Origin of the sequence: Streptomyces sp. NPDC087901 (assembly GCF_044742205.1) — a bacterium.
In the GTDB taxonomy this organism is placed as follows: Bacteria; Actinomycetota; Actinomycetes; order Streptomycetales; family Streptomycetaceae; genus Streptomyces.
Genome location: NZ_JBIUUC010000009.1, coordinates 112,484 through 168,137, shown reverse-complemented (window position 1 = coordinate 168,137; position 55,654 = coordinate 112,484). Strand labels below are relative to the sequence as shown.

At 68.5% G+C, this 55,654-nt stretch carries 54 protein-coding genes and 5 pseudogenes (1 of these 59 only partly in view); 24 read left to right on the top strand and 35 right to left on the bottom strand.

Annotated features, from left to right (window positions below; genetic code table 11):
- The first annotated feature begins 273 nt into the window (after positions 1–273).
- Positions 274–1,116, top strand: a complete 843-nt coding sequence (locus ACIOEW_RS26375) for a helix-turn-helix domain-containing protein (RefSeq protein ID WP_401966410.1) — start codon at positions 274–276, stop codon at positions 1,114–1,116.
- Between the two features lie 42 nt (positions 1,117–1,158).
- On the opposite strand, the gene ACIOEW_RS26370 is transcribed toward ACIOEW_RS26375, so the two are convergent.
- The gene (locus ACIOEW_RS26370; RefSeq protein ID WP_093798523.1) at positions 1,159–1,605 is read right to left on the bottom strand and encodes a Secondary metabolite protein; all 447 of its coding nucleotides are present in this window, start codon (positions 1,603–1,605) and stop codon (positions 1,159–1,161) included.
- A 440-nt stretch (positions 1,606–2,045) separates the two neighbouring features.
- On the opposite strand from ACIOEW_RS26370, the gene ACIOEW_RS26365 reads away from it, so the two are divergent.
- The 13 genes from ACIOEW_RS26365 to ACIOEW_RS26305 all read left to right on the top strand — a co-directional run bounded on the left by ACIOEW_RS26365 (position 2,046) and on the right by ACIOEW_RS26305 (position 14,475).
- On the top strand, positions 2,046–2,372 hold the full coding sequence (locus ACIOEW_RS26365) for a transcriptional regulator (protein WP_124280846.1): 327 nt from the start codon (positions 2,046–2,048) through the stop codon (positions 2,370–2,372).
- Position 2,373: 1 nt separating this feature from the next.
- On the top strand, positions 2,374–3,393 hold the full coding sequence (locus ACIOEW_RS26360) for a hypothetical protein (RefSeq protein WP_358979573.1): 1,020 nt from the start codon (positions 2,374–2,376) through the stop codon (positions 3,391–3,393).
- Positions 3,393–4,097, top strand: coding sequence for an ATP-binding protein (locus tag ACIOEW_RS26355; protein ID WP_266413400.1), 705 nt, complete (start codon positions 3,393–3,395; stop codon positions 4,095–4,097). Before ACIOEW_RS26360 ends, ACIOEW_RS26355 begins: the two co-directional genes overlap by 1 nt.
- Before the next feature lie 117 nt (positions 4,098–4,214).
- Positions 4,215–4,781 carry a WhiB family transcriptional regulator gene (locus ACIOEW_RS26350; RefSeq protein WP_358979571.1) on the top strand — a complete coding sequence of 189 codons (567 nt, stop codon included), beginning with the start codon at positions 4,215–4,217 and terminating at the stop codon, positions 4,779–4,781.
- On the top strand, positions 4,778–5,842 hold the full coding sequence (locus ACIOEW_RS26345; protein WP_401966407.1) for a DUF2637 domain-containing protein: 1,065 nt from the start codon (positions 4,778–4,780) through the stop codon (positions 5,840–5,842). Before ACIOEW_RS26350 ends, ACIOEW_RS26345 begins: the two co-directional genes overlap by 4 nt.
- A 102-nt stretch (positions 5,843–5,944) precedes the next feature.
- Positions 5,945–6,169 (top strand): hypothetical protein, encoded by a 225-nt coding sequence (locus tag ACIOEW_RS26340; RefSeq protein WP_003972986.1) that lies wholly within the window; start codon positions 5,945–5,947, stop codon positions 6,167–6,169.
- Positions 6,166–6,831 carry a plasmid mobilization protein gene (locus tag ACIOEW_RS26335; RefSeq protein WP_401966405.1) on the top strand — a complete coding sequence of 222 codons (666 nt, stop codon included), beginning with the start codon at positions 6,166–6,168 and terminating at the stop codon, positions 6,829–6,831. The genes ACIOEW_RS26340 and ACIOEW_RS26335 overlap by 4 nt, the downstream gene beginning before the upstream one ends.
- Positions 6,831–8,603, top strand: coding sequence for a relaxase/mobilization nuclease domain-containing protein (locus ACIOEW_RS26330; RefSeq protein WP_401966403.1), 1,773 nt, complete (start codon positions 6,831–6,833; stop codon positions 8,601–8,603). Before ACIOEW_RS26335 ends, ACIOEW_RS26330 begins: the two co-directional genes overlap by 1 nt.
- A gap of 106 nt (positions 8,604–8,709) precedes the next feature.
- A complete protein-coding gene (locus tag ACIOEW_RS26325) occupies positions 8,710–9,114 on the top strand; it encodes a hypothetical protein (protein ID WP_401966400.1) in 405 nt (134 codons plus the stop codon).
- Between the two features lie 627 nt (positions 9,115–9,741).
- Positions 9,742–11,637 carry a P-loop NTPase fold protein gene (locus ACIOEW_RS26320; protein ID WP_358980288.1) on the top strand — a complete coding sequence of 632 codons (1,896 nt, stop codon included), beginning with the start codon at positions 9,742–9,744 and terminating at the stop codon, positions 11,635–11,637.
- Positions 11,637–12,413, top strand: coding sequence for a hypothetical protein (locus ACIOEW_RS26315; protein WP_358980285.1), 777 nt, complete (start codon positions 11,637–11,639; stop codon positions 12,411–12,413). The genes ACIOEW_RS26320 and ACIOEW_RS26315 overlap by 1 nt, the downstream gene beginning before the upstream one ends.
- Positions 12,413–13,702, top strand: coding sequence for a 7-cyano-7-deazaguanine synthase (locus ACIOEW_RS26310; RefSeq protein ID WP_401966397.1), 1,290 nt, complete (start codon positions 12,413–12,415; stop codon positions 13,700–13,702). The genes ACIOEW_RS26315 and ACIOEW_RS26310 overlap by 1 nt, the downstream gene beginning before the upstream one ends.
- Entirely contained in the window at positions 13,699–14,475 is a 777-nt protein-coding gene (locus ACIOEW_RS26305; protein ID WP_401966395.1) for a TatD family hydrolase, read from the top strand. The genes ACIOEW_RS26310 and ACIOEW_RS26305 overlap by 4 nt, the downstream gene beginning before the upstream one ends.
- 297 nt (positions 14,476–14,772) lie before the next feature.
- Here ACIOEW_RS26305 and ACIOEW_RS26300 read toward each other — a convergent pair whose 3' ends face one another.
- The 3 genes from ACIOEW_RS26300 to ACIOEW_RS26290 form a co-directional block, all read right to left on the bottom strand.
- Positions 14,773–15,081 carry an esterase gene (locus ACIOEW_RS26300; protein ID WP_401966394.1) on the bottom strand — a complete coding sequence of 103 codons (309 nt, stop codon included), beginning with the start codon at positions 15,079–15,081 and terminating at the stop codon, positions 14,773–14,775.
- Positions 15,082–15,182: 101 nt separating this feature from the next.
- Positions 15,183–15,395, bottom strand: coding sequence for a hypothetical protein (locus tag ACIOEW_RS26295; protein WP_358980277.1), 213 nt, complete (start codon positions 15,393–15,395; stop codon positions 15,183–15,185).
- Positions 15,396–15,439: 44 nt separating this feature from the next.
- Positions 15,440–15,787, bottom strand: a complete 348-nt coding sequence (locus ACIOEW_RS26290; protein WP_358980275.1) for a DUF317 domain-containing protein — start codon at positions 15,785–15,787, stop codon at positions 15,440–15,442.
- 218 nt (positions 15,788–16,005) lie between these two features.
- Here ACIOEW_RS26290 and ACIOEW_RS26285 point away from each other — a divergent pair, with 218 nt between their 5' ends.
- The gene (locus ACIOEW_RS26285) at positions 16,006–16,269 is read left to right on the top strand and encodes a hypothetical protein (RefSeq protein WP_073868647.1); all 264 of its coding nucleotides are present in this window, start codon (positions 16,006–16,008) and stop codon (positions 16,267–16,269) included.
- 4 nt (positions 16,270–16,273) lie between these two features.
- Here the strand turns inward: ACIOEW_RS26285 and ACIOEW_RS26280 are convergent, their stop codons facing one another.
- The 26 genes and pseudogenes from ACIOEW_RS26280 to ACIOEW_RS26155 all read right to left on the bottom strand — a co-directional run bounded on the left by ACIOEW_RS26280 (position 16,274) and on the right by ACIOEW_RS26155 (position 38,463).
- Positions 16,274–16,762, bottom strand: a complete 489-nt coding sequence (locus ACIOEW_RS26280; RefSeq protein WP_401966392.1) for a hypothetical protein — start codon at positions 16,760–16,762, stop codon at positions 16,274–16,276.
- A 57-nt stretch (positions 16,763–16,819) separates the two neighbouring features.
- Positions 16,820–17,770: a DUF317 domain-containing protein gene (locus ACIOEW_RS26275; RefSeq protein WP_401966390.1), complete on the bottom strand. Its 951-nt coding sequence runs from the start codon at positions 17,768–17,770 to the stop codon at positions 16,820–16,822.
- A 115-nt stretch (positions 17,771–17,885) separates the two neighbouring features.
- Entirely contained in the window at positions 17,886–18,737 is an 852-nt protein-coding gene (locus tag ACIOEW_RS26270) for a winged helix-turn-helix transcriptional regulator (RefSeq protein ID WP_358980269.1), read from the bottom strand.
- 24 nt (positions 18,738–18,761) lie between these two features.
- On the bottom strand, positions 18,762–19,589 hold the full coding sequence (locus ACIOEW_RS26265; RefSeq protein ID WP_358980267.1) for a large ATP-binding protein: 828 nt from the start codon (positions 19,587–19,589) through the stop codon (positions 18,762–18,764).
- On the bottom strand, positions 19,586–20,242 hold the full coding sequence (locus ACIOEW_RS26260; RefSeq protein WP_358980264.1) for a hypothetical protein: 657 nt from the start codon (positions 20,240–20,242) through the stop codon (positions 19,586–19,588). The genes ACIOEW_RS26265 and ACIOEW_RS26260 overlap by 4 nt, the downstream gene beginning before the upstream one ends.
- Positions 20,239–20,715 carry a hypothetical protein gene (locus ACIOEW_RS26255; RefSeq protein WP_358980262.1) on the bottom strand — a complete coding sequence of 159 codons (477 nt, stop codon included), beginning with the start codon at positions 20,713–20,715 and terminating at the stop codon, positions 20,239–20,241. The genes ACIOEW_RS26260 and ACIOEW_RS26255 overlap by 4 nt, the downstream gene beginning before the upstream one ends.
- Positions 20,712–21,491, bottom strand: coding sequence for a glycosyl hydrolase (locus ACIOEW_RS26250; RefSeq protein WP_401966386.1), 780 nt, complete (start codon positions 21,489–21,491; stop codon positions 20,712–20,714). The genes ACIOEW_RS26255 and ACIOEW_RS26250 overlap by 4 nt, the downstream gene beginning before the upstream one ends.
- Positions 21,488–22,087, bottom strand: a complete 600-nt coding sequence (locus ACIOEW_RS26245; RefSeq protein ID WP_358980258.1) for a DUF4913 domain-containing protein — start codon at positions 22,085–22,087, stop codon at positions 21,488–21,490. Before ACIOEW_RS26245 ends, ACIOEW_RS26250 begins: the two co-directional genes overlap by 4 nt.
- 93 nt (positions 22,088–22,180) lie before the next feature.
- A pseudogene (locus ACIOEW_RS26240) lies at positions 22,181–23,092 on the bottom strand (DNA cytosine methyltransferase); the annotation flags it as partial.
- 121 nt (positions 23,093–23,213) lie between these two features.
- Positions 23,214–23,360: pseudogene (locus ACIOEW_RS26235) on the bottom strand (DNA methyltransferase); the annotation flags it as partial.
- Between the two features lie 120 nt (positions 23,361–23,480).
- Positions 23,481–24,654 (bottom strand): annotated as a pseudogene (locus ACIOEW_RS26230) (DnaB-like helicase N-terminal domain-containing protein).
- On the bottom strand, positions 24,651–24,881 hold the full coding sequence (locus ACIOEW_RS26225) for a hypothetical protein (RefSeq protein WP_401966383.1): 231 nt from the start codon (positions 24,879–24,881) through the stop codon (positions 24,651–24,653). Before ACIOEW_RS26225 ends, ACIOEW_RS26230 begins: the two are co-directional and overlap by 4 nt.
- Positions 24,878–26,146: a type IV secretory system conjugative DNA transfer family protein gene (locus ACIOEW_RS26220; RefSeq protein WP_401966382.1), complete on the bottom strand. Its 1,269-nt coding sequence runs from the start codon at positions 26,144–26,146 to the stop codon at positions 24,878–24,880. The genes ACIOEW_RS26225 and ACIOEW_RS26220 overlap by 4 nt, the downstream gene beginning before the upstream one ends.
- Positions 26,147–26,225: 79 nt before the next feature.
- Positions 26,226–26,666 (bottom strand): hypothetical protein, encoded by a 441-nt coding sequence (locus tag ACIOEW_RS26215; protein ID WP_358980252.1) that lies wholly within the window; start codon positions 26,664–26,666, stop codon positions 26,226–26,228.
- A gap of 95 nt (positions 26,667–26,761) precedes the next feature.
- On the bottom strand, positions 26,762–27,427 hold the full coding sequence (locus ACIOEW_RS26210) for a hypothetical protein (protein ID WP_358980250.1): 666 nt from the start codon (positions 27,425–27,427) through the stop codon (positions 26,762–26,764).
- 974 nt (positions 27,428–28,401) lie between these two features.
- The gene (locus ACIOEW_RS26205; protein WP_358980246.1) at positions 28,402–28,899 is read right to left on the bottom strand and encodes a hypothetical protein; all 498 of its coding nucleotides are present in this window, start codon (positions 28,897–28,899) and stop codon (positions 28,402–28,404) included.
- A 25-nt stretch (positions 28,900–28,924) separates the two neighbouring features.
- Positions 28,925–29,686, bottom strand: coding sequence for a hypothetical protein (locus tag ACIOEW_RS26200; protein ID WP_401966378.1), 762 nt, complete (start codon positions 29,684–29,686; stop codon positions 28,925–28,927).
- 96 nt (positions 29,687–29,782) lie between these two features.
- On the bottom strand, positions 29,783–30,346 hold the full coding sequence (locus tag ACIOEW_RS26195) for a hypothetical protein (RefSeq protein WP_401966376.1): 564 nt from the start codon (positions 30,344–30,346) through the stop codon (positions 29,783–29,785).
- Between the two features lie 129 nt (positions 30,347–30,475).
- Positions 30,476–31,171: a hypothetical protein gene (locus tag ACIOEW_RS26190; protein WP_358980240.1), complete on the bottom strand. Its 696-nt coding sequence runs from the start codon at positions 31,169–31,171 to the stop codon at positions 30,476–30,478.
- Positions 31,172–31,203: 32 nt separating this feature from the next.
- Positions 31,204–32,709 carry an ATP-binding protein gene (locus ACIOEW_RS26185; protein ID WP_401966374.1) on the bottom strand — a complete coding sequence of 502 codons (1,506 nt, stop codon included), beginning with the start codon at positions 32,707–32,709 and terminating at the stop codon, positions 31,204–31,206.
- 25 nt (positions 32,710–32,734) lie between these two features.
- On the bottom strand, positions 32,735–33,187 hold the full coding sequence (locus ACIOEW_RS26180) for a DUF6238 family protein (protein ID WP_401966372.1): 453 nt from the start codon (positions 33,185–33,187) through the stop codon (positions 32,735–32,737).
- A gap of 25 nt (positions 33,188–33,212) precedes the next feature.
- Positions 33,213–34,679, bottom strand: coding sequence for an SCO6880 family protein (locus tag ACIOEW_RS26175; protein WP_401966370.1), 1,467 nt, complete (start codon positions 34,677–34,679; stop codon positions 33,213–33,215).
- Between the two features lie 131 nt (positions 34,680–34,810).
- Complete coding sequence (locus ACIOEW_RS26170) at positions 34,811–36,220, bottom strand: ATP-binding protein (protein WP_401966368.1); 1,410 nt, start codon at positions 36,218–36,220, stop codon at positions 34,811–34,813.
- Positions 36,221–36,248: 28 nt separating this feature from the next.
- Entirely contained in the window at positions 36,249–36,929 is a 681-nt protein-coding gene (locus tag ACIOEW_RS26165) for a hypothetical protein (protein WP_401966366.1), read from the bottom strand.
- Positions 36,929–37,237 (bottom strand): DUF6112 family protein, encoded by a 309-nt coding sequence (locus ACIOEW_RS26160; RefSeq protein ID WP_023421641.1) that lies wholly within the window; start codon positions 37,235–37,237, stop codon positions 36,929–36,931. The genes ACIOEW_RS26165 and ACIOEW_RS26160 overlap by 1 nt, the downstream gene beginning before the upstream one ends.
- Before the next feature lie 80 nt (positions 37,238–37,317).
- On the bottom strand, positions 37,318–38,463 hold the full coding sequence (locus ACIOEW_RS26155) for a C40 family peptidase (protein WP_401966365.1): 1,146 nt from the start codon (positions 38,461–38,463) through the stop codon (positions 37,318–37,320).
- 581 nt (positions 38,464–39,044) lie between these two features.
- On the opposite strand from ACIOEW_RS26155, the gene ACIOEW_RS26150 reads away from it, so the two are divergent.
- The gene (locus ACIOEW_RS26150; RefSeq protein ID WP_358980227.1) at positions 39,045–39,791 is read left to right on the top strand and encodes a site-specific DNA-methyltransferase; all 747 of its coding nucleotides are present in this window, start codon (positions 39,045–39,047) and stop codon (positions 39,789–39,791) included.
- Positions 39,792–39,890: 99 nt separating this feature from the next.
- Here the strand turns inward: ACIOEW_RS26150 and ACIOEW_RS26145 are convergent, their stop codons facing one another.
- Both ACIOEW_RS26145 and ACIOEW_RS26140 read right to left on the bottom strand, forming a co-directional pair.
- On the bottom strand, positions 39,891–40,826 hold the full coding sequence (locus ACIOEW_RS26145; protein WP_401966631.1) for a DUF5655 domain-containing protein: 936 nt from the start codon (positions 40,824–40,826) through the stop codon (positions 39,891–39,893).
- A gap of 192 nt (positions 40,827–41,018) precedes the next feature.
- Positions 41,019–41,827 (bottom strand): IS5 family transposase gene (locus ACIOEW_RS26140; RefSeq protein ID WP_401966363.1). Its coding sequence is split into 2 segments (ribosomal slippage): positions 41,019–41,483 and positions 41,486–41,827, totalling 807 coding nucleotides; the frame shifts between segments, so codons are not numbered across the junction.
- 190 nt (positions 41,828–42,017) lie between these two features.
- On the opposite strand from ACIOEW_RS26140, the gene ACIOEW_RS26135 reads away from it, so the two are divergent.
- From ACIOEW_RS26135 to ACIOEW_RS26125, 3 genes are all read left to right on the top strand, one after another.
- The gene (locus ACIOEW_RS26135; protein ID WP_401966361.1) at positions 42,018–45,569 is read left to right on the top strand and encodes a hypothetical protein; all 3,552 of its coding nucleotides are present in this window, start codon (positions 42,018–42,020) and stop codon (positions 45,567–45,569) included.
- A gap of 257 nt (positions 45,570–45,826) precedes the next feature.
- Complete coding sequence (locus ACIOEW_RS26130; protein ID WP_401966358.1) at positions 45,827–47,833, top strand: ATP-dependent nuclease; 2,007 nt, start codon at positions 45,827–45,829, stop codon at positions 47,831–47,833.
- Positions 47,818–49,458 (top strand): UvrD-helicase domain-containing protein, encoded by a 1,641-nt coding sequence (locus ACIOEW_RS26125; protein ID WP_401966356.1) that lies wholly within the window; start codon positions 47,818–47,820, stop codon positions 49,456–49,458. Before ACIOEW_RS26130 ends, ACIOEW_RS26125 begins: the two co-directional genes overlap by 16 nt.
- Positions 49,459–50,081: 623 nt before the next feature.
- Here ACIOEW_RS26125 and ACIOEW_RS26120 read toward each other — a convergent pair.
- Positions 50,082–50,203: pseudogene (locus ACIOEW_RS26120) on the bottom strand (3-hydroxyacyl-CoA dehydrogenase family protein); the annotation flags it as partial.
- Positions 50,204–50,477: 274 nt separating this feature from the next.
- Here ACIOEW_RS26120 and ACIOEW_RS26115 point away from each other — a divergent pair.
- Positions 50,478–50,663, top strand: coding sequence for a helix-turn-helix domain-containing protein (locus tag ACIOEW_RS26115; protein WP_275322472.1), 186 nt, complete (start codon positions 50,478–50,480; stop codon positions 50,661–50,663).
- Between the two features lie 51 nt (positions 50,664–50,714).
- Here the strand turns inward: ACIOEW_RS26115 and ACIOEW_RS26110 are convergent, their stop codons facing one another.
- Positions 50,715–51,869 carry a tyrosine-type recombinase/integrase gene (locus ACIOEW_RS26110; protein ID WP_401966354.1) on the bottom strand — a complete coding sequence of 385 codons (1,155 nt, stop codon included), beginning with the start codon at positions 51,867–51,869 and terminating at the stop codon, positions 50,715–50,717.
- Positions 51,870–51,964: 95 nt separating this feature from the next.
- On the opposite strand from ACIOEW_RS26110, the pseudogene ACIOEW_RS26105 reads away from it, so the two are divergent.
- Positions 51,965–52,129, top strand: a pseudogene (locus tag ACIOEW_RS26105) (pirin); the annotation flags it as partial.
- Between the two features lie 458 nt (positions 52,130–52,587).
- Here ACIOEW_RS26105 and ACIOEW_RS26100 read toward each other — a convergent pair.
- The gene (locus ACIOEW_RS26100) at positions 52,588–52,767 is read right to left on the bottom strand and encodes a hypothetical protein (RefSeq protein WP_401966351.1); all 180 of its coding nucleotides are present in this window, start codon (positions 52,765–52,767) and stop codon (positions 52,588–52,590) included.
- A gap of 389 nt (positions 52,768–53,156) precedes the next feature.
- Between ACIOEW_RS26100 and ACIOEW_RS26095 the strand changes: the two genes are divergently transcribed.
- From ACIOEW_RS26095 to ACIOEW_RS26085, 3 genes are all read left to right on the top strand, one after another.
- Positions 53,157–54,125: an LLM class F420-dependent oxidoreductase gene (locus tag ACIOEW_RS26095; protein ID WP_401966349.1), complete on the top strand. Its 969-nt coding sequence runs from the start codon at positions 53,157–53,159 to the stop codon at positions 54,123–54,125.
- A gap of 13 nt (positions 54,126–54,138) precedes the next feature.
- Positions 54,139–54,810, top strand: a complete 672-nt coding sequence (locus ACIOEW_RS26090; RefSeq protein WP_401966347.1) for an HAD family hydrolase — start codon at positions 54,139–54,141, stop codon at positions 54,808–54,810.
- 225 nt (positions 54,811–55,035) lie between these two features.
- Positions 55,036–55,654 carry the 5' portion of a hypothetical protein gene (locus ACIOEW_RS26085; RefSeq protein WP_401966345.1) on the top strand. Its footprint extends 173 nt past the window's final position, so the window shows 619 of its 792 coding nt (coding positions 1–619); it begins with the start codon at positions 55,036–55,038; its stop codon lies beyond the right edge, outside the window.

Sequence of the window (55,654 nt, the reverse complement as noted above, 5' to 3'; positions counted from 1 at the left end):
GCAGGAACTCACGCTTCCTGGAAGTGGCAGTTCCGATTACGGATGGTCACTGACGCAGGGGGCGAACCTTCCCGGTCGCCAACTCCTCGCCGTTGGTCGGAAACGTAGGAGGCCGGTGATTCGGGCGCGAGGCGGCTCGCACTCTGAGTAGTTGATTACTTGATTATCCGTTATGTCTGACTACGCTGAATGACTGAACCATGATCGACCGGATGGGAGTTTGGGCGCCCTATGGCGCATGTCACCCAGTGAGCGCATCCTAGGCTCGCCCTTATGGACGTGCGGGGCGGGCGGGTCGCGGGTGGCGAAGGTGGCGGTGAGTCGCTGCCTGAGCTGCTGCAATCGTGGCGGCGGCGGGTGAATCCTGATGAGATCCCCGGGCTGACCTCTCCGGGCCGTAGGGCAAAGGGCCTGACGCAGCGTGACGTGGCTCGACTGACCGGGGTGAGTGAACGCTGGTACGGGGCGCTGGAGCGGGGCATGGAGGCCAAGTACTCCGCTGACTTTCTCGATCGACTCTCGTCGGCGCTGGGGCTGAGTCGCGCTGAGCGCGATGCCCTGTACCTGATGGCGGTGGGCCATCCGCCGGTGGTCGCCGCGGTTCCGGAGGCCGGTGCGGCGGCGGAAATGGACGAGGTGCTGCAGCGGTTTCTGGACGGCCAGGCCCCCGATCCCGCCTTCGTGACGGACCTCGCCTGGAACGTGATCGGCTACAACGAACCGCTGCTGGACTGGTTTCCGTGGGCGGCTCACCAGGCGAATCAGATGCGGTGGGCGTTCCTGAGTCCGGAGGCCCGCGAGCAGCTCGTGAACTGGGAGCAGGACTGGGCCCGCTCCTACCTAGGGCAGATCCGCTACGAGCGCGCCCGCCATCCGGACCACGAAGCGCTGCAACAGCTGGAGCGCGACATCCTCACGAGTTCCCCGGCCGCACGGCAGATGTGGGACCGCCGCGAGGTGGTTGAACACGCCGACGGAGACCTGCGCAAGCTTCGACTTCCCCACCATCGGGGTCGAGAAGTCGGTGTGCGGATCATGGCTCTGCGGCCCATGCGCAGCGACCTCCTCCGGGTGATCGTGCTGATGGAAACCGACTCTGAACCTGCCGAGGCGTGATCGACGGGAGCGGTGCGCTCTGCTCGGTGTGCGGCCAAGCCCTTACTTGTCGTCGAGCAGTCCCGACGCTTCCGACTCGTCGGGCATTCCTTCCAGTCTTCGGGCCTGGTCGATCACGGTGTTCACCATGTTCAGGCTCGAAGCGCTGAGACCGTTCGCGCGCAGAGCGACCCGACGCACCCCCTGGTCGCGCATGGCGGCGACCAACTGGATCTCGGCACGCTGGCGCTCCGCCTCCTCCTCGTCGAAGAAATAGCCCGGGTTCACGCCGAAGAAGCCGGCCAAGGCACGGATGGTCTGCATCTTCGGGTTCGAGTTGGTGCCGGTGCGAAGCTGCTGGATGGCGCTCGCGGAGATGGTGACGCCGGAGGTGTCACGGATGCCCTGCGAGACCTCCGCGTAGGTGTAAGGGCCGCGTCCCTTCGGGTGCACCTCTCGGAACAGGTAGTCGAGCAACTCCGAGAAGGTGCGCTCGCGCGATTCGGTCATCTCCAGATCTCCGTCATGGCGGCCATCATATCCACCTCAGTGGTGATCATGGCCGGTCAGGTTCAGTACCTCGCCATTGCAGTTGACGGAAGGGCGTAACTGCAATGTACGTTGTGCGTTGTCAGCATCCATTGCAGTGTTCCGCTGCTGGTGAGGGCTGGTCTATAGAAGCTGGACTTGGGCCGAGGGTCGCCATATGGTCCTGGTGCCCACAGGCGGAGATCACTGGCCGACGGAACAGCCGGGAGGGGAAGGAGACGAGCCCGCGCGGGTCATGAAGACCGCAGAGTGCACAGGGGTGGATGAGACCGGCGCCCGGGAGCTACCAACTCCCGAGCACCGGGCCGACACCCCGAGGGGTACCGATCCACATCTCGCGGGCGGCGGGGCTTTTGCACGAGAACCGCCGCACCGCGTTCCTACGAACAACGGAGTATCACATGCTCGCCACGCCGAGCGTCAACCCAGCCTGCCCGGATACCCAACGACAGCACCGCCTCGCTGCTCAGCTCGCAGAGATGATCCCGGGCGCGGCCACGATCCGAGTCAGCCTCACCGACCCGAGCCGGGCGTGGCCCCACCCGCGTGCCGCTATCCGGGACGAGGGCGGAAAGGCCCTGGAGGTGAGCCGGACGACGGCGACGGTCGCCGCCCGCTGGATCCTGCGGGTCTGGCCGGAGGCGGACTGGACCCGGCCGCACACCTTCGACATCCAGCGCGCCGCCCTCACATGCAGCGACCTGGTCGCCACCGGTCGGAGCCGCTGACATGGCCCGGATACGCACCATCAAGCCGGAGGCGTTCTTCTCCGAGTCGCTCGCCGAAGTGAGCGTCGAGGCCGAGCGGACCTTCTTCGGTCTCCTCACGCAGGCTGACGACCACGGACGGCACCGCGACAACGCCGCGATCATCGCTGGGCTCCTGTGGCCCCTGCGCGCCGAGCACACCTCGGTCCACGTCGAGGACGATCTCCACCAGCTCGCGAGCGCCGGCCTGATCTGCCGGTACACCGGCTGCGACGGCCGCCGCTACCTCCACATCGTGACCTGGTCCGAGCACCAGAAGATCGACAAACCGAGCCAGTCCCGCCTGCCCTCGTGCCCGCAGCACCAGGCTGCCGGCCGGTGCGGCCCCTGCAAGGGCAACTGCACCAAGCAGACCGAGGGATCGCCCACCACTCCCGGAGGACTCGCCGAGACCTCGCCGAACGCTCCCCGACCCCTCGATCTGCCCGCCCAGGCCACCTCGACGTCTTCCGGGCACGCGATTGTGTCCCCGGCCGACCGGCAGGCAGCCACCGATCACTTGGTCGACGTCGCTGGCAGCTCCCGATCGGAAACCCCAGGTCAGGAGGCATTCCCCAAGGACTCCCCGAACCTTCCCCGAAGCCTGCCCGAAGGCTCGGCGCCTGGATCTAGGATCTTGGATCCTGGATCTTCTCTCCCTACGGGGCGCACCGCGCCCGCAGCCGGCATCTCCGCCAAGGACCTCGTCGGGGAGTACGTCGCCGGGTGCGACCAGCGCCCCCCGAACGACGTGATCGGGCACCTCGGACGGATCATCAAGAAGCTCCTGGACGAGGGCATCGCACCGACGCACATCCGAGCCGGGCTGGCGAATTTCACGGCCAACCCCAAGCACCCGAGCGTACTGACCAGCATGGTCAACGAGGTGATGAACGCTCGCCCCGGCGGTCTGGCGCGGCCGGGAATCCGGCCTAACGTGCCCGCCCACCAGGCGTGGACCAACCCGGCCAACGCGTCTGCCGCCTACGCCGAGGAGCTGTGATGCACACCCGTCACCGTGAACCGCAGCTCCTCGGCAACGAAGCCACACTGGAGCGCATGGCCAGGATCCTGGCCGCCCGCAACATCGACCCGGCCGATGCCGCGCTGCCGGACGACGCCGAGCCCTTCTCGCCGCTGGACGCCCTGCTCGCCGGGATGCCTCCGCGCTATCAAGCGGCTGTCGCCGACCACCCCACGGTCCTGGAGTGGGTCCGGAAGGTCACCGACGCGGCCGTCGCCCCCAGCCGAGGAGGCCGACGACAGGTCACCACCGGACCTAGCCTGCTGATGGCCGGGGTCGTCGGCGCGGGCAAGACACACCAGGCGTACGGCGCAGTCCGAGCGCTGGTCAAGAGTGGGGTCGGTGTTCGCTGGCGCGCGACCACCGCTGCCGACCTCTACGCCGATCTCCGCCCCCGGCCCGGGGTCGACAGCGAGCGGCAGCTGGCAGCCGTCAGCCGCTGCCCGCTGCTGATCATCGACGACCTCGGCGCGGCCAAGGCGAGCGAGTGGGTCGAGGAAGTGACGTACCGGCTGATCAACCGGCGGTACAACTACGAACTCCCCACGCTGATCACGACCAACCTGGCGATCAAGGACCTGCGCTCCTACCTCGGGGATCGCGTCGCCAGCAGGCTCGCGCAGATGACCACCCGAGTCGAGTTCGAGGCCGTCGACCGCAGACGCCACAGCGCCGCCGCCTGACCCACCGCAGGCCACCCCGCCGGACCGCGTCCTCGCAGCGCCGTCCCCCGGGCACCTACCGCCAGCGCACCTCTCCGCCGACGCCCCTGCGCGCGGAGAGCGATCGGAGCACCCCGCATGACCAGCACGATGAACGGCCCCGCCCACCACCGTCAGCTCGGCGACCAGACCTGGCAGGCCGACGCCGTCTGCCAGAGCACCGAGTACAACCCGGTGGACCCCGAAGTCTTCTTCCCCGAACCTGACGAGACCACCAAGATCGCCACCGCCAAGGCCCTGTGCGGCCAGTGCGCGGTCCGCCGAACCTGCCTGGACGCCGCTCTCGAAGGGGGTGACACCGACGGGATCCGTGGCGGCCTGACGGAGGAGGAGCGCGGGCCGCTGCACGACAAGCTCGCCAGCCGCCTCGACTACAGCCGCGTCAATGCCACCATCGCCGGGCGCGACGTGCACCTCACCCATGCGGAGCGCCGCGCGGTCGAGTACGCGGCCTACCGCCACGGGGTGAGCGAGCAGCGCCTGGCCTGGCTTCTGAAGGTCACCGAGGAGCACGCCAAAAAGCGATACCGCGAGATCCGCCGGGCCGAGCGCAACCGAACCCTGAACCAGCCCACCACGAACACCCCATCCCCCGAGACCAGCGGCGAGCGCCTGATCCGCGACGACTTCGGGACGGCGGCATGAACACCGCAAGCGCGCCGAAGACGGTGCACATATCCGGGTGGGACCGCGCGGCTGTCGTGGCCCTCGGGGGCGCGGGATGCGCGCTCTCGTACGACGCCCTGCAGCAGACGGCCGTCGCCATCCATATCCGAGGCTTCCTTACCTACCTGTTCCCCCTGGTGATCGACGGGTTCATCGCCTACGGCATCCGAGCCCTCCTGGTCCTGCGCAACGCACCCCTGCGCGCCCGGCTCTACGTCTGGACGCTCTTCGGCACGGCCACCGCCGCCAGCATCTGGGCCAACGCACTCCACGCGGTGCGCATCAACCAGGACACGGTCGCCGGCACCGGCCTCCGGCTCGGTGACGCGGTGGTCGCGGTGCTCTCCACCATCGCCCCGCTCGCACTGGCCGGAGCAGTCCACCTCTACATCCTCATTGCCCGGGGCCCGGTCAAGGACACTGACCGGCAGAACGTCGGTCAGCGCGGTCACCTCGGTCAGACCGACCGGGGTGACATCGAGGTCACCCGGACCGGCCGAGCCGGTCAGCAGCGGTCAGCGGCCGGTCAGGTCAAGTCCGGTCAGCCGGTCACCGCTCTGACCGACCGGCTGCCGCTGTCCCCGACCGACGAGGACACCGCCACCCGGTCAGCGACCGGAGACTCGACCCCGGCCACCAGCGGCCAGTCGGTCACCGACCACCGCAACTGGAGCCACCGTGCCCCTGACCTGCCGGGACAGGCGGACAAGGGGCGGACGGTCGCTGACCGCCCCGACAGTGCGGCCCCGGTCGGTGATGGCCAGGGCAGCCCGGCGGCGGTCATTGCCCCGCCGGTCACCTCGCCGCCGGTCACTGACCGGGCCGCTCGGCCGACTGATGACCGGCGTCCTGACCCAGACACCGAGGAGCTGCTGAAGATCGCCCGGTCGGCGGTCAGGGCCGAGGACAAACTGACCCGCAAGGTGGTCGCCCAGGCGATCCGAGGTCAGCAGATCCCGCTGTCCAGCGACACCCTGACCGCGCTGATGGCCCAGCTGCGCGAGCAGCACCGCCAGCCGGTCACCTCCTCCCGGCCCTGACCGAACATCCACGGAGTGGGTGACCAAGCCGGTCACCCCGGCCGGTCACCCGCTCCGCATGTCTCCGAGACACCCCGCCACAGCAGAAGCGGAGAGCACCCGATGCGCACTCACCCGGCCACGCCCGCCGAAGTCGACTCCTGGCTGACCGTCCTGCACCAGCACGGACACCTCCACCGCGCCCAGTCCGGCCCCGACACCACCTGGATCGTGCAACGCGAACAGCACGACCGGCCCTGGACCCTGCACCACCCCGTCCTGGCCATGGACTGGATCGAGGAACTCGTCCGCGAAATCCAGCAGCAGGACCCGGAGACAAGCCGGTGAACACCAACGACCCGGTGGCCACCCCCGCTGGACAGCAGCGTGACCCCACCACGGCTCCTGGCGGAGCAAGCTATCGCGTACGACGGTCCTACGGCCCGTCGTACGCACTTGCCCCCGCCCGGGAGGGCGGGGGAAGCCCGGCTGGTCCCCGAGCGAGGGCGCACGGGGACCAGCCGGGCAACCGGCACCAGGGGGCGCCGGTCACCGGGGGAGAAGCCGGCCGCGACGACCACCGCGAGCAGCCGAGCCCGAGCACGCCCGCCTACCCCGACCGCAAACCGCGCCGCCGCACCCGCAACCCCAGCGAGCGCACCCGCAAGACGACCACCCGCCTCTCCGACACCGAGAAGACCGAGATCGCCGAGGCCGCCACCAAGCGCGGCGTCACCGTCGCCCGCTTCCTCGCTGTCTCCGGCCTGAACGCCGCCCGCGGATGCGCCGCCGTGCACAGCAACGACCAGCTCGACGCCGCCATCGACGAACTCGCCGCACTGCGCACCGCGCTGGCCCGGATCGGCAACAACATCAACCAGATCGCCTTCGTCCTTAACAGCGGTGGCCACCCGCGCGCCGGTGAACTCGAACACGCGCTGGGCGCGCTGACCGGACTTCTCGCCCGCGTCGATGACGCGGCGAACGACCTCGTGACCCGGCGGCTGTGATGGTTCCCGACATCGGACGCGGCTCCCGCACCCACGGCCTCCTCGTCTACCTGTACGGCCCCGGACGGCGCGAGGAGCACACCGACGCGCACCTCGTCGGCTCCTGGGACGGCTTCGCCCCCGACCCCGGCCGCGACACCGGCCTCGACCCCGACCCGAAGGTCACCCTCGCCCGGCTCACCGCCGCCCTGGACCTGCGGGTCAAGCAGGCCGGCGACCGCGCGCCCGCCAAGCACGTCTGGCACTGCTCGGTCCGCACCGCCCCCGGGGACCGGCGGCTGGACGACGAGGAGTGGAACGCCGTCGCCCAGCGCATCGTCCACGCCACCGGCATCGCCCCGGCGGGAGACCCCGACGGCTGCCGGTGGATCGCCGTCCGCCACGCGGAAGACCACATCCACATCGTCGCCACCCTCGTACGCGGCGACCTGCGCAACCCGCGCCTGAACTACGACTTCAACAATTCCCAGGCCGAATGCCGCCGCATCGAGAAGGAGATGGGCCTGCGGCGCCTGAACGCGGGCGACGGAACCGCAGCGAAGAATCCCAGCAGCGCCGAGAAGTTCAAGGCCGAGCGCACCGGCCGCCCGGAGACCTCGCGCGAGACGCTCCGCGAGGCCGTTCGTCGAGCCGTGGCGGGAGCGGATTCGGAAGAGGAGTTCTTCACGCGGCTCCGAGAGGCGGGGGTGCGGGTGAAGCTGCGGCACGCTCCGTCCGGTGACGCGCTCGGCTACAACGTGGCCCTGCCCGGCGACCGCAACCGCGACGGAGACCCGGTCTGGTACCCCGGCTCCAAACTGGCCCCCGACCTCTCCCTTCCGAAGATCCGCCTACGCCTCATCGACCGGGCCGCCGAGCCGAGCGCGCCCGCGGTCGGCGCTGACCGGACGAACTGGTCACCGCCCGCCCGTCAACGACGCAACGCAGTCGTCATCGCAGAGCGCTCGGCCACGCTCCTGGAACGCGACGAGGAAGGCGAGGCCGCCCCCCAGCTTGTCGGCGTCGGAGAACTACTCGACGCGGTGGCCCAGACCTCACCGGCCACCACCCGCGCCGAGCTGGCCGCCGCAGCCCGCGCCTTCGAGCGGGCGACCCGCAGTCATGTCCGCGCCGAACGCGCCGACACCCGGGCTCTCCGCTCAGCCGCCCGGGGCATTGTCCAGGCCGGCGGGGCGCTCGGCCGAGGCGAGGACGGCGGCACCACCGCCATGCTCGTCTCCACCCTCGTCCTGGTCACCCTCGCCGCCGCCCGCTGGCACTCCGCGCGTGGACACGCCCAGCAGGCCCACGCCTCCCGACAAGCCGCCGCGCACCTGCGCACCGCCTACCGGCAGGCCGCCGCCACCCCGATGCGAGTGCTGCACGACCAAGGTCGGGCCCTTCCAGAAGCCCAGCGCCGCATGCACGAAGCCACCCTTCGCGCCGTCCTGCCGGAGAAGGTCGTACGGGCAGGAGGCACGGAAGCGAGGACCGACGCCTTGGTCGCCACCCTCGCCCAGGCCGAGCGGGCAGGCCATGACTCCGAGGCCCTCCTGCGCCAGGCCATCGACATGCGCGAACTCGACAGTGCCGATGACGTGAACGACGTCCTCGTCTGGCGCCTGCGGCGCATCGCCCAGCTCCCGGCACACCCGGGTGACGGTGCCCGTCGACCGCAGGCCGCCACCCGCCAGGCCACCACGCCGAGCAGCCGCACCAGTGAACGAAAGGCGACGGCAGCCGCACCGCTCGGGACTGTTCAAGACCCCAACCGCCGCTCACCACGTCGCTGAACAGGTCGAACCGGTAGTCGACCACCGACCGAGCGGACGCCGCGAAATGTATGGACAGCCGGTTCCACCGGCTGTTACGGATGAAGACAGGACCGACAACCGGGAGATGACGCTCGTGCTCAGAACCACCACCCGCACCACGGAGCCGGCACTCGCGCTGCCCGTCCTCCCCACTGGTACCGACGCCCTGCTGCAGCTCCAGGCCGAGACGCGGCCAGCCGACGGACCCGGGGCGATTCGCTGCGTCGGCCACTCACGCGAACTCGCTCTCGGGGGCATCCCCGTGATGTGCTCCGCCTGCCGTGCCCGACGCGACTGGCTGCTCATCAACCATGGGCGCAACGTCTGGGTCCGCTGCCGGTGCGGCAACCAGTGGCTCGAGCCCGAGATCAGCCGCGCCGACTTCGACGCCCAGGTCGGCGGACCGCACGGGACGACCTACCCGAGTATCGAGGCGGGCTTGGCCGCGCTCGGGTTCGACGGTGCGTTCGCCGGAATTTACCTGGAGTAGGCAGGTAAGGGGCTGGAGGCGCCACCGGGGTGACAGAGGCGCCTAAACCACCGTGCCGCTTTGCCGACAGACTGGCGCTGCACCTCGAACGTTGCAGCGTAACGGACCGTAACAGCAATGGAGTTAGGAGATATCTGCTAAGTCCCGGTGAGGGCAGGCGAGCTAGCAGTCCCTGCACTATGGAGAGGCGCGTGTGGCCGAACGGCGGGGGTATCCTACGGATCTTTTCGATGTCGAGTGGGCGGGGTTCGAACCGCTGATGCCGCCCGTGATGCCGGGTGAGCGCCCACGCAAGCATCTGCGGCGTGAGTTGATCGACGCATTGGCGTACTGGGTGCGGGCTGGCGGCTACTCTCTCGGCTGTGGCGCGCGCCCGGCTTCGCGCCCGCAATGGCCGAATCGCGTTGGCACGGGCAGACCGAGGATGCAGTCATCCGCCGCCACGCCCCGGGTCGGCGTCGGCCACTTCGGCGGCCGCAACGGATGCGCCTGTTTCTGTTGTTGAGGATGAAACGAGCACTATTGTGTGGGCTTGCTGCACACTCGAAAGCGCCCGTATACGCAGTGCTGGTGCGGGTACCGCCTGAGACGAGATAGTCACAGGCCCTGGGGATGGGCAAGAGTAATATGTCTGCACAGCTGTGGTCGGACGAGCCGACCCGCCTGGATCTTCTGTCTTTTGACGCGGTGGCCAAAACCGTGGTCCAGGCCGTCCTCGACGACGACCTTGACCCCGCGACCATCGGAGTCTCGGGCGCCTGGGGGAGCGGCAAGACCACCGTGCTCCGCCTCATCGAGGACGAACTCGCCCCCAAGCCGCCCGCGACGGACACGACCATTCTCGTGATCAGCACAGACCCGTGGCGCTACGACCCCGGTGTGGGCGCCAAAGAAACCCTGATCGGAGAGGTGCTCAGCGCCGTCGCCGCCGAGCTCGCCAAGAAGGAACAGCCAGAGGGCCGCATCAGCCGCGCCCGGACGATGCTGACCAAGCTGCGCCAGCGAGTCGACTGGGCCAAGGCCCTGCAAGTGGCGGCCAAGACGTCCCTGACCCTACAGCTGCCCTCCGTCGACGACCTCACCAGCCTGATCAACACCGAGCCCGGCAACGATGATGCCGACGGAGGCGACCCGCCCTCACGCGGACTCGGCGAATTCCGGAGTGAATTCCGCACACTGATGGAGTCCGCCGAACTCAGCCACCTCAGGCGCGTGGTCGTGCTGGTCGACGATCTCGACCGCTGCCTGCCTGACACAGTCGTGGACACGCTGGAGACCATCCGGCTGTTCCTGGCGGTGCCGAAGATGGCCTTCGTCGTCGCCGCCGACGAGCACCGGGTTGCCGACGCCCTGCGAGCCCGCTTCCCCGACCCCGGCAGCGGACAACAGGCAGCACAGGAGAGATACTTCGAGGAACCGGCCAGCCTCTACCTGCACAAGATCGTGCAGACCACGGTGCCGCTGCCCACCCTGAGCCGCTTCGACACCGAGGCATTCCTCGTCCTGCTGCAGCTCTCTCAGCGCCTGACCGTCGAGGAACTCACCCCCTACATCGAGGCCTGCGTACACCTGCGGCTGGAGAAGGGCCTGCTGGACGACCTGGCCGAGGCCGTGAACGGCAACGACATCTTCGCCGAAATGGCCTTTGCCTCACGGATGACACCCATCCTCTACGAGAAGCTCCAAGGCAGCCCCCGCCGCATCAAGCGCTTCCTCAACGACCTGCGGGTGCGCCAGTCCGTCGCCGGCCATCGCGGCATCGAACTCGAGCCGGACATCGTGGCCAAGCTCATGGTTTTGGAGAAGCTGCTGCCCAACGCCTTCGCCACCGTCCTGGGATGGCTGGCCCGCGGCGAACTGCGCTCCCGCATGGCCAAACTGGAAACAACCGCCGGCCGGCCCGCCCCCGAACCCCCCATCGCCGCCGACTCCGCTCCCGACGACGCCGCTTCCCCGGAACAGCAACCGACGCCGGACGAAGGCGAGAGCGAGCCGGTCACCTTCGACGACGACCTGATCCGATGGGCCAAACTTCCCCCCGACCTCGGCCCCGTGGATCTGGCCCCCTACCTCTACCTGGCAGCCGCGTTCACCGGCGAGCAGCTCCTCGATGCCGGACTGCCCGGCCGGCTGCGCGACATCGCGGCCAACCTGCTGTCCAGCGTGCGCTTCGACCAGCGTCGGGTCAGCGAAGCCGACGTCACCGCGCTCGGCGAGGACGACGCCCTGAGCCTGGTCGAATACCTCGGCCGGGCCGGCCGGGACCGGCCCACCGAACAGACCGCAGCCGTGCGCAGCCTGGTCCGCATCACCACTGCGTACCCGGCCACCACCGAGCGGGCCACCCGCCTCCTGCAGTCCATCCCTGCCCGAGAATTGCAACCGGCCACCATCCTGGTCCTCCCGTCCGCCGTCCCCGTCTTCCGCGGCGTGCTGGAGCACTGGAAGAGCCATGTCCCGGCCGGCCAGGACCAGATCGGGCGCACCCTGGTCATCGCCCTGGGTGCAGGAAGCAGCCGCTGATGGGCACCAAAGGCTCCTACACCGGAAACGGCACACCGGCCAGCAAACAACTGCAGCACAACGTCACCCAGTGGCTCGACGCTCTAACCGGCTCCGGCCCCGGCGGGCCCCCACCCCAGCTCAACACCGATCAGCTGATCCCTGCCCTCGGCCTGTTCCGTCCCTCTAGCGGTCACGCCGACGGCCCCGGCGGCGGAGGCGGGGGAGCTGGCGGGGACGGGGGAGGCCGCAGTGGGGGAGGGGCACAGCGCAGCGTCGCCCGGTCCTCACGCACCGCAGGCCGTGCCGCGGCCGCGGCCTACGCCTACCGCACCGGCAACGCGCAGGCTCTGCAGGAACTCGGCCTCGACTACGCACAACTGCAGGCTGCCGCCGACGACCCGATCGACTGGACCCGCCGGATCGTGGACGCAGCCTGCGGGCCGCTCGCCGACGGCACCATCGAAGACCAGGAACGCCGCTTCGTCGCCAGCGAAGTGGCCCAATGGGTCCTGGAAGCCGGCACCGACAGCACACCCCCAAGCCCCGACGAAGTCGTCCGGGAAACCCTGGCACTGATCATCTTCGAGGCGGTCATCAGCGAGACCGCCGCGACGATGAACGACGGCTCCCGCCCCGCCTGGGCCACCGCCGGCGGCGAACGCCAACTGCGCGAGACCGCACGCGCCCTGGCCGACCGCGCCTCCCTCGCGATCACCGGCCCCAGCACCACCGAGATCACCCAGGCCGTAGAAGAGGGAATCACCGCGATGCGGTCCATCTGGATGGAGCCCTGATGCCCGCTTACACCCTGCGCCTGGACGCGGACACGACCCGGCCCGTGCCCGACGACACCACCGCGTTCTGGTGGCCCGCCGGTGCCGGCGGCTCCTTCGTCTCCACCCTCGGACCGTCCCTGGGCGCGTTGGGCCCCGTTCCCGAACCCAACATCGAACTGGTCCGCCTGGCCACCCTGGTCTACGCCGCCGACCGAACCGCCCCCCGCCGCGCCGCCCGCTCCAACTGGACCCAGCGCGCCTTCGAATTGGACGTCCCCGTCTACGACGTGGCCCGCTGGACCGCGGTGCGCGAACGCCTCGAAGCCCTCCTGGCATTCCTGTCCGGAGACCAATGGTCAATCCGCTTCCACACAGCCGGCGCCCCGCACGAAACCATCTGCGACACACCACACCCCGGGATCCGGCGCGTGGTCCTGCTCAGCGGCGGCGCCGACTCCGCCGTCGGCGCCCTGCACTCCCGCCACGACCTCGCCCCCGAGCAGCATCTGCTGCTCTCCCATGTCGGCGCCACCACCCTCGCCCCCATCCAACGAACCGTCGCCGACACCATCGCCCACCTCATCGACGGCCCCCCACAACCCCACCAGGCCCTGCGCTTCTCCCGCAAAAGTCATCAGCCCACCGGCACGAAACTGCCGAACGAGTACTCCACCCGCACCCGCTCTCTGCTCTTCCTCGCCCTCGGCCTGGCCGCCGCAGCAGTGGAAAAGGTTTTGCTATGGATCCCGGAGAACGGCTTCGCCTCCCTCAACGTGCCGCTCACCGCCGACCAGCGTGGCGCCGTATCCACCCGCACCACCCACCCCCTCTTCCTGCAGACCCTGGCCGCCATCGCCCACGACGCCGGAGCCCACGCGCACGTCCACAACCCCTTCGCCGCCCACACCAAAGGCGAAATGTTCACCCGGGCCGCCGAACTGGTCGGCCCCGCCGCAGCCACCCGGCTGCTCAGCAACACCCATTCCTGCGCCCACACCGGACACCGCACCCACCGCATCCCCGTACGCACCCACTGCGGCGTGTGCTTCGGCTGCCTGCTGCGCCGCGCCTCCTTCCGCGCCGCCCAGATCGAGGACACGACCGACTACCTTCACACCCGCCACGCCGAGAACCTCAGCGCCTACCTGACCGGCAAGTCGGTCGAACCCTCCCTGCGCACCTTCCTCGCTCGCGGGCTGCGCCCGGCCGACATCACCACCCTGAACCTGCCCTCCGACTACTCCACCCGCCAGGCCTACGACCTGTGCAGGCGGGGGGTCGCAGAACTGGAGTTGCTGTACCCATGAGGACGAGCGCACTGCCGCCGCTGGACCTGCACGCACACATCGACACCAGCGTCCCGGCCGACGACCTCGCAGGCCTAGGCGCCGTCATCTTCGCCGCTACCCGCTCCCTGACCGAGGCCACTGAGGCTGTCCAGCGGCACGACGACCGGATCATTTGGGGAGTCGGCGCTCATCCCGGACTCGCGCGCAGCCACACCGCATTCGACCCCGACACCTTCACCCAGCTGATCGCCCACACACCCCTGGTCAGCGAGATCGGACTCGACGGCAAGAGCCGCGTCCCGCTCGAGCGCCAGCAGACCACTCTCCGCAGTGTCCTCGGCGTCCTGGAGCGCACCCCGCGCATCGCCAGCATCCACAGCTACGGCGCCTGCGAGCAGGTGCTCGACGAACTCGAACGCGCCCCGGCCCCCGGCATGGTCCTCCACTGGTGGCTCGGCGACCCGGAACAGACCGCCCGTGCCGTCCGCCTGGGCTGTTACTTCTCCGTCAACGTCTCCGCCGCGCGCAAGACGGCTCTGCTGCAGACCATCCCGCTCGATCGTGTGCTGACCGAGACCGACCACCCCTTCGGCGACCGCAGCTTCGCTCAGCCACTGCCCGGCAACGTCGCTGCCGTGGAGCAGACCCTGGCACGCCATCATCGGACAACGCCCAGGGATATTCGCCAGACCGTATGGCACAACCTGGCTGCACTCGTGAGAGACACGCGTTGCGCAGCACACTTCAGCCGGCGCGTGCGGTCTCATCTTGCATCGCTCCCGCCTCGTTGAGCCTTGAGCGGGTGGGTGCCTGAGCCGCCGGAGAGTGCTGCCTCGTAGTGAGGAAGGTCCCTCCGGGATCCAGGCCTGGAGTTCCCTACAGCATGCGGTCTTGTCATTCCAGGAGCAGCCCTGCCCCTCAGCCGATAGCGTCGCCGGACATGTACAACGATCTCGATGCCACAGAGGCGTGGGAGCGGCTGAGAGCCAGTGGCCAGCTCATCAGCGTCTATCACAGTCAGCACGCCGTAGGGCGTCACTGACGAGCCTCAGCCGCGGTACAGGTCAGCGGCCTACGCGTTCGGTGGCTTACCAGACCCCGGCGAGCCGGTTTGAGAGGTCGAGGGCGTCGGTCGCGAAAGAGAGGGCGGCGCATAGGCCGGTCACCTCGTACAGGGTCGGATGGACCAGGCGCGGCCAGTCGTCCGGGGCGGCGGGCCAGGAACCAAGGAGTACCTCGGCAGTGGTCACACCCAGATGCACCGTGACGTCCCAGCCGCTGGGCGAGGCGGGCTCCCAGCGCAGTCGGATGCGTCCGGAAGTTTCGGCGGCGAGCCAGGTGATGTCGAGGGGGCCGTCGGGGCGGGTGGAGATGCGCTGGAGAAGCGCGCTGTGCACGCCGTGCGGCATGGGGTGCGCCGCGACAGTGTGCAGCGCGAGGCGGGGTGCGGGGCGCGAGAGTGACGAGATGGGAAGCCTCCGTGATGGTAGGGAAGCGATCAGGCCCAGGTGAGGGCGTCGCGCGCTCCCACCGGGAGGTAGTCCTCCTGGCCGTCGTCGGCGATGTACGCCTTGCCGTCGCGGACGACGACCGTGGCTCCCACGAAGTGGGCGAAGGGGAAGTCGGGGTTGATGGCGAGACGGACCGGCAGGTTGGGGTCGAGTTCTTGGAGCTGGCGGAGCAGGTGGCCGACGGTCAGGTACTGGGGCAAGGGAGTCTCCGTGAACGGTGGACATTGAGGGGGCTGGTCGGCAGTCAGCACGAGGAGTTGGTGTCCAGGGCGGCGAGGAATCCGGCAACGGCCTCGGAGGGGGTGTGGAGACCGAACTCCTGGACCCAGGCGTCGCCATCGGCGGGCTGCACCCGGACGTGCCGGACGATGTTGCGCTGCCAGGCCGACGGGTCCTCGGGGAGCCAGCCGACGTAGACACAGCCGTCGGGGCTGGTCGCGTGGACGTTGGCCTCGGGGGTGTCGACGATCGCCCACCCGAGTGCGTCCAGGAGATCGAGCACCGGGCCCGCACTGTGGTCGGCGGAGAGCCAGTGGAGGGCATCCGCCGTGGGGCGGACAACGGCCGGAAGGAGGGTGGCAGAGGTGCTCACGGCTTGGTGGATCCCTTCGTTGACCTGCGGTTTTCCCGACACCCGTACGTTGGCATGCATCATGCCGAAGTGCGTAGTCGTTTCCAGGCAGGGACGTCTGCCGTGGGCGAACTTGGGGCCGTCGGCAGGTCACGGGAGACCCGGGGAATGGACAGGCCACTGCGGTTGTCCTACTTGGGTTGCGGTGACGGGCCGCAGGCGAGAGAAGGGGGACAGCGATGGCTGAGGCGAGCAGACACTGGGATGGCGCCGGATTGGAACGCAAGATCCGCGCCGCCGGACGGCCCTGGACCGTGGGCGACATCGCGATGGTCGCCGACGGCCAGTGGGGAGTCGGCGCACAGCCCGACCGGTGGCCGGACGAGGAGACGGTGGAGCGCCGGGTCGCCGAAGGCCGGCGCGTGGAGCTGACGGTGGAGGAGCTGGCCCGCGCGGTGGGCCCCCGGGCCGAAGAGGGCCCCCGCGACGAGAATCGGAGCTAAGCGTTCAACGTCGGGGCCCCGTTGTGGGCGCTGACGGCCCTACGACCGCCGCCGGCGAGGACGGTTCGGGCACGGCCCCCGGGGCGTGCCGCGTCTGCCCGGAGCGGGCGACAGCGGCCTGAGGCAGCCGAACCGCCGGTGCCTCAACCTCGGGTGCGGCGGCCTCCCGAGCCTCCACCACGCGCCGGATCGCCTGGAGGTACGCACGGCTCTCCGCGTGGGCGACGCGGAGCTTGACCGCCGTTTCGGTGATCCGGTCGAGTTCGTAGAATTCAGGCACGTACCCATGCCGGGACAGGGCGTGAAGACGGTCCTGGTGAACGGTTACCGCGCTGTCCGTGATGGCCAGGGCCGCGCGAGTGTGCATGGCGCAGCGCAGGAGCGGGTCCTCGCTGGGGCGGCGGACCCCTAGGACCTCAAGAGCTTCGATCGGCTGGCCCCAGGCGTTCTCGATCATGGCCGTGGCCTGGTCGAGCATGGTGGTGGTGGGCATGGTGGAACTCCTGTTGGGCGGGGACGGTCGCGAGTGGAGTGCGGCCTGGGGTGGGAGTCAGCGTCCGCGCCGGGGCGTCGGCGAGCTAGCCGGCAGCCGGGCAGAGGTCGCGGGCGCGGGGTGTCCCGTCCGTTTCTGCGCCGCCCCCGTGGAGCGGCTCTGCGCGGCCATCACCCGGAGGTCGGCTGCTGTGCGTGGTGCCCGCGCGGCACGGTGTACGGCCTGGGTGACCGAGGTGCGGCGTACGTCCAGCGGAGTCGGAGCGCGCGGGACCTGAGCCTCGGCGATCGGCGTGGCCGAAGCGACAGGGGTCATGGTGACCAAGTGCTGCATCCGCCGGTCGACTTGGTGGCGCTCGCGGACCACCGGGGTCGACTTCGCCATCACAGCGGCGGTTGCGGCGATCAAGTGGGACGGGGTGCGGGCCGTGAACGTCGCTTCGGCACGAGTGCCCCAGCCCGGCGGGCCAGCCCACAGCTCAACGGTCGTGCGGTCGGAGCCGTAGCCGCGCCGATCGATAAGGATGCCCGCTTGGTCGTCAGGAGCGATGATCTCGACGGTGCCGAGTTCAGCAGCTCCGTCAAGGTTCCAGCCGGCATCGGTCAGCGGCCGGACGGTGTCCCTCCAGGGGACGGTTGGCCCTGCCAAAAAGCGGCCGAGGGTGTCGGAGGCGATGGCTTCGTCGTAGTCCTGGACCAACGCGGCGGTGAGGCCGGCGACCATCTCGGCCGGGGTGACGTGGTTGAACGTCGCCGTCCAGCGAGGCGCCGAGAAGGCGTCCTCGGCTGCGCTGATCTTCCACAGTTCGAAGTCGTCGCCGAACCAGCCGATCCGAATCTGTTGGTCGGGAGAGGTCACGAGGAGCTGGCAGGGGCCCTCATCGAGGTACTGATGGGGCCAGTGGGCGACGGGCGCGAAGCCAGCCTCGCCGGTCCCGTTGGAACCCGCCAGATACATGGGGCTAACCAGTACCTCTTGGTACCGGGTCGGGTCATCAGGGGCGTACATGGTCGAGTCTCCGGAAGCGAAGGAGGAGAACGGATCCGCGTATGCAGCGGCGGGAGCCGCCGGAGCGCACGCGGATGCCGTAGTGGCGGCGCGTGGCCTCTAGTTCTCACCCCCGTCACCGGCCCCGGCCCGGTGCCGACTGAGCGGTCACGGCCGCCGGCACCCGCGGTTCCGGCTGAGGCGCGTGGCTGAACATGACGTTCGACGCGGCGGCGCTCCGCCGTAGGGCCGCCGCGGTCCGGGCGCTGTCGGCTCCCGCCCCCAGCGGAATGCCGACGTGGGTGCGCGTGGCTGCCGCTGCCGGACGCGGTGCCGCTGTTCCACCTCGCAGCGCGAAGGGCTGGCTCCAGTGCTCGACACTCGCGTATACGGCCCCCAACGCCTGGCCGGCATCGGTGAGCACGTAAGGGTCTCCGTGCCGGGAGCCCGTCCGCGTGACCAGGCCATCGGCCTGAAGCCGGACAAGTCGCTGCCGTGCGAGGCCGTAGTCCAGACCGGCCGCCTCGGCGATGTGAACGAACCGCATCTGGCCGTCAGCCGAGTCGAGTACCTGAATCACGGCAGTCGAATGCCGAAGATGCAAGCGGCGCAGCGCATCCTCGACACGCTCGGCTTCGGCCATCGGTTCCTGTGTCAGGTGGGTGCGGGACCAGTCCGACACCGTGCGGAGGACGGGGGCCAGAGACGTGCCGAGCGCGCTGAGCCGGTACGGCGCGCCCCGCCGGTCGTCATCGCGGATCACCAGTCCGTCAGCGTGCATCGTGGCCAGCCGTTTGCCGACGAACTGCTCACTGACGAAGGGGAGCTGCGCAGCAACGTCGCGGACGCGCACCGGGCCGTTCACCCGGGCCAGGGTCATCGCGGTCCAGGTGGTCCACTTGGGCCCGATCCGGGCGAGAGCCTCCTCGACGCGCTGGGCGTCGATGGAAGCGATGGAGAAGGTGGGAGGCAGGCCGGGGGCAGCCATGGTGGGGTCCTTATCGGGATGAGGTCAGCGTGAGCGGGGGGTCGCGAGGGAGGTTCTGGCGACGGGCGCGGCGGCCGAGTCGGAGAGCGCGCCTGACGTGGTCCGCGTGGTAGTGCGGCCGAGGGCGGCGGACACCCGGGAGGTCGTCGCGCGACCATCACGCAGGGTGGCTTCCCCCTGCGCAGTGAGCGAGAGGAGCTGGCCGGGCCGGTACACGTTCTCGGTGATGTCCTGATGCAGTAGCCCGGCGGCGACCAGCCGCTGCACGGTCTGCGGGAAGACCGCCGGGTCCTGCCACTGGGCCTTCTCCCGCGAGATGTACGGGTCCTCGCCGATCGCGTTGCGGCGAAAGCGAACACCTCCGGCCGCAACCGCTTCGAGGGCTACTAGCCCGCGCTCCCCGGCGACGGCCCAGTCGTCGTCCCGGTGGGGCCTCGTCTTCTGGCCCGGCCCGTGGCTCTTGTTGCTCGCGTGTTGATCGGGCTTGGGCGAGGAAAGAAGCCGGCGGTAGGCGGACAGGGACTCGACGAGCTGGCTGTATGCCCGGTCCTGCTGGGCCAGGCCGTCTCCGAGGTCCGGGAGAGCTGTGCGCAGCAGCGCGTACGACACCTGGGCTCGGCCGACTTCACCGCGACCAGTGCCTTCGAGCAGCCGCTGAGCGCGCAGGACCGCGTTGAGCACGCTCTCGTGTCGCTCGTCCAGCGCCGCTGCGGCTTCGATGACGCGTGTAGCGGCCTGGTGCAGTGGCTCCTCCGGACCATGTGCGAGGGCGTGCACGCTGACATCCCCGACACCGAGCACTTCGACGACGAGATAAGGCCCAGGGTGTGTGTCTGCGTCGTACGGGTTCACTCCGTCGTCTCCATCCGGGCGAGCAGGGAGCGGACCAGAGCGGGCAGGCTCCCGGGATCGTTGTCGAGCCGAGGGCGGTCGCTCACTTCGCTGAGGAGATCGGCGTCATCGAGCAGGCCGCTGAAGATCTCTATGCAGGCGCCGGTGATCCGGGCGGCGGCGAGCAGCGACTGGGAGAGAACCTCGACGTAGTCGTCCGGCGCGAGGCCGGCGGCCTCGGCTGCGTTGCGGACTGCCTCCAACTCAATTGCGTTGAAGGCGAAGTCGAATTTGTCGTCCCGCTCGGTTCCGCCGGACGTGGCGGGGATCGGAGCGCAAGGCTCCGTAGGGATGCCCACGCGGGTACAGATCTCGTCGACCGAGGAGGTCAGCTCGGCGAACGACTCGGTGAGCCACCCCAGCGCGGAGGCGTAGGAGGCCAGAGCGAACAGGCCCGCCGAACGTGGCTCGGTGGCCACGAAGCCCTCGAACCGGTCGTTAAGCTCGGTGATCACGCGGGGCCCAGCGGCCAGCGGACCCAAGACGGGATGCAGGTAGGAGCGGGCGGCAGCCGTCGGGTACTCGGCGGCAGGGATGCCGCCGACGTTCTGAGCGGCCTCGGTGAGGAGATCCGCCAGCTCTATACGGGTCAGCGCAGTACGGTCGTTGGTCATCGCTGGGCGACCTTTCGAGAAGCAGTGGCCGAGGGCGGCGCTGGTGACGGGGCAGCCGCGCGGCCCGTTGTCCGCCGTTCGGTGGTGAGCGTCGAGCGAGACCGGGCGGCCTGCACGCGGGCCTCCGCGGCGGAGTCCGGGCCGACCCCTTGCTGGGGCTCGGTCCGTAGGTGGGCCGCGCGGTAGACCGCGTAGTCCTTCCGGCTGCCAGCCGCCACGAGGTAGATCTCGCGCTTGCGGGTCGAGGTCGGTGGCGCTTGGCGGAACTGGATGACCAGCCGGTAAGAGACCTCCGGGTCGACGTACACCTTGTGGAAGCCGGCGAGACGGCCCTTCAACGGCAAGCAGTCGTCGCTTCCGTGGACCAGGTTCTGCAGCTCCAGCAAGGCCAAATCGCGCATCTCAGACGGGAGTTCCCGCAGGTCGGTGATGGCGTCAGGGTGCGCGGCGAAGGCGAAGCGGGCGCGGCTCACAGCAGCCTCCCCTGGACCGCGCGCTGAACCGGTACCGCCGCTGACGCGCGGGGCTCGTCGAGCCCGGTCTGCGGTGTCGGAGAGGTGCCGGCGGACCGGGAAAGGGCGATGCGGGCGATGCGGGCCCGGACGACAGCACCGTTGTGGTCGCTGTACTCCGAAGGCTCGGGCAGCGGTTCGCTGCGCTCGTCCAGCCAGGTCTGGGCGACGCCGACGTCGGGGAAGGCGCCCTCGCGCATCGTGTACGTGCCGGCACCGTGGTTCCACTCCTCGTAGAAGAGGCGAACCGGTGCCTGGGTGGCCTGGGAGTCGTTGACGAGTGTCCACGCCTCGCTGGGATTGTCGTCAGAGGTGTAGGTGTCGAGGACCTCGTAGCGGGTGCCCGACTCTTGAATCTGCTGTTCCACCTGGACGGTGAGGTCGTCGGCGGGCTCGATGTAGTTGCCACCGCGCAGTGAGATCGGTTCGAGCGGGCAGCCGCGTTCTGCCAGCCAGTTCTGTGCGAAGGACGCCGTGGCGTGGTGACTCGTTTCGAACGTGAACGTGGACTGCCGCAGATCCCGAGCGACCGCGATCGCAACGAGCTGTGGCTCGCCGGGTATCCCCCAGGTGACCGATCGGTCGTGGGCGAGGACGAAGCTTTGCGAACCGTTGGGCGTGGTGTGGTGTTGGACCAGCACCGTCAAGTCGCCAGCCCAGAGAGCCTCCATCGCTTCCTCGGAGTCGTCGTCGACCGGCGATAGATCGTCGAGGTCGAAGTCGAGGATGTCGTTCACTCCGCCACCCCCGCCTGCTCGGGCGCCGGGGTGGCCAGCACCCGGTGGTTGGGGCGAGTTGCGCTGGTCGTGCAGGCCGCGAAGGGTCCGTCGGGTGCACGCAGGTGCGCCAGGGCCTGGTCCAGGTGGTCGCGGTGCCAGGTCGAGGAGCCGGACAGGCCGGCCTCCGTGTCGGTGAACTGCTGCCAGGCGAGCCAGAGTGCGTGGAGCCGGGCGACGGCCTCGGGGTGTTCGTGCCAGTGCGCGCACCAGGGACGGCTCGTGCTGATCTCCCGGCCGTACACCGGCAGGAAGAGGTAGTTCACCCAGTCGCTGAGGGCAGCGAGTTCGACGGCGTATTCCTTGCCGCCCAGGGCGAGGATGAACACCGAGGCGGGGCCGTCGGTCTTCTTGGCTTCAGCCGCCTCGGCTTCCGGAGCGCCGTCCGGCGGCTGGCTGCCGACGGATTCGGGCTCGGAGCCGAGGCGGTCGAGGATGACGCCGTGCTGCCTGACCTCGGCCATGGTCTTGGCGAGGGTGCTGGCGAGGTCGTCGAGGTCTGCGTCGGGGACGCGGTACGGCTCGGGGCCGGGGGAGGTCGGGCTGGTGTCGGCCATGGGGGTGTGCTCCATCTGTGAGACGGCGACATGCCCGAGAGGATCCGGAGAATCAGCGGTTTGGTCCGGCCGGAAGAACGCGGTAGTGGAGCGCTATCGGTTGGCGCAGCGGGGACAGCGGGGACAGCGGGGAAAGGGGGGTGCCAGCAACTGCAAGGCACGCGCAGCCTGTTGTGGGACGACGCCGTTCCCGAGCGCGGTGAGCTGCGCTGGACGTCCGAGCCCCGGAGTCGCGGTGACCCAGCCGGCGTCGAGGCCCTGCATCCACTCCACGAAGTCCGCGCGGAGCCGACCGGCCGCGTCCGTGGGGGCCGGGGCAGGACGGGTGAGGCTCTCCCATCGGGCGATGGCGGATCCGTACGCTCCCCATCGCCGGTCCGCGCCCCCGCCTCCGGCGTCTCCTCCGCCCAGAGGGGCAGGACCACCGCTGACAAGGGAGGCCGCCATCCCTTCCCGGGTCGGCTGCCCGGGGTGCCCGTGTAGCTGGCCCTCGGGGTCGGCAACAGAGACGCAGCGGCACTGGGCAGGGTCATGCCGCCATTGCCGTGCCGCTGGTTCGGCGAGCCCTTGATTCCGTCCGACGCCTTCGGGGTCGGTAGCAGCCACTCGACCTCGTCGGCCAGGTTCGGACCGTGCCCCCCGCTCTTCCGCTTCGATGGATGCTGGCTGCCGCCGTTCTTCCCGATGTTGCTGGTCGGCGTCTTCAGCAGGGTGCCCGGCGGCCCATGCGGTGAGGAAGGTCCGCTCGCGGCGGTGCGGGGCCCCGACGTCGGAGGCGCGAAGCACGAGCCACTTCGCGTCGTACCTGAGGTCGGCCAGGGATCCGAGTACGGCACCGAGTGCCCGCAGAGGAGGCTGGCCTGGGGTGTCTCCCAGACACCACGGGCAGGGTTCCACGTCGCCAGGGGAGCCGGCGGGGGAGGTGAGGAGGCCGCGCACATTCTCGATCACAACCAGGCAGGGTCGGAGGGCTGCGACCGCACGGGCGACGTGCAGCCAGAGCCCGGAGCGGGTCTGGGCGTTGAGTCCGGCCCGACGGCCGGCGACGGAGACGTCTTTGACAGGGGAAGCCGGCCGTCAGGACGCACACCCGGGGGACGGTGGACCAGTCGACGGTGGTGATATCGCCCAGGTTGGGGGCGCCGGGCCAGTGGCGGGCCAGGATGCGTGAGGCGTTCGGGTCGACCTCGGCGTGCCAGGCCAGCGTGCCGCCGAGGGCGGCCTGTACGCCCAGGTCGAGGCCGCCGTACCCCGAGCAGAGCGATCCGATCAACGGAGAGCGCAACGGGGCGGCGAGGCCCGGGGCCGTTGCGTGTAGGTCCGGCGCGGCTGAGGAGAGGGGGGAGTTCAAGACGAGTTCCAGGGGCAGAAGAGGGCTGGCGAGGAGGGGGTCTCACGGGTGGCCGCGCGAGAGGTGGTCGGGCTGCTGACGGCGTGGGGAGACGGCTGGCTGGGGCTGGGGGTGACGCCCCTGGGTGGGGTGTGCTGCGGGCGCGGGCGGCCTTTACGCGGGCGGGCAGCGGCTCGCCCGCCGACGGCGTGGGTGCCGTGGGCTTCGGAGCCAGACTGCTGTTCGCGGTGGCCCAGCGGGCACGCACCTCGTCGAGTGGACCGAGCGCGTGCAGGGCGTGGTTGATCAGGCGACCGGGCCCCAGAGCCTCGTCCTGAGCCAGGGTCCGGATGGCTCGCGCGGAGGCGGCGGCGGTGCGGGTGAGGGAGGAGCGCATCACTCGGTGCCCGAACCAGTCGGCGCTGCCGGGGACCATGCCTTCGCAGACGGCGGTCAGCTGCTCGCTCGACAGCGTGCCGTCGGCCATCAGGCCGCGTCGCTTGGCCTCCCAGAGCAGGGTGATCCGATCGATGGGTTCGCCCCGGTGGTGCAGCGCGCCGAGGCACCGGTAGAGCTGCCCGTGGGTTGGGTCGGCGAAGTCTCCCGGCCGCAGCCAGGCCATCACCTCGTCCATGGCTCCTGGCTGCTCGGTGAGGACGGCCAGGAGGAATTGCTCGTCCTCGGTGACCTGGCCGGACTGCGCCGGCGGCGGAATGTCTGCGGCGGCAGAAGGCACAGCTGCGGGTGGGACCGGACGAGGATCGGTTCCCCAGCGTCGCGCAAGGTCGGTGAGTACGCCGGTCAGGACGTCCGCCGTACGCAGCGCTCCCTCGACCTCGCCCTGGACGGCGTCGGCCCGAGCCGCTTGGTGGAGACGGATCGCGTGCTGGGCGACGGTGCGGTGGATCGCCCCCTCCAGCACCATGCGGCCGTACACCGGGGCGTGTTCGGTGCGGGGACACGCCTGGATCAGGGTGCGGGCGTACACCGCGGTCAGCCCGCGCACGTGCTGTCCGGCCTCCCCGACCGCGTCGGTCACCCACGACAGCGGCAACGGTCCTTCGGCCGAGAGCGCGGGGTGCCCTTCGCTGCGGAGCTTGCAGAGCGCGCCGAACAGCGCCTGGTGGACGGGCCGATAGAAGTGGTCCGGAGCGAGCCACTCCAGGTGCGTGAGCTCCTCGGGGTCGAGGAGCACGGCGCCGAGAACCGCCTGCTCGGCACTCATCAGCGGGTTCATCGCCAGCCGCCGGGATCAACGGCGGACGCCTCGTCCTGCCGGATAAGGAGGTTGGCGACCGCTTGGTCGGCAGCGGCCATCGACAGGGCGAAATCGGCCAGGGCAGCGGTGAAGGCGGGATCAGAGGCGGGGACCGAGCCGGCTCCGCCGTCAAGCCACCACTGGCCACCGCGCAGGACGACCGGGGCGTGGGCCAACCGCCCCTGCTGTGGTGTGGACGCGCTCATGCCGACAGTCCAAGATCGTCCTGGCCGATGCTCTTCGCGAGGGCACGCTCGGTGATGGCCTTCGTGGCGCGAGCGGAAGCCGGGCCGACCACCGTGGCGGAGGGCTCCTTGTACCAGGGCTTGAGGTTGAGCATGGCGACCCGGATGCCGGTGGCCAGCAGCAGCACCTTGCCCTTGGGCAGGGCGCGGATGGCGTCCGGCGGAAGGATCCGCTCCGTGCGCATGCTCACCGAGGTTGACTTGCCGCCCTCGCTGGTCGACACCGAGGTGGTCTGGACGTCGTGATCGCCGATCTGACGGCTGAGCCGGTCGGCGAAGTCCGCGTCATCGATGCCAGACCCGATGATCTTGATGGTGGCGGCGGAGTACAGGGCGTCCATACCGGCCTCGCCCCAGCACCGCTGACCCTGACGGTAGGACTGCAGGATCGTCATCGGGATGACGCCTCGGCTTCCCAAGTGGCTGTAGAGATCGGGGAGGTCCGAGATGCGGCAGACATTCGCCGCCTCGTCGAGGACGCACAGGGCGGGCGGGTCGAGTCGCCCGCCGGAGCGCTCGGCGACGATCACGGCCGCGCGCATGACGGCGTCGGCCGCCGCCGCGATGATGGCGGACGCACTGCCGCCGCCGTCCTTGCTCAGCAGGTACAGGGTGTCGCGGGATGTGGCGAAGGCGAACGGCTGGAATTCGGGAAGGTCGTCGTTCGGGGTGACCCAGGCGGCGACGTCCGGGTCGAGTAGGCAGCTCGCGTACTGCCTCGCGGTCTCATAGATGCCGTCACGCGTTTCGGTGGCGCCGGAGACGGTGCCCTGGAGTTGGGCGGCGACCGCGTGGTGGCCGGCGTCGGTGAGCAGGTCCACCGGGGTGCGGTCGGCCGGCATGGCGAGCCAGGCCAGGACGTCGGTGATCGGTCGCCGGTGGGACGCGGCGGCGAGGAAGAGGGCGCCGAGGGTGTTGCTCGCGGCGGTTGACCAGAAGTCGGAGCCGCTGGACTCGTCCACGCTTGCCGTCACGAAGTGCCCCGCCAGCCTCTTCGCCCCGGCGAGATCTCGGGCGTCAGCGAGGATGTCCCACCACATCTCGCGCGAGTGGTGGGCGATCTGCTGCGGATCGAGGGTCCAGATCGTGCCGACCTCGGCGCGGGCGTCCACCGTGGCGGTGAAGGCGTCGTTCGCAGCTTTGTTACTGGTGAGTAGGACCGGACCCGGTGCCGAGAGGATCGCGGGGATCGCCAGCCCGGACGTCTTGCCGGAACGCGGAGCCATGATCGCGACGATCACGTCCTCCCAGGACGCGCGGACCTCCGCACGACCGGGATCGAGGGTGCCGAGCAGGATGCCGCGGTCAGCGGGCAGGACCTCTTTTACTCTCCCGGCCGCCCAGGCTCGGGCGGAGGCTCCTCGCCTTGGCGACGATCTCCTTGTCCAGCAGTGGCGCCAGGTCCGCCTTGCGGGCGAGGCCGGACTTGGACCCGGCACGCCAGCGCATCCACATCACCGCAGCGGTGACGACCAGGGCAACGGTGAGCAAGCCGGGGACGACGCGGGCACCGACCATCAGCATGCTGGTGCTCAAAGTCGGCCACAGCACCTCCGGGTGCAGCAGCGCGTCCGTGACGCGGAAGGGGGCCCATGTCCCGCTCCCGACGAAGTTACTGGTGAGATTTCCGGTCAGCCAGGCCAGGGAGCCGAAGGCCATGGCGGCGCCGAGGATGCCGAACAGGAGGTAGAGGAGCGCGTCCGACCCGGTGGTGGTCGAGGGCGCGCTGGTGCGCGGGGAAGGCACGGCGGTTCCTTGGGTGTGCGAGCGGGCGGGGGCGGGGCGCGCTCGGCTCTCATGCAGCTCATGGGGGTACTCCTGGACGTCTGAGGCGGAACGCTTCAGCGGGGTCGGCCGGCAGAACGAGGCGCGGGCGGAGGCGCTGCGGTGGCCGGCGGACTGCCGGTCGACGGCGATGTTCCGGCGCGCGGTGAGGAGGCGCGGGCCGCCCGCTGCCGGTCTGAATCGACGTTCCGGGCAGCGGACGGCACAGGAGCAGCCTCGGCACCGAGGACATCGTCGAGCGACTCCCGGCTGCGCAAGACGTTGACCATCTGGTGGTGCCGGGGGTCCGTGCGCTCTGCGGGACAGGCAGCGAGACCGTCCTCGGCGACTTCCAACTGCTCACGGACGTCCTGGAGCATCCCGTACGCGGCTGCCAATCGTGTCCACGTCTCGAAAGTCGGATGGTGCTGCGGGTCGTCGAAGTCGAGACGGGCGCGAGTCCAGTCGGCGGCAGAGGCGACGAGTTCGGTCAGCTCGGGCAGAGCCCCGACCAGTGCGCCGTTGACCTCCTCGATGATGCCCGCCACCTCATCGGGCGAGGCGTCCTCGTGGAGGCGAGAGATCATTCCGCGGACCGAGTACGGATCGGCGGAAGCGCTGGGCAGGCGCCTGACCTGCAGCGGCTTGTCGGAGCCCGGTGCCGCGCTGCGGTGGGCGAGCCGGATGTTGTGCTGCATGGCCGCACCGACGGCCTCGCCGATGCTGGAGTAGTACTCGGGCACGTTTGCCTCTTCGGGTGAGTGGTCTTTGACAGGTGGGTCGAGCTGGGACGCGCGACGTACTGGTGGCCGACGGCGAAGAGAGCCGCCGGGGTCACCGTCGGGGCGTTGCGGCGCGCGGCGGGTGACCCGTCGTAGTGAGCGGCGCCGTCTGGGAACTGGACGCCGAGGAGACTTTGGCCTGGGTCGCTGCGGGAGAAGTGGCCAGAGCGGCACCTCGGTGATCACGGACGGTTCGTGCTGCGGAGTAACTCGTCGAAGCGGTGCCGACGCGGCGTAGTTCGGCCTCGGAGTCGACGAGTTCAGACTGGGCCGAGCTGACGAACTCGAGGCGAAGCCGAACCGGTCGGCGAGCGCATACGCGTCGTCGTCCAGGTCGTTGACCTGTTCTCCCGCTGCTTCCAGAGCCTCCCGGACACGCTCCAGAGCACCGTGCTCGGGGTGAAGGAGGTGGTCGACTGCGTGCTGAAGGCTGGCTCCGTCTTCGGCTGCACGGATCTGGTCCGTGATGCTGAGAAGTCCGGCTCCGGCGGCGTAGGGCCCGAGGGCATGCACCGGAGGGCTTTTCCGGGCCGTGTCGAGAGAGGGCGGAAGGGTGACGTCATAGCGAGCGGCTCGAAGCATCTCGGCCGCATGGGTGGCGATGGCGACCTGGTCGGCGAGCGGAGTGGTGGTGGGCAGGCGATGGCGTCGGCCGTGCCAGTCGTCGATCTGCCTGAAACCGGCGTGACGGAGGAGCTGCGCGGAGAGGTCATCAGTAGCGCCCTTGGCAACGACGCTGCCGCTGAACTCGGACGTGATGGTGATCGAGGTAGGCACGGAAGTCTCCGGGGCAGAGGGAGCGAAGGACCCGTTGGAGGTGGGCCAGTGGGCAGAGCGTCCGGCAAATCCGGGGTTTGGTCCGGCCGAGAATCGCTGGTAGAGGCCGCACGGTGGCGGTCAGCCGGGTGCCCCGCCGCAGCAGGGCACCCGGTCAGTCAGAAGAAGGGATTCTCCGTCGGCCGGTCGGCCCCGGTGGCGGCTCGGAGCAGTTCGGTGAGGTCTTCGGGCTCGGACGACCTCTGGTCTATCCACCACCCGCCACGGGTCACCGTACGAGCGTTCTCCTCGATCTCCGCCCACTCCGCTTCGCTGGTCGTGCCTTCGGTGACCAGTGCGGTGTAGGCGTTGGTCAGGATCTGGTGACGACAGCGCACGCCCCAGGGAACGGCCCGCTCCGTCCCCTCCAGGGGAGGCATCCGGTACTGCTCGGACCAGGCTTCGGACGCCGTCTGCTCCTCGGCGCGCTTCGCCTTGAACCAGGCGGCCTTGTCTTGCTCGTCGCCCTCGTTCGAGGCGCGCCAGCAGTCCGTGCACTCCTGCCTGGCGAGCCACTCGGCGAAGCCGGCGCGGCGGTCGGCCGGTCGGTCGGACAAGTCGCGGTCAGCCTGGTGACCGCAGGTGTGGTCGATAGGCCAGATCGTCTTCACGGCCATGGAAGCGCCTCCTTGAGGAGTTGGATCAGCGGTCGCGGGAGTACGCGATGCGGGGGTCAACCGGCCGGACCGCCGGTGTGGTGACGGCGGCGGGGACCGGCGCCCTGCCCGGGATACCGGCACGGGCCGGGCTGGCGGCGAGCGCGGCGGCGCTCAACGGAGACGCGCGAGCGGGACCATGGCCGCGCTCACGGCCGGCGGCCGGTGGGGCAGCAGGGCGGGGCCGAGCCGCCACCTCTTGAGCGAGGCGGGGCTGCACTGCGACCTGGAGCCCCGAACGGTGCAGGGCCACCGTGGCGTCGGCGACTTTCCCCAGCGCCTCGACGCGATCGGTGGTCGCGGGGAGCGTGTAGATGTCCAGGCTCGAGTTGTGCTGCCAGCCGTCCTCCACCAGCGCTAGCCCGCTGAGGCCGGAGACACGGTCGTCGAGGGCTGCGACGATGCCGAGCTGCGGGTGATCGGCGAAGGCGACGTCCGGTTCACCGAGCGGACCGCGGTCGCGTACCTGTGCCGTGTCGGGCGCCAGTGCCGGGTCAAGTGCGGCGTCCACATCGACCTGGTAGCCGGCCTTGCGCAGCAGCTCGATGGCCCGGCTCGTACGGCCGTGTCCGTCACGGTTCTGGTCGGCCAGCGCGTACAACGTCGGCTGGTCGGGGACGGGATGGAAGTCGAATCCCTTGAGCATCCAGGAGCTGGCCGCGAGGTTCTTCGGGTTCGCGGCGACGATGCCGTGGACGGGGTGGTGGCCGAAGGCCAGGTCGGGCAGCACGTCGTAGTGGCTGGGCATGGCAGATCCATCCGAGGCGGGTGCGGTTACAGTGCGGGCGACGGGCGGATTAGTTCTGAGGGTGCGGTGCACGGAGGACTCCTGGATCGCGGTCGGTCAGAGCCGGGGAGCGGATGAGGAACTGGCCGACGGCGGCGCGGCCCGCGCGGACGACTCCGGCGGCGGACCGGTCGGGAGCACGCGCTGGCCGACCGACGGCGAAGAGGCGAGAGCGACACTCGCCCGGGATGGAGCGGAGTCGGGCGGGAACACGGGGGCGGCGCGCGTCTTGCCGGAACGTTCCTGCTCTTGGCGTGGCGGTACGCCAAGCTGGTCCAGGCGGGCGTCGACAGCGGAGAGGAGATACGGCACGCTGCCGCCGTGGCGCGCATGCGGACCGCCCGGCTCGGAGTCGTAGATCACCTCGTAGACGGCAGGCTCGACGGACCGGTGGCGGGTGACCATCCAGCTTTCCGGGGACTCGGGGTGCTCGGAGGGCGGCTCCTGCGGGGGCGAGATGATCAGCGAACTGCCGTCGGGAAGCTCGGCGTGGACGATGTAGTCGCTGAGGCCGTACTCGACGGTGCACTCCAGGCCGCGCTGCCCGAGCACGGAACAGAGGGCGGCCTGAAGGCGACGCGGATCGGACGCGGCGGCCGGGGGCGGCGTTTCGTGATGCATGGACGTCTCCGTTGCGAACGACCCGCCGTACGGCGGGAGCCGCCAGGGCGTGGATCTTGAAGGAGTGCGGTGGTCCATGAGGATCCGGTGATCGGGCAGTTTGGCGTTGCCGTGACTGCGTGCTAGGGATCACCGCGAGCGACCGGGAGCCGGCGGATGCGGTGCCGGCGGGACCTGGGGCGAAGCAGGTGACACGGCAGGGGTGTGGTGCGTCGAGCGGGTCAGGGCGACGCGAGCGCGCTCGGTCTGCGCCGGCCGTTCGGTGTCCGCCCGGTGAGCGAGGTATTCGCTGACGCGCACCAACGCCGGGCCCTTGGCACCCAGTTCGTGTGAGTAGTGCCAGCCTTCGGTGTTGCGGTGCTCCTCGGCACGCTCCTGGTAGAGGTGGAGCACGCTCGGCTGCGAACCGTCCATAAGCGCCATGACGCCGTCCCATTCGTGCCGCAGCTCCTCCGCCCGGAACAGGATGATGTCGATCCCGCGTATCCGACGGAGGTCGTCACTGATCGGCCCCTCGACGTAGTCGGGGCCGTCGGCGGCGGCGCGGACCCCGGCCAGCACCTCGGGTCCGTGGTCGAGGAACACCTCGGCGTGCTTCCACGCTTCGGCGTCCCGCTTGACCTTCCCGTCCCCGTAGACCTTGTCGTCCAGCGGCCAGCCGTCCGCGTCGCAGAGCGAGTCCGAAACCGCGTCCCAGGCGTCGCACGCCTCGTTGATCCCGGCGGCGGCCGAGGCCAGTGCCGGGAGGTGCCGTCGCCACGCCAAAGGGTCGGTGGCCTGCGACGGCTGGTTGTCACCGGAGGAAGGAGTGGAAGAAGCAGACATGATCGATTCCCGTTGATGTGCCGGTCGTTGGGCTATGCGGCCATGCGGGCGTCTGTGTCGAACAGCTCGCGCTCAGCCGGGTGGAGGATGTGCTGGGTGATGAACGAGCGGCCGGCGACCTTCCACAGACCTCGGCCCTTGGTCAGGGCGGACACCGCCTGGGTCTCGACCCCGGTCAGGCCGAGCAGAGATGCAGCGGCGGTGAGCTGGTCGGGCTCTTGGCGGTAGATGATGCGCGTGCTGCAGTCCGCGAGGAGCCCCTCGGCCAGGACTCGGCCGCGCGAGCCAGCGTCGCCCGCCGAGAGCAAGTCGCTGAGCCGGTGGATCACCATCAGGTTCGCGATGCCCAGTCCTCGGGAGAGCTTCCACTGGCTCTGCATCCGCTCCAGCAGCCCGACGTGCCGCATCAGCCGCCACGCCTCGTCGTAGATCACCCAGCGCCGACCGCCATCGGGATCACTGAGGGCTGACTCCATCCACGCGCTCGCGCACGTCATCGCGAGCACCAATGCCGTGTCGTCACCGGAGCCGCCGAGACGGGAGAGGTCGATGGACAGCATCGGTGTGGTCGGGTCGAACGAAAAGGTGCTCGGCGCGTCGAACATGCCGCTCAAGTCGCCGTGCACGAGACGTCGCAGGGCGTGGGCGAGGTCCTGGGCGGCTGAACCGAGGTGCCCCGCCTGGTGGCCGAGGGCCTGGTCGAGGCGTTCGGGGGAGCCGAGTACGTGCGCGATCTCGCCGAGCAGCGGCACCGTGCCCCGGGCGTCGGCGTCAGCGACGACCAGATCCAAGGCCAGGTCGAGGGCGGTGTGCTCCATCGGCAGCAGGTCGCGCTTCAGCACGGTGCGGGCGAGGCTGGCCAGCAGCAGCAGACGGCGCTTGCGAACCTCCGTAAACCAGTCCTCCTCGCTCACGGAGGCGGGCCGGGCCGGGGCGTCCAGCGGATTCAACCGGCCGGGGAGCCCCGGGCCCAGGGCGATGCTGTAGCCGCCGAGGGCCTGCGAGACACCGGTCCACTCCCCCTTGGGATCGCAGGGGATGTAGATCCGGTAGCCGTGGGCGATCGACCGGGTGGCGATCGACTTCGCCAGCGCCGACTTCCCCATGCCGATGATCCCGGCCAGGACCGCGTTGGGGTTCGTGAAGCCCTCCACCCTGCCGCTGTTGTAGAGCGAGAACGGGTCGAAGCAGAAGGCCGCTTCCGCGTGCACATCGCGGCCGATGAACACCCCTTCGGCGCCCAGGCCACCCTCGGCCACGAACGGGTATGCGCCGCTGGCTATGGCGGTGGTCATCCGGTGGGCGGGCAGGGCGAGCTTGCCGCCGCGGGCGGAGGCCGGACCGGGGCGACCGGCGAGCGGGTAGGTGGGCCGCAGATCCGGGTCGAGGGTCTGCTCGGCGCGGTGCTTGGGCGGGTTCCCGGCGAGGCGTGCCTGGCGGCGGGCTTCGGCGAACCCGGATCGGGCGGCCCGCTGCTCGGCGCGTGTCGTCTTACCGGGCACGAACAGAGGGGAGGCACTGGCGCGGGTACGGGGCATGACGTTTCTCCAGGTGAGGGGTGGGTCAGCGGCGGACGAGGCCGGTGAACGGGGCGTGCAGGTCGGCCGGGGTGGTGCGCCGCCGCACGAGGCGCGCGGTGCGCTGGTGGCGCTGGCAGATGGTCAGTTCCGGTGCTCCCTCTGGAAGGCCGGCCTGGCACGCCTCCGGTTCGGGGATCTCGCCGGACTCGGGCCGGGGCGCCGCGTGGTAGGCGGCGTGGAGGTGCTCGGCGGCCTGCCAGATGCGGGTGCGGGCGGTACTGAGCTGGTCGCCCTCGACTGCGACGAGCTGCCCGGTGCGACCGGCGTGGGCGTCGAGCAGCCCGTACAGCGAGACGAGGTGGGCGTGCAGGGTGTCCAGCTCGGCCCGGGTGGTGACCAGCGGGCCGCCCGGGATGTTGAGTGCCCGGTGGAAGTCGAGCGCGGCGGTGGCGAAGGGCACGAAGTCCTGCGCGGTCGGGCTGGCGGTGCGGGACATGAGGGTGCTCTTTCGAAGGGAAGGGTCAGGCGGCGAGCGCGAGCGGCAGGGCGGCGGCGGTGAACGCCTCGGCCTGCTGCCAGGTCAGGGGCCGGAGATCGAGCTGGGCGCCGACGGCGGCGGTCTCCACGACGGCGCAGGCGGTGCGCAGCTCGTCCTCGGTGTCGGCCGAGACGGTCAGCAGACCGGTCAGGGCGACGTCGGCGTGCCCGGCGATGAGCTGGCGTTCGCGGGACTTGATGTCCTGGTATTCGATCGAGTCGGCCTCGGAGTCGACCTGGCCGCGCCGGGCCCGTTCGGCGGCATCGGCGATCACGCTGGACTTCTTGCGCTGCACGTCGCGCAGGGCGGCGTCGAGGTTCTTCGGCTCGTAGGAGAGCGACAGCGTGCGCCGGACGCCGCCGGTGAACAGGAGCTGGTGCAGGAAGCCGGCGTTGGTCTCGGTGCGCGGCCAGTTCTCCACCCAGTAGGTGGCGTGCACGGCGGAGTCGGTGGCGATGTGGTCCGCCTTTTCGACGACCACGACGGGGCCGGCGGCGGCGGCCTCGGCCTCGGGGCGACCGGCCGTGGACCAGCGGTCGAGTGTCGCCAGCGCCTTCGGGTCGTAGGAGGTGCGCACCACGGCGGCGATCTCGCGGGCGGTGAGCCAGCCCGTCGGGGTGAGACCGGCGGTCCGCGCCGCTTGGTCGAGCGTGGAGGTGAGCTGGGCGAGGACACTGAAGGCACCGGTGAGACCGCCGCCGGCCCGGTTGATCAGCCGGCGGGCCGCCTTGGTGTCCAGGGACACCGCGACGTACGCCTCGTGCGGGGCGGCTGCGGGGCCGGCGCTCTGGATCAGCTCGTTGTAGATCGCGCCGGCCATCGGGGTGTCGGGGCGGCCGTGCTCTTCCCAGTAGCGGCGCAGCGCGTCACCGGAGTCGGGGATGGTGCGCTCGATCACCTGGATGCGGGCGATCTGCCCGGTACGGGCGAGGGCCGCCAGAGCGCGGCCCCAGCCGCCGACGTTGGCCTGCTGCGTGCCGGGGTCGAGCAGGGCGTAGGCGCGGGAGGAGACCTTGACCACCGCGGTCAGCGTCCCGGTGTGCGGGTTGTGGACGGCGCCGTATTTGCCGTCGGGAGCAGTGGTCACGCGCAGGCTGACAGCTGTGCCGGGAAGGTGGAGCAGGCCCTCGCGGGTCGGCCGGCGGGAGGGCCGGGTGAGCCAGACGAGCTGGCCTCGCATCCGGCGCAGCGCGTATCGGACGACGATCGGGGCCCAGTCCGCCAGAGCACGGCCTCGGTGGCGGACGAAGACGAGCAGGGCGATCACGGCCCACAGCGGGATGAGCTGGAGGGCGCCGACCACACCGCGGGCGAGGATCACGGCGAGCAGGAGAAGGCCGGTGAGTCCGGCGACGGCCAACTGCGGGACGGTCAGGCCGAGCAGGACGCCGCGCCTGCTGCGGTGCGGGAACTTCACGGTGGGAGTGGAGGACTGGTGCTTGCCGGACATGGTGGTTCCAGACGGTGGGAGCGGGCGGAGGACGGGGCGCGCGGCGCTCTTCTGGACGTCATGGCGGAACCTTCCTGCTGGTGGGGGGCGGGGGCGGGCCGTGGAGTGCGGCCCGCCCCCGGGGATGTGGGTCAGGAACCCGACGGCGGCTGGGTGGGATACACCCAGTTCGTCGGCGTCGCGGAGCCGGTGGCCGACGGTCCGGACGCGGACGCCGGAGTGCCCGAGGCCGAAGGTCCGGGGTCGGCTGGCGGCATGGAGGTCATGTCGCCGCCCGGAGCCGATGCGCCTGTGAGGTGACCGGAGCCGCCCACAACGCCTTGGGCAGTCGATTCGGACCTTTCCGGTTCGTCCTCGCCGGGCCGGGTGATCAGCGGCGGGATCCCGGGGCGCTGGATCAGAGCCCGGCCCTTGTCGCCGCTCGCGTCCGGGTCTTCGCCGTACCGGAAGCGGGTCTGCTGCTTGGGCGGCCCGGCGTCGATGCCCTCCTTGCTGAGGTTGCCGCCGGAGGGGTTGATGCCGGAGGCGACGCCATCCGTGCCCGCGCCCGGGACCTGGTTCGGACCCTGCGGAGCGGGGGCGCCGGTACCGGCCCGCAGCGCGAGGCTGCCTGCGGTCTTTGCGGCTCCTGCGGCGACCGCCATGCCGGCGACACCGGTGCGGTGCATGTCGTCGTGGCCGCCGCCGTCGCTGGCCCAGTGGACGAACTTGTACGTCGCGTAGGGGCAGAGCAACACCAAGACCATTACGACGATGCCGGCCATCGCGTCGGACAGGGCCGCCATTCCGTCGCTGGCGTCGGTCTTGCCCATGGCGGAGACGCCGATCAGGAAGACGACGGTCATCAACAGCTTTGAAACGATGAGGGTGCCGGTGGCCTCGATCCAGCCGCGCCGCCACCGCTTCGCGACCTCCCAGCCGCCGCCGGCACCCGCGAACACCGCGAGCGCGACCATGATCAGGACGCCGACCTTGCGGGCCACCATCACGCCCCAGTAGAGGAAGGCACCGATCGCGCACCCGAAGGCCACTAGCGCGGGCACACCCCAGCCGAGGCCGTACATGGCCCCCATCTGGTCAACCTTGATCACGCGGCGGATCGCGTCGTCGATCGAGGTGTTGGCGGCTTTGAAGAGGCCGTCGGACAGCGCGTCCACGACGGTGATGGCGACGGTCGTGAAGGCGATGGCGGAGAAGCTGAACAGAACTCCGGTCATGGTGCCGAACGCCGCCTTGGCGAGGGCACGTTCGTCTCGGCGCCAGGCCGCGGTCATGAGCTGGATGCAGAAGATGCCGACGGTCAGGGTGAGGCCGATGGGCAGCAGCAACTCGTAGTTGTCCCGGAACCACCCGGCGTTGAGGTCGATGGCCGTCGTCTTGTTGACGGCCTTGGCGGCCAGGTCGGCCGCGCTGGACGCCAGCTCGCCCGCCGACTTTGCGATCCACGCGCCGAGACCGTCGGTGACGGTGCCGGCGGGGTTGGTGGCGAAGTCGACGGCGCCGCACACCTTGTCCATCAGCGGGAAGTCGCAGACTCCCATGGGTCGTACCTCCGTTCTGGGGCGGGGTTCAGGGCGCGACGGACGGCATGACGCCGACCAGGGCGCAGGGGTGGTTGGGCCGGCACTGAACCGCGAGGGTGGTGGACCGGCTCTCCGCGCCGCCGGCGGCCGAGCCCTTCCAGCGAATCGACTGCTTGCCGGAGACCGTGACGGCGTAGACGTACGCCTGGGTGATCGCCCCGGGGTCGTCCTGGAGGGCCTGGGTAAAGGCGTGCGGGAAGTGCCCCTCGTTGACCTTGGCGGTGGCGACCTGCTTGTTGGCCGCCACCTCCTTCCACAGCACGGCCGAGGGGACCACCTGGTCGACGGAGGCCGGATCCGCGTACTTCGACTCCGTGGTCAGCCAGCCGCGCAGCGCCTTGCGCAGCTCGGGCTGCGAGTAGGCGCGGGTGTCGTACGACCACAGCGCTGCTGCGGCGGCCTTCCCGTACGTGATCGGGTCGTGGGTTTTCGGCGGAACGGGCAGAGCGCGGGGCCGGGTGTGCGGCCCGGACGGTGCCGCGGACGACGAGGACGCCGTGGGCGAACTCGGCGGTGGGGAAGCAGTACCGGAGGGGCTTCGGCCCTCGCGGGTGAGGTAGGAGGCCAGGCCGGCGAGGGCGACGAGCACCGCCAGGACGGCAGTGCCGAGCAGCGCCCGGCGGCGCACGCGAGATGCGCCGCCGGGGTGGGTGGAGTGCTGAGCCATCAGTGGACCTGCGTCCCGAGCGTCGAGAAGAACGCCACCACACCGTTGGCCGCACCGAGAAGAAGGGCCGCGCCCGCGCTCACCAGCACGCCCTTCTTCCCGTTCGCCTCGGCCTGGTGACCACCCGAGTGGTGACCCCAGGCCCACACGCCCGCACTGACGGCGAGGGCTCCGACCACGGCGATGAGCCCGAAGAGGTTGATCGAGCCCATTACCTGCTTGAGGACGTTGAGGCCCGGGAGCCCGCCCTCGTTCGGCTTGATTCCGGGGTCGTAGGCGAGCTGTATGACCTGGTCAGCGAGATACATGGGAACTCCAGTTCGAATGAGCGCACGCCAAGGCCCGGTGGGGCGAACCAGCGGTGCGAGGGAGGGGGGAGGAGCGCCTGTCAGACGACTCGGCGGGCCGCGAGAATCCGCGATTTCCAGGACGCGACGGTGGTGATCCGTACGACGTCACCGGTGTGCGGTGCGTGGACGATCAGGCCCTGCCCGATCGCCATCCCGACGTGTTCCGGTACGGAGGCCGTCCCCTCGGTGAAGAGGAGGTCGCCCGGCTTGAGGGCATCGACCGAGACGGCCTTGCCGTCCTTGACCTGCGTGTACGTGGTCCGCGTCAGGCTGACCCCAGCGGCCTTGTACGCGCCCTGCATCAGGGAGGAGCAGTCGCAGCGGCCCATCGGGTTCTTGCCGTGGGAGTCGGTGCACGTGCCGCCCCACTGATACGGGGTGCCGAGCTGGCCCAGCGCCCACCGGATCGCCGTCTGCACCTCTCGCGGCGCGGAGGCGGGAATCTTGTACTCGTCCGGCAGCGCGCCCGCCGGGATGGTCCCGAAGTCCGTCCCGTCGCCGTCCGCCGAACAACCCCCCGCGGAATCGGGAGAGGGGCTGCCGGTGTCGGCAGAGCCTGACGGCGACGGGCTCGGCGATGCACCGCCGGTCTTCTGCAGCAGGGGCTCGATGGACTTCTGCAGGGCGGTGGCCAGCGGCTCCCATTTGGCGTACGCCTCGGGGAAGCCCGACTTCTGCACCGCCTGCGCGGCCTGGGTGACAGAGAGGGACTGCCAGCCGGAGACCTTCTTGAGCCCCTCGTAGAACTTCGTCGAGGCGTGCACCGGGTCAAGGATCTGGCTGGCCGTGCCCCAGCCCATCGACGGCCGCTGTTGGAAGAGACCCAGCGAATCGCGGTCGCCGTAGGTCAGGTTCCGCAGGCCGCTCTCCTGCAGAGCGGTCGCCAGGGCGACGACCTGCCCTCGGGCGGGGATGTTCATCGCGACGCCCGTGGCCTGGATCGTCTTGGCGTTGGGCACTTGGTCGGCAGGCGCGTCCAGACCCGGCACGGAGACCGAGCCCTTGTCGCCGCCGTTCAGGGTGGCCTTCACCTGCTTGGCGACGGCGGAGGCGTTCACACCCTGTGCACCGTCGGTCGAGCACGAGGCCGAGGCGGTCCCGGCACCGATGCCGAGGATCGGCAGTGCCAGCAGGAGTGGTCCGGTGGCGCACAGACCGACGAGGGCTCCCGTCGTCTTCTTCACGGCCGCCGCCGTTCAGCGCGACGGTAGTGCGGACAGGTCGAGGGAGGTGGGTCGGGGCGCGGGTGTGTCGTGGCATGCTGCATCGCAGCGGCTCCTCGGTGTTCGAAGGAGACGCGGTGCCCGACTTCTCGTGCAAAGCCGTCGGCACCGCGCCGATGTGCATCCGCCTCTCGGCGGGCCCAGGTCAGGGGAGTTGGTAGCTCCAGGACGCCGGTTTCAGGTCACGCGCGGCAGTCAGCCGCGCTCGTAATCTCAGGCAGTGCACAGGGGTCTCCTCACGGCGCTCGCGGGCAGATGGGCAACATGCCTCCGACGCTGCTCGATTGGACGAGACAGCACGGATAAGCACAGCTCAACGGGGGCGGAGCAGCGCTCCTTCCCGGTGGCACGGCGAGACAGTAAACCGGGATTCCGGCCGCGCCAAACGACTGCCATCCAGGGGCCCGAAGCAGGAAACCATCTCGTTAGGCGCGGCCGGAACTCGCCGTTAACCTCCGCTGCAACCTCGCACCGGATGCACGCCGTTGAGCGCTGCCCGGAGCAGGTCAAGACTCCGCCGCGCCCGAAAAGAGGCCCTCCCCATGAGCTACACGCTGCACCGAGGCGACGCCCTGACCGTCCTGAAGTCCCTCCCGGACGAGAGTGTCCAGGCGGTGATCACCGATCCGCCGTACAACTCTGGGGGCCGCACCAGCTCGGACCGAACCGGCCGTACCGCCCGTGCCAAGTACGTCACGAGCAACTCGGCGCACGACCTCGCCAACTTCCCGGGAGAGAACCGCGACCAGCGCTCCTACCGCTCCTGGCTCACCGAACTGCTCACCGAGGCGTACCGGGCCTCGACCGAGCACGCGGTCGCGATGGTCTTCACCGACTGGCGACAGGAGCCGACCACCTCCGACGCCCTGCAGATGGCGGGATGGACCTGGAGCGGCACGATTCCGTGGATCAAGCCGTCCAGCCGGCCCCGCAAGGGCGGGCCGAAGCAGGACTCGGAGTTCATCATCTGGGGCGTCAAGGGCTCCCTCGACAACACCCGCGATCTCTACCTGCCGGGGCACTACATCGCCTCCCAGCCCCGCAAGGGCCGGGTTCACATCACCCAGAAGCCGGTCGAGGTCATGCAGCAGCTCGTCCAGGTCTGCTCCGAGGGTGGCACCGTCCTTGACCCGTTCACCGGCAGCGGCTCCACGGGGGTCGCTGCCCTGCGCGAGGGACGCCGCTTCGTGGGCGTCGAGCTGTCCGCGCACTACGCGGACGTCGCCGAGGAGCGGCTGCGGGCCGAACTGACGAAGGACGACTTCGAGCTGGCCGGACCGGAGGCATGAGCGTGAGAGCGAAGAGAGGCCAGGGCCGGCGGCCCACAGACGCCAGAGGGGCGGCTGGAGCATCGACTAACCGATGCACCAGCCGCCCCTCCTGTTACGTCAGGCCGCCTCGAACGCCCGCCGGATCAGCGGCGCCGCCTTCTCCAAGTCGGTTGCCGAGACGACGCGGACCTCCAGGTCGCCGGTCCCGAGGTGTCCGATACCGCGCATGTCCCGGGTGAAGCCCTCCTCCAACTCGACCGTGTCGGGGTCGAGTCTGAGGTACACCAGGATCGCCTCGTGCTTCGGACGGAAGATCACCGACGCCACGTTCACCAACCGCCGGTAGGCGATGTAGTGCCGCAGGGACGCCACCTCCACCTCGCCCCATGCCGTGAGCGCCTCGTCCAGTTCCGCGTACAGGTCCCGCAGGCACTCCGGCACCGCTCCTCCACCCGCAGGTGGAGAGACCGCCGAAGCCGTCGGCACGCTGTCCGCCACGGGTGCCCGCTCTCGGCCCCGGCGAGACGAGGCAGCGCTCGGGAAGCCGGTCGCGGAGTCCACGAGCAGCAGCCCCAGCAGGCCACCGTCGAAGATCCGGTAGCGCACCAGGTCGATCCGTTCGGGCAACCTCTGCACCGCCACCCGGTCGTGGTGCGAGAAGCCCGCCGCGATGCAGATCATCCGCGGACGACGCCAGTCGACGGACTCGGCGGCGTCCGCCCCCAGCACCTTCCGCACGAGCGCCTCGAACTCGTGGTGCGCCGACTCCAGCCAGGACAGGTAGGAGACTGCCTGGGACATCACCCCGCTGTCCGAGCCCTTCTTGAACTCGATCACCACCGGGCTGCCGTTCTCATCGAGCCCCAGGGTGTCGATCCGCCCCCGGTGCCAGGGGCCAGTCGGATACTCCGATGCCAGGAAACGGACGCCCAGCATCTGCTCCAGGCCGGCCTCGACCCGCCGCTGCAGCTCCACCTCCAGCGCCACCGTCGAACCGGCCAGCTCGACGTCCCGTCCGTCCGCGTCCTGCCGGAACATCATCAGCTTGGCCACCAGCGCCCCCTCCCGCGATCTCTGCAAGGAAGCCAATCGAACGAACGCTCTGGATATTCCACCTACAGCTCGCCGGACTATCTGGGCATCGGGTGGGGCAGGTGCACGCTGAGGAGTAGCGGAAGGCGCCTGGCAAACGGCGGTGAAGTCGTCCGCGTCAATCCGCGTGGCCGGTTGCAGCTCGTAACACGATCATGAGTGGGTCTTCTTGAGGCGTCTGCAGCAGATGAGGCTGCAGGCGAGGGAGACGAAGGCGTCGTGGAGTTCGGTGCGGAGTTCCCAGCGGATGGCGAGGCGCTTGAAGTGGTGGAGCAGGGCGAAGGTCTGCTCGGCGACGTAGCGGAGCTTGCCGATGCCTTTGATGTTCGGTGATCCCTTGCGGGAGATGACGGGCAGGATTCGCCGGCGACGGAGCTCGTCACGGTTGGGGTTTGAGTCGTATCCCTTGTCGCCGAGCAGAGCCTCGGGCCGTCTGCGGGGCCGGCCGGGGCGTCCTGCGACGGGTGGGATGCCGTCGACCAGGGCGAGGGTCTGGGTGACGTCGTTGACGTTGGCCGCGGTCGTGATCACCTTCAGCGGAGTGCCACGTCCGTCGCAGATCAGGTGGTGTTTGCTGCCCGTCTTCCGCCGGTCGACCGGCGACGGACCGGTGTCGGCGCACCCCTTTTCGCGCGGATGTGAGAACCATCCACGCATGCCCGCGACCAGTCGAGCTCGGCGGCCGCGTTCAGCTTCGCGAGCAGGACCCGGTGCAGCCGGTCGAAGACGCCTGCTTTCTGCCATCGGTCCAGGCGGCGCCAGCACGTCTGCCCCGAGCCGAACCCCAGCTCCATCGGTAGGAGTTGCCAGGCTATGTCGTTGTGGAGGACGAACAGGATGCCCCGCAGGCAGAGCCGGTCCGACACCGGCCTCGGTCCCGGCGACCGTTCCGGCCACGGCGGCAGCAACGGCTCGATCAACGCCCACAACTCATCGTCCACGATCCACGGTCGAGTACCCACACCTCACGAACGGCCGAATCATCACACCGGTCACGGCCTACCAGGGCATCTCAACAAGATCGTGTTACGAGCTCTATGGTTTGGTGCTCTCGTCGTCCCTGGGTCCCCGGGTGCGCGGCCCGTCATCGAACCGGGCGACGAGCGGTAAACGGCATCAGTACGGCACAAGGTGCGCGTAGCATTAATGGTCATGGATCTCGTGGCACGCGTACGCCGGGCTTTGGGCGAACAGGCTATCCACCCAACGGAGTTCGAACGCTGCGCCTGTGCGCTCCTGCAATCGCAGTACCCGGGTCTGTCCGCGGTTGAGGGCGGGCATGACTTCGGCCGCGATGCCGATATCTATTTTCCGTGGGGCTCCGAGAACGTGGACGCTCGTGGGCGTCTGCTGGTCACCACCGGTGATCCGGTGGCGAACCTGCGCACGGGCCTTCGCAGAATGCATGAAGAGGATGTGCAGGCCGATCTGATCGTGATGGCCTGTTCACAACCGGTTGACGCAACGAAGCGCGCGACCATGGATCGACTGTGTGCCGAACGCGACCTCCCAGCACCACACATCTACGCCCAGGACTGGTTTGTCACCCGCCTCGTCACCGAGCCGGTGTGGCGGTTCAGCCTCCTCGGCATCAGGGGAGAGCTGAACGCTCTGCTTGATCGGCCGTTGGACCTGTCGGAGGACCTGGCTGACCGAACCGACCTCCTCGGACGGGAAGCCACTCTCGCCACGCTTGCCGACACGGTCGCCCATGGCCAGGATGTCGTGCTGGTGGGCGTACCTGGTGTAGGTAAGACGCGGCTCACCACCGAATTGGACGGCCAGGTCGCTTACCTTGAACAGGCGCAAGCGGACCGCATTCTGGATGAGCTGCAAGAAACCCGGCCCGCTGCCGTTGTCGTGGACGACGCCCACATTCGCCTCGATGAGATGCGTATGCTGCGGCGGGCGCGTCACAGGGCGGAGCATGCCTTCGCCATCGTCGCGACCACCTGGCCTGACAAGGCAGACGAGGTAACAGCGGCCCTTCCCAGAGCTCTCCGCGTCGACGTTGACCTGTTGGAGCGATCCGACATGAACACGCTGGTCACCTCACTGGGCGTCACCGGTCACCGGGCCCGGATGGTGGTCCTCGACCAGGCAGCCGGACGGCCGGGCTGGGCCCTCACCTTGTGTGAGATGTTCGCCAAGGGCGAGGGCAGACTGGTGGCCAGCGGCGCAGCGCACCTGGCGAACGTAGAACGACACCTCCGCCGTATCACCGAGTCCGAGACGGCCGTCGATGCTCTGGCCTGTGTAGCGGCACTGGGAGGGGCTTCCAGCGAGACGCTGTACGCGCTCGCGCCTCTTGTCGGCGAGCCGCCGGCCAGCATGTCCGGCCTTATGGAGCGCCTCGCGCGCAATGGCCTCGTTGAAACTGTCAACGGTGTCTGGCACCTGCAACCTGCACTGCGCGCACCGCTGATTGCCCGGTGGTTCTTCACGCGGCCGGCAGGCAGGCCGTGGTCCACCCTCTGCGACGCCTTCCCGGACCGGGATCGTGACCTCGCCTCCGCCGTGATGTCCGCCGCCCGAGTCTCGGCCGCCTCCTCTGACGCTCGGATGACCGCCGATGCCTGGGTCCGAACGCTGCCCACGCCAACCGAGTGGGGCACCGGAACCTTCGCTGCAGTGTCCGAATACGCCCGGCTGGACCGGGGAGCCGCTCAGTTCGCTGTCGCCCAGGCCCGTACGGTCCTCGCCAGCCCGCGCGAGACCGAGCAGACGTACGGGATCACCGTCGATCCGCAGGGTGATGCCGCCGCCCGTCAACTTGCTCAGTCGGCCGCTCAGTATCTGCTGCCCGAGGCGGTTACGGGCCTGCTCGACCTCGCAGTGGAAGACAACCGTCCACGTCATTCCACCCCTCAGCACCCGCTGCGCGTGCTCAGCGATGTGGCCAATGCCATAGACCCGGACTTCGGAACGGCGTTCGAAATTCGAGGGCTGTTGCTGCGACCAGTGCTGGAGTGGCTGCGTACTCACCGCGCCCCGTCGGACTGGGCCGTGGCCACCGAAGTGCTGGCGAGTGTCTTCGCCGTTGAAACATCGGGGAACTGGACTGACCCGGGTGATCTGAACACGGTCACCCTTGCCCAGGGTGTCGAAAGTGCCGAAAACCTGGCGCGACTCATCTCCTTGTGGGACGAGGTTGTGCCCGTTCTCGCAGATACCGAAGGACAGGATGACCTGAGCAACGCCCCGGCTGCGGTGGTTCCACTGCTGGACCTGGCGGGCTCATGGGTGCGGCTCGGAGAAGGGTTCGTGCCGCACAATGGTGAACCGAGCGAGGCCCAGAAGGGCCAGGGAGCGGAGGGCGGAGCTAGCATCCTGGCCGCACTGCATCCCCTGCTCCAGGCCTTTCCTGGGCTGGCCCTCCGTGCCCGACGCATGCTCAACGCTGCAGACGCCCGCGGTGGCGACAGGGGCCGTAGGCTCCCGGAGCTCAACGTCGACCCTGAATTGGAGTCTTTCACCGGCTGGAGTCGTTGGGGCGACATGGATACCCGCGATGACTCCGCGCAAGGCCGGGCCCACGCAGTGGAAGCCCTAGCACAGAAGATCGCCGCGCTCGGACCGCTCGACGGAGTCGTGAGATTCGACGCACTGGTTGAGCAATCCAAGCTTGCTGGCGACCACGGGGGCGGCGTCTGGGTAGCCGACCGAATGGTGCCTCACCTCGCCGATCCCGCTTCTTGGCACGCAGCCGCAACCGCAGCTGGTAGCCCACTCATACTTCGCGCCGCACTGACCCGATGGCTCACCACCTCGCCCGGCACGTTGTCGGAAGATGTCCTCACCGTTGCACTGGATGATCCCCGTTTCAGGACAGGCGTCATCTCGACCGTCCTCGGACGAGGTGAAGATGACGAGGCTTCCGAGTTCGTGATCGAGGCAATGCGCACGGAGGACGCCTGGCTGCTCGACTCTCTGTTCATCCAGGACGAGCCGAACGAGGTGCTGCACCGTCTACTGCTCCATTCGATTCCCGCAATCGCCAGCAGCGCGGCGGTCACCTTTGCCATTGGCCAACCCCACGGACCCTCACTGCCGGAAACCTGGCGCTCTGCTTGGCGCGACGCTGTGCGACACCTCCGCCCCGAGGACCTGTCCCAGCACGACGACTGGCGTGCAAGCCAGTTGCTCGGTCATCTAGCCGACCGTGATCCCGACCTGCTCGAAGCGTGGTATACCGAACGGCTCGGCGAAATGGCCGACCGCGGCTATTTCGCTGCCCCTGAACCCCACGGCTGCAATCTCCACCTGGACCGCCTTCCACAGGCACATCGTTACCGGCTTTCCGTCCGCTGCGCCGGCCTTCCGCGCATCGGCCATAGCCCACTCGTCCAGCTTGTCGGTTCGGACCGCGACTTGGCGGAGCGTCTGCTCCGAGACAGCGCCGTTACTCCCGACGACCTCCTCGAAGCCCTCGTGGGACAGCGAAACGAGAGCCTGGAGAGCCTCGGCCCACTGCTCCTCGACCAAGGCATACCCCCCGCTCATATCGCGGCCAACGTCGCTTGGGTCGACTCCTGGTGGGGAGATGACTCCGCCAGACATCAGCACCTCATCGACTACTTCACTACCCTCTCAACTCAAGTGCCCGCGCTCGCCGCCGTCGCAGCAGCGGGACTGGCTCAGCAGGAGGCGTCACTGCGGGTGGCAGAGAACAGAGAGCGCGCTGCACGGGTGCGGGGAGTCTGAGAAAGTCTGGCCCTCCCTCATCTATCACGGCAGCCAGCCCAGCGTCTGGGCACTCAGGCATTGCCACGCCACCGCAGTTGCACTGGCCCCGGCCCGGCGGCTTCAGCCCGGACGAAGTAGCCGAGTAGTCGAACGAATGATCCACTTTTGGCGAAGCGCGGATCTAGGCCCTCGGTGTGCCTGATACTGCATCAAATTAATGCGCCTACTGGGCCGGTACGGCAGGGCCTGGAGGTGGGAGCAGCTCGGGAGAACCAGTGCAGCTGACCTGTGCCAAAGTGACGAACTTTCGCGCGTTGCAGGATGTAGAGGTGAAGATCGACAACAAGGCCACGCTCGTAGTGGGCCGGAATAACAGCGGCAAGACGTCCTTTGCTAACCTCTTCGACAAGTTCTTCGGCAGCGACGACAGCAAGTTCATCCTGGAGGACCTGTCCGTCAGCAGGATCAAGGGGATCAAGTCGGCCGTGGAGGCCTACCGTACGGCCCAGGCCGTGCCGGAGGACAGCAGCGAGAGCCGCGAAGGGCAGTTGAAGGCAGCGGAAGAGCTCCTCCCTGTCATCAGTGTGCAGGTCGTCATCGCCTACACCGTGGAGGACGACCTCGCCTTGCTGTCCGGGATCATCCTGGACCTGGACGAGGATTGCCTGGAGGCTCGGCTCGAAGCGGTCCTGAGTGTGAAGCGGCCGCGCGATTTTCTGGAGCAAGTGGACGCTGCCCTGACCCGACAAGGCCCGGACTTCGACTGGGGCAAGTTCCTCCGCAAGAACTTTTCTACCTTCTACGTCACCTCCTACTGGGCGGTCTCGGCCCTGGATCCAAACGTCCGTCGAGAGATCACGCCGGCTACGGCGCGCAGGGCGCTGTCGGTAAAGTCCATCCACGCCCAGCCTCGTATCGACGATGTTCCCGCGGACCGGGCCCGCACACTGTCCAAGACCTTCGAGACCTTCTATAAGGCGAACAGTGCCGACGAGGAACGCAATCGGAACATCGAGGGCATTGAGCAGGCGCTGGCCGTCGCTTCGAAGAGCATCGACATCAACTACGGCCTATTGTTCCGACCCATCCTCGATGAACTGCGGACCTTCGGCGTGGGCACTATCACTCCGCTGCAAACGCCGGAGATCATCTCTTTGATCGAGTCCGGAGATATTCTCCGCGGCAGTACCCGCATTCAGTACGCCTCGTCTGGGAGCGACCATCCGCTGCCTGAGGGGCACAATGGCCTTGGCTACAGCAAGCTCATCAGCACCGTGGTTCAGGTCATCGGCTTCTATCACGCCTACCTACGCTTGAAGCCCCGACCGGCCCTGCAACTGCTTTTCATCGAGGAGCCCGAAGCGCACCTGCACCCCCAGATGCAGGAAGTTTTCATTAGCAACATCAACCGCCTCTTGGAGAAAGAAGAGTGGGCCGTCCAGGCGGTCCTGACCACCCATTCCTCGCACATCGTCGCGAGTAGCGGGTTTGGTGCCGTGCGCTATTTCGACAGCAACGGCCTCACCCTCAAGGTCAAGGACCTCTCCGACTTCGAGCACACCATCAAGCAGCAGAACAATGGGAAGACGACCCTTCAGTTCCTCGCCCAGTACATGCACACGCACCGTTGTGACATGTTCTTCGCCGACCGCATCATCTTGATCGAGGGAACCGCTGAACGGCTCCTTCTCCGCGCCATGATCAGCAAGTGTGCGCCTGAACTGGCAAACCAGTACATCTCGATTATCGAGGTCGGCGACGCGTACGCCGGCCGGTTCAAGACTCTCCTGGAGTTCCTCGGTGTCCCTGCGCTGGTGATCACCGACCTCGACTCGGTAGACCCCGCCACTAAAAAACGCTGCGCACCCGACACCGGCGGCGCCCTCACCTCCAATGCCACCCTCAAGGAGTGGGTGCCGAAGCTCAGTGAGGTCAAGACGCTCCTGCAGGCGCCGGCAGAGGCGAAGGTCTGCGGGAACGTACGCGTCGCCTACGAGGTGCCGGAAGCGGACGGGGGGCCGTGCGGGCGTAGCTTCGAGGATGCCATGATCATTGCCAACGCCGACATGTTCGCCCGAAACTTGGGCATGCTGGCCCTCAAGAATGCCTTCACCAGCGAGGTCGGCATCATGCCGAGGCCAGAGGCCATCGCTGCCGCCGCCTTCCCCATCGCCGAGCGACTGAGTCGCAAGAAGACCGACTTCGCGTTCGACATGGTTCTCACGGAGGGCTGGACGGTCCCTCGCTATATCCAGGAGGGCCTGCAGTGGCTGATGAGGTAGAAGTACGCGAAGGTATCCGCGCCGCCCTCGACGCCCGGAGCAACTTCCTCGTGGAAGCAGGGGCCGGCGCCGGCAAGACCACGGCCCTGGTGGAAGCCCTTCTCTACCTCCTCGATACCCGGCGATCCGCCCTGGAACAGGCCGGTAAGCAGATCGCCTGCATCACCTACACCAATGTGGCCAAGCATCAGATCAAGCAGCGCATCGCTGAGGATCCCCTGGTGTACGTCGGCACAATTCACGAGTTCCTGTGGAGTCTCATCCAAGACCATCAGCGCGAGCTGCTGGACGCCCTCATCGAGTACAACCAAGGATTGCCGCGCCCCCAGGACATGGCAGAAATCGCTTCCGGCCTCCAGATTCAATACCAAGACCGAGGTCGGCGCTTTGCAGACGGGAAAATTTCCCACGACGAGGTCCTCGCGCTCGCCACCACACTGATTGGCTCGCAGTCCAAACTCGCGCGGATCATCGCCCACCGCTACCCGGTGGTTTTCGTCGACGAGTATCAGGACACCTTCCCCGCCACCGTCAGCCTGCTCTTGGACCACATCGCCACGGCGGCCGGACCCGCCTGCACCGTCGGTTTCTTCGGCGACTCCATGCAGAAGATCTACAACACCGGCGTCGGCGCCCTGGAGCGGGACGACCTGGTTACGTTCACCATGCATAGCAACCATCGCTGTGCGAAGCCGATCGTTGAGGTCCTGAATAGAATCCGACCTGACTTGATCCAGCAGCCGGACATGGACAAGACCGCAGGCGAGGTCCGCCTCATCCTTAAGCTGCCCGGCGCTGAGGACAAGAACCCGGTCCAGCAGGCTCGGGCAGTGCTCGAAACCTGCGGCTGGCCCGCGAAGGGCGTCAAGTACCTGAGCCTGACGCACCGCAGCATCGCAGCGGCCCATGGCTATTCCAACCTTCTCCAGCTTTACAGCAAACGTGGAAGTCATGGGAGGGACGACCTTCTGGAGGGAACTGAGCCCTACGCCCAGTTCATGAAGGCCATCGAGGCTCTCTGCGCCGCCTATGAAGCTAAGGAGTACGCCCACCTCACCACCCTCCTCGGCACAGGGCCCCTCACCATCCGCAAGCACTCGGACAAAGCGAAGATCAACGGCATACTCCAGAAGATCACCGCAGTCCGGGCCACCGGAACCGTAGGCGACGTCCTCGACGTTGTTACCCGCGCCAAGCTGATCGCTCCGCCGGGCAGGGTGAAGTCCATCGAACGCACCATCGGCGCGGAGGGCCTCGATGAACGTGCTCAGAGAGACGCCGACTTCGCGGCCAGCCTGCGCGCCGTCAATTACCAGGAGGTCGTCCGGCTCACCCAATACCGCAACGAGCTCACTCCCTTCTCCACCCAGCATGGGGTTAAGGGTGACGAGTACGAGAACGTCGTGGTCATGATCGACGACAGCGCGTGGAACCAGTTCAACGTCGACCGCATGCTCACGGGAGACGACCACCGCAAAGAACGGGCCACCCGCTCCCGCAATCTCTTCTACGTCTGCTGTTCCCGAGCTATCAGTCGTCTCGCCGTCGTCTTCGTGACTCCGCTTAGCCCTCGAAGTGAAGCAGTGGCACGCGAATGGTTCAGCGGCGCTACGGTTCACGATTAATGCTCTAACCGCGCAGCTCCGCCCGGATTAACCTGCGATCACCCTGTTCACGGTGAATGTCGAGGCTAGAGGTGGGCAGGGTACTCAACAATGACGGTGGAACACTTTGTAGAGGTCCGATAGCCACCGGTGCTCGTCGCCTGGAATGGGGTGACGCGGCGCAGCCAGCTCAACTGAGTCGCCCCGGTGGGTCGCTGGCAGCTCCACCGGTGGACAACCGGTGAACAGACGCCTTTGGGCGGTGCAGCACAGGCCGCCCAACCGCACGTGCTCTGATCAGGAAGAAGGTCAGTACGCAGCGGGAGACGGCACCCCGCAACCTAGTCGCTTTCGGTCTCGTAATGCGTAGTCCGGGGGCCGAGTCGCCAGGGACTTTTCAGGGACTTTCAGCTCTGTCGGAGGGACATCCGAGGGAGTTTTCGCAGTACAAGCACGGAAGGCTGTGACAGCGCTGAAAGGCCCAGGGCATCGGGCCCGCGCATCCGCGCCGTCGCTCCATAGCGCTCCGGCACGGCGTCGGGTCGGCAGTAGAAGACGAGGCTCTTGGGGGCCACACACGGTCCTGACCTCGAGCAACGTGCCCGGCGGGCCCGGCGTGAACGCCGGGCCCGCCCGTAGGACGGTCAGCCGTACGGGTAGAAGCCCGACCCCGTCCTGTGGCCCAGCCGGCCCGCGTCCACCATCCGCTGGAGCAGCGGGGAGCGGCGTACAGGGGCTCCTTGTACTCCGCGTACAACTCATCGGCGCCGCGGATACCTCTGTGACCTTCGTCTTCGTTGGCTATGGGGCGGCTTGGACATCGAGTTTGAATGAGGTGCAACGGACCCTCTGTTGCGCCAGCCATTTGAGGATCTGTAGTTTCGGTCCGCTTCCGCGCAGGGCTGCCCAACTTGCGCTCAACGTCTGCAGGTTGCAAACAGCTCACTGATCGCGAGTTGTTCATATCATTGACTGGGGGCATGGCCAAAACGGGAACCGTCGGGAGGATCACTGCCATGTCTATCCGAGGAGTGGTCACCATGGCTGCGCAGTTCCTGAATGCCAAACAGACCGCCGAATATCTCAACGTGTCATTGACTTGGCTCTACCGTGACGCACCTCGTCATGGGTTGGTGGCGTACAAGTTCGGCAGTGGTCGTAACGCCAAGCTGCAGTTCAAGATCAGTGACATCCAGAAGTGGGTCAGTCAGCAGTACGTCGGCTGAGCGTCATCAGGGGCGGGGCATCGTGTCAGATGCCCCGCCCCTGATCGAGTGTTATGCAACTAGGGCCATGTCCAGTATCTTGGCCGCCTGTCCGATGGAGCCGGGCATTAGATGGCGGTAGATCTTGAAGGTGACATCGAGGTTCCTGTGGCCCATCCAGTCGGCGACGTCTGTGATTGGAATCCCGTGGCTGAGGCAGTTCGAAGCGAAGAAATGGCGCAGTCCGTACAGCACCATCCCCTCCGGTATGTCCGCCGCGCCTGCGGTCTTCAGCCGACTCCACTGGTTCGACACACCCCAATGAGGGTACGGCTGCGTGGGGTCCGTCGGTCGGCGAAGCAGATAGCCGTCGATCGAGCCATGCTTCTCTGCGTATTCCTCGATCGTTACCCTGACGCTGGAGGGCAGCGGTACGTCGCGATACTGCCACGCCTTTCGGTGCTTCAAAGGCCCGTACTTCCCTGTCGACATGACGACCTGCTCCTTGACGCGGTAGACGTCGTCCGCGACGAGGTTGTTGAGGTTGATGGCTGCGGCTTCACCATTGCGGAGTCCGCAGCCGCTCATCAGGTCGACGATCAACTTGAACGCGTCGTCTCCGGCTTCACGCAGGGATCGGAGTTGGGGCAGGGAAGGGATGACTGCGCGGGACGGATCGTACTGCGGAGGCTTGACGCCAGTGAGTGGGCTCTCTGCGTAGAGGCCGAGTTGATGCGCATCCAGGAGTATCGCCCGCAGCTTGTCGAAGGCGTTGGCCTGAGTGGCCAGACCCGCGTGCGCTTTCTCCATGGTCCGGATGAAGCCATCGACCACCTTGTGGTCGAAGCTGTTCATCCGTCGGCTGCCGAGCGCCGGCAGGATGTGGTGCTCCAGGAGTGACTCGAGGTGGCGAACGGACGCTGCTGCGAGGTGCCGCTGCCCTGCCATCCATTCGGAGGCGTACTCCTGGAAGCGCATGGATCCGTACTTCTGGATGCGGTCAGCCCTTGCCTGTGACGAGGGTCGAGCCTTCTTCTCCTTGTAGATTTCTGTCAACCGCGAGATCGCTTGGTCTTGAGTGGCGAAGCCTCCCTCCTCGGCTTGCTTTCCTGCCGAGCTGCGATAGCGAATCTTGTATGGGTGGAGGCACTTCGACCAGCGATGCCGTGGGTGCTCGCACTCCTTGAAGAAGGACCCCATGCCGTGAGCGAGTGTGCGTGCTGCCATCTCGTGAAAGCTCCCTTGTGTCCGATGCTGACCTCTTGCTGACCAGCGATGGTGCCTGAACTCCCTGACCTGGGGAGAAACGGCAATTCCGTGATATGTGGTGGAACTTCGTGGGCAGAACCCAGGACGACATCACCCAGGCGCGGGAGGGCTGGATGAACGGCGATCGGTTCGGCTCGGTACGCGGCTATGACGGTGCGCCGCTCCCTGCCCCTGCTCTGCCTCCGGTGCCCTTGAAGCCCCGGGGACGAATTCGCTGACCTGTGCTTTCACCTGGATCGGGCCGTCCTCATCCAGGCGATTCCGGGATGGGCGGCGGCCTCCGCTGCGGCGGGGGAGGAGCGCGACAGGTCCGGGATTCCCGGGACAGTAGTGCGGCTGTTTGTGACGTTGTTTGACTACGTCTGCCAAGACGGATGCCGACCTCTTGCTGACTTGGCTGACGAGATGCCAGGCGGCCGTTGGGTTCCCGCGCAGTCGCCGCGACAACTGTGCCCGGCCCTGTCCGGAGGTGGGGCTCTGCCCCAGTTCCTACCTCAGCGACGGGAGTGGTTCGGCCAAGGTGAGGTCGAGCCACGCCAGGTGCGGCCGACCGGACTTGCTGCGGCCGTATGGACATCGAGGGTCGCAATCCGTGCAGGTCAGTGTGCGGTCCTGGGCGTGCACCGGCACGCTGTCTGATCAAGACCCGCACGAGCCCGCTCGTAAGGGTGCGAGGTTAGCCGTTCTCCCGGCCCGGCAGGGGCGCACCCTCCAGGAAGGCGTGATAACTCTCGACGGCTTCCGGGTCGATTTCAGGGTTGGAGGGCCCGTAGCGGGGGTCGGTGCGGTCCCGCTTCGGCCCGGAGACCCAGAACTCCTCGTTGGTCTGCACGTCGTAGAAGTTCGCATCGAACATCCCCCCTGCCCGGCGCAGTGTCCTTCCGTGAAAGTACCCAGTGCTCCAGGTCTTCGAGAAGTCCACCCACCCGATCCACGAGGGTCCGCGGTCGGTGTTGTAACCAGTCTTCAACTGCACGAACATGAGACGTCGAGGCATACGCTCAGGGTCCTGCACAGACCGCACCCGTGACCAGCCATTTTCCGGGCGCCTATGAGACCCCGCCTACGGGACAGCCCTTCCCAGCCGGATTGCGGCGTCGATCAGAGCGACAGAGATGGGCACTCAGACGGGGAGATGGTGATCGCACGCCAGTTCCTTTCCTTCCGTGAGCACCCTCTGAGCCATACGGAGGTTCCCGTCCGGGACAGGGTTTCGGGCGTCGTGATCACGGCTAGGCGCCCCCTATGGTGCGAATCGGATACACGATGATGACCGAGCAGGCCGGCCCACGCGAACTGGTGTCACACGTGGTGGCGGCGGAGCGGGCGGGCTTCGACTTCTCCGTCATCTCGGACCACTCGTCCCCGTGGCTCGAGGCCCAGGGCCACGCGCCGTACGCGTGGAGCGTCCTGGGAGCGGCCGCGCAAGCCACCAGCACGATCCCGCTCATGACGTACGTGACGTGCCCGACCTTCCGATACCACCCGGCTGTCATCGCGCAGAAGGCGGCGACGATGCAGATCCTCTCGCAGGGTCGCTTTCGCCTGGGGCTGGGTTCGGGGGAGAACCTGAACGAGCACATCGTTGGAGGCGGGTGGCCTGCCGCCCATGTGCGCCTGGAGATGTTGGAGGAGGCTGTCGGCATTATCGAGCGCATGTTTGCGGGACAGGTCGTGAACCATCACGGATCGCACTTCGACGTGGAGAACGCCCGGCTATGGGATCTTCCCGAGGAGCCGCCCTCCATCGGAATCGCGGTATCCGGGCCGCGCTCCTGCGAACTCGCCGGCCGACTCGGCGACCTGATGATCGCCACGGAACCGAAACCCGAGCTCCTGCAAGGGTTCGACGAGCACGGCGGCGCGGGAAAGCCGCGCGTGGGCCAGCTTCCGGTCTGCTATGACACCGATCGCGGCGCCGCCATCGCTCGCGCACACGAACAGTTCCGCTGGTCCCTCGGTGGCTGGCGAGTCAATGCCGAACTCCCCGGCCCCGCAGCATTCGACCAGGCAACTGCGCACACGCGGCCCGAGGACGTCGTCGATGCCATCCCGTGCGGCAACGATGTCGATGCCTTCGTGGAAGCGGTACGCCCCTACGCCGAGGCGGGTTTCACAGAGATCGCCCTGATCCAGATCGGCGGCAGCCACCAGCAGTCATTCCTGGAATGGGCCGAGGCCGAGCTGCTGCCCTCGCTCCGCCACAATCTGTGAGGACGGCATCACTATGAACCGTGCGGCTCTCTTCGACGTCGATGGCACTCTCGCGGACACCAATCACCTTCACGTCACCTCATGGTGGGAAGCCCTCCGGCAGTCCGGCCACCACGTGCCCATGCACGCCATCCACCGGGCCATCGGCCTGCCCGGCCCCGACCTCCTCGATCACCTCCTGGGCAAGGATCGCGACCGCTCCGACGACGAGCAGTTGAGCGCCGCGCACGACACGCTCTACGCCACGTATTCCGACCGCCTTCCGGCCTTCCGCTCGGCCGCGGATCTGTTGCGCGCTCTGTCGTCGGCCGGGTGGAAGGTAGTGCTCGTCACCTCGGCCAAGGACAGCGAACTTGCTGCTCTGCGCAGGGCCGTCGGAGCTGACGATGCCATCACCGCCACCGCCACGGCAGACGACGTCGAGAAGGGCAAGCCCGCACCTGACCCCGTCCGTCGGGCGCTGGATCTGGCGGAGGTGGCCCCAGAGCGGGCGGTGTTCGTCGGAGACTCCGTTTGGGACATGAGAGCCGCAGTGGGGGCGGGCGTGGCCGTCATCGGCCTGCTGTGCGGGGGAATTCCTCGCGAGGACCTGGAAGAGGCCGGAGCAGACGCCGTGTATCCGGATCCCGCCGGCCTTCTCACGGGCCTCGACGACAGCCCCTTCTCCAGGGTGCCGTCCGCCTGATCCGAGAGGACTCTGCCGCGATCCGGCAGCGGCCGGCGACGCGATGCGAGGCTGAGGTGGCCGGCAGAAGGGCGTACTGCCGATCGAAGACCATGTGCGGGAGCCAAGACCGTGTGCGGGAGGCTGACGCGGAGACATGCGTGCTGCACCCCGTGTGAACTGCAGTTTTCTGGGAAACGGCTTGAAGACAGGACGCGCAACCGGAGCCGAATCAGGAGAACCCTGGTGGTGTACAAGGAAGACCGTGCGCAGCAAATGAGGGACGACCTCGAAGCTGCCATAGGCCACTACATGGTGGCTGTCGCCGGCAGGCTTCTCGATGAAGGCCTCCCAGTCTCCTCCGTTTCCTCGTACGGAGCCTATGACGACCCCAGTCAGGACACGTTCGGGGCGGACGTGGAAGGAAGCGTGGAGTTCACCCGTTCCTTCCGGCGAGCGGTGTTCGGTGAGGGCAGGGACGCAGGGCTTCTTTGGTGCGGCGTTTCGGGGTGGTGCTTCTTCTGTATACCTGAGGGGTCCGGCCGGACGCTTATGGAGTCTGCTCGATGGATGGGAGGCGGGCTGACGCCTGACCCCGGCCGAGTGGCTGCGTTCCTCTCCAATGTCCAGTTGGATGCTGCATATTCGGGAAGCGACGAGCGACCCTTCTATCGCGCTCCGCATGCGGAGCCGATATCACTTCTTCAGCGGCTAGCCGTATTCAACGCCGACAGCAGAAGTGCGGAATCGTCGTATTACGAAAGCCGATTCGCCTGTGTACAGATCGATGCATGTCAGAAGCGTGTTGTGAGCGCGCTGACCGCCGAGAAGCAAGAGGTCGTCGAGGTGGCGTTGCGTAGCGGCG

What these genes read in the sequence shown, in the direction of transcription:
- ACIOEW_RS26280 (WP_401966392.1), bottom strand. Translation starts at nt 16,762, where the DNA reads ATGCCCACCACCACCATGCTCGACCAGGCCACGGCCATGATCGAGAAC.
- ACIOEW_RS26195 (WP_401966376.1), bottom strand. Translation starts at nt 30,346, where the DNA reads ATGCATCACGAAACGCCGCCCCCGGCCGCCGCGTCCGATCCGCGTCGC.
- ACIOEW_RS26340 (WP_003972986.1), top strand. Translation starts at nt 5,945, where the DNA reads ATGCGCACTCACCCGGCCACGCCCGCCGAAGTCGACTCCTGGCTGACC.
- ACIOEW_RS26270 (WP_358980269.1), bottom strand. Translation starts at nt 18,737, where the DNA reads ATGGCTGCCCCCGGCCTGCCTCCCACCTTCTCCATCGCTTCCATCGAC.
- ACIOEW_RS26310 (WP_401966397.1), top strand. Translation starts at nt 12,413, where the DNA reads ATGCCCGCTTACACCCTGCGCCTGGACGCGGACACGACCCGGCCCGTG.
- ACIOEW_RS26220 (WP_401966382.1), bottom strand. Translation starts at nt 26,146, where the DNA reads ATGGCTCCGCGTTCCGGCAAGACGTCCGGGCTGGCGATCCCCGCGATC.
- ACIOEW_RS26165 (WP_401966366.1), bottom strand. Translation starts at nt 36,929, where the DNA reads ATGGCTCAGCACTCCACCCACCCCGGCGGCGCATCTCGCGTGCGCCGC.
- ACIOEW_RS26200 (WP_401966378.1), bottom strand. Translation starts at nt 29,686, where the DNA reads ATGCCCAGCCACTACGACGTGCTGCCCGACCTGGCCTTCGGCCACCAC.
- ACIOEW_RS26375 (WP_401966410.1), top strand. Translation starts at nt 274, where the DNA reads ATGGACGTGCGGGGCGGGCGGGTCGCGGGTGGCGAAGGTGGCGGTGAG.
- ACIOEW_RS26190 (WP_358980240.1), bottom strand. Translation starts at nt 31,171, where the DNA reads ATGTCTGCTTCTTCCACTCCTTCCTCCGGTGACAACCAGCCGTCGCAG.
- ACIOEW_RS26320 (WP_358980288.1), top strand. Translation starts at nt 9,742, where the DNA reads ATGTCTGCACAGCTGTGGTCGGACGAGCCGACCCGCCTGGATCTTCTG.
- ACIOEW_RS26275 (WP_401966390.1), bottom strand. Translation starts at nt 17,770, where the DNA reads ATGTACGCCCCTGATGACCCGACCCGGTACCAAGAGGTACTGGTTAGC.
- ACIOEW_RS26175 (WP_401966370.1), bottom strand. Translation starts at nt 34,679, where the DNA reads ATGTCCGGCAAGCACCAGTCCTCCACTCCCACCGTGAAGTTCCCGCAC.
- ACIOEW_RS26100 (WP_401966351.1), bottom strand. Translation starts at nt 52,767, where the DNA reads ATGTTCGATGCGAACTTCTACGACGTGCAGACCAACGAGGAGTTCTGG.
- ACIOEW_RS26330 (WP_401966403.1), top strand. Translation starts at nt 6,831, where the DNA reads ATGGTTCCCGACATCGGACGCGGCTCCCGCACCCACGGCCTCCTCGTC.
- ACIOEW_RS26245 (WP_358980258.1), bottom strand. Translation starts at nt 22,087, where the DNA reads ATGGCCGACACCAGCCCGACCTCCCCCGGCCCCGAGCCGTACCGCGTC.
- ACIOEW_RS26350 (WP_358979571.1), top strand. Translation starts at nt 4,215, where the DNA reads ATGACCAGCACGATGAACGGCCCCGCCCACCACCGTCAGCTCGGCGAC.
- ACIOEW_RS26370 (WP_093798523.1), bottom strand. Translation starts at nt 1,605, where the DNA reads ATGACCGAATCGCGCGAGCGCACCTTCTCGGAGTTGCTCGACTACCTG.
- ACIOEW_RS26285 (WP_073868647.1), top strand. Translation starts at nt 16,006, where the DNA reads ATGGCTGAGGCGAGCAGACACTGGGATGGCGCCGGATTGGAACGCAAG.
- ACIOEW_RS26115 (WP_275322472.1), top strand. Translation starts at nt 50,478, where the DNA reads ATGGCTGCGCAGTTCCTGAATGCCAAACAGACCGCCGAATATCTCAAC.
- ACIOEW_RS26365 (WP_124280846.1), top strand. Translation starts at nt 2,046, where the DNA reads ATGCTCGCCACGCCGAGCGTCAACCCAGCCTGCCCGGATACCCAACGA.
- ACIOEW_RS26180 (WP_401966372.1), bottom strand. Translation starts at nt 33,187, where the DNA reads ATGTCCCGCACCGCCAGCCCGACCGCGCAGGACTTCGTGCCCTTCGCC.
- ACIOEW_RS26360 (WP_358979573.1), top strand. Translation starts at nt 2,374, where the DNA reads ATGGCCCGGATACGCACCATCAAGCCGGAGGCGTTCTTCTCCGAGTCG.
- ACIOEW_RS26260 (WP_358980264.1), bottom strand. Translation starts at nt 20,242, where the DNA reads ATGACCAACGACCGTACTGCGCTGACCCGTATAGAGCTGGCGGATCTC.
- ACIOEW_RS26185 (WP_401966374.1), bottom strand. Translation starts at nt 32,709, where the DNA reads ATGCCCCGTACCCGCGCCAGTGCCTCCCCTCTGTTCGTGCCCGGTAAG.
- ACIOEW_RS26160 (WP_023421641.1), bottom strand. Translation starts at nt 37,237, where the DNA reads ATGTATCTCGCTGACCAGGTCATACAGCTCGCCTACGACCCCGGAATC.
- ACIOEW_RS26315 (WP_358980285.1), top strand. Translation starts at nt 11,637, where the DNA reads ATGGGCACCAAAGGCTCCTACACCGGAAACGGCACACCGGCCAGCAAA.
- ACIOEW_RS26355 (WP_266413400.1), top strand. Translation starts at nt 3,393, where the DNA reads ATGCACACCCGTCACCGTGAACCGCAGCTCCTCGGCAACGAAGCCACA.
- ACIOEW_RS26345 (WP_401966407.1), top strand. Translation starts at nt 4,778, where the DNA reads ATGAACACCGCAAGCGCGCCGAAGACGGTGCACATATCCGGGTGGGAC.
- ACIOEW_RS26135 (WP_401966361.1), top strand. Translation starts at nt 42,018, where the DNA reads ATGGATCTCGTGGCACGCGTACGCCGGGCTTTGGGCGAACAGGCTATC.
- ACIOEW_RS26305 (WP_401966395.1), top strand. Translation starts at nt 13,699, where the DNA reads ATGAGGACGAGCGCACTGCCGCCGCTGGACCTGCACGCACACATCGAC.
- ACIOEW_RS26205 (WP_358980246.1), bottom strand. Translation starts at nt 28,899, where the DNA reads ATGGCCGTGAAGACGATCTGGCCTATCGACCACACCTGCGGTCACCAG.
- ACIOEW_RS26095 (WP_401966349.1), top strand. Translation starts at nt 53,157, where the DNA reads ATGGTGCGAATCGGATACACGATGATGACCGAGCAGGCCGGCCCACGC.
- ACIOEW_RS26170 (WP_401966368.1), bottom strand. Translation starts at nt 36,220, where the DNA reads ATGGGAGTCTGCGACTTCCCGCTGATGGACAAGGTGTGCGGCGCCGTC.
- ACIOEW_RS26325 (WP_401966400.1), top strand. Translation starts at nt 8,710, where the DNA reads ATGACGCTCGTGCTCAGAACCACCACCCGCACCACGGAGCCGGCACTC.
- ACIOEW_RS26090 (WP_401966347.1), top strand. Translation starts at nt 54,139, where the DNA reads ATGAACCGTGCGGCTCTCTTCGACGTCGATGGCACTCTCGCGGACACC.
- ACIOEW_RS26150 (WP_358980227.1), top strand. Translation starts at nt 39,045, where the DNA reads ATGAGCTACACGCTGCACCGAGGCGACGCCCTGACCGTCCTGAAGTCC.
- ACIOEW_RS26225 (WP_401966383.1), bottom strand. Translation starts at nt 24,881, where the DNA reads ATGAGCGCGTCCACACCACAGCAGGGGCGGTTGGCCCACGCCCCGGTC.
- ACIOEW_RS26110 (WP_401966354.1), bottom strand. Translation starts at nt 51,869, where the DNA reads ATGGCAGCACGCACACTCGCTCACGGCATGGGGTCCTTCTTCAAGGAG.